Below are 45,237 nucleotides of genomic sequence, written 5' to 3' on the forward strand. Positions count from 1 at the left end.
TGCAGCACCATCGCCACCTGATCGCCGAGCGAATCCTGCGTGACCGGTACGTCGAGCACTTCGGAGATGCGTTGGCCCGACGCCATGGCGCGCTGCATGACCGAGTACTGCATGGTGAGCGAGCGGATCGGGTCGAAGAAGCGCTGGATATAGAACAGGAACGCCACCATGACGCCGATGTCGAGGCTGTGCGACAGCACCATCGAGCCGCCGACGACGATCACGGTTACCATCGCAATGCCGGTCAGCGTGTCGACGATCGGCACCATCACCTGCGCATATTTGGCCGAGGTCAGGTGAGCCCTGAGATTGGCCAGCACCTTCTCGTCATAAAGGTCGAAATTGACGTGCTGGCGCTCCAGACTCTGCACCGTGCGAACGCCATGGATGCCTTCGGCCAGCGCGCCATTGGCGATCGAGTTGGTCTCATGCGCGGCCATGAAGGCGATCTTGGCGCGCGGCAGCCAGAACAGGCGCACGATGAACAACGCCGGCATGGTCGACAGCGTCAGCAGACCGAGCCGGAAATCGAGCCACAACAGAACGCTGACGATGCCGAACAGCAGCACGATGTCGCCCACCGACATCACCGAGGTCTCGAGGAATTCCTGCATGGAATTGACGTCGCCCTGCAGGCGCGACATCAGCCGGCCCACCTCGGTCTTGTCCATGAAGCTCAGCGAGACGCGCTGCAGATGGCTGAACATGGCGCGGCGCAAATCCGACAGCACATTCTCGGCCACCTTGCCGACGACGCTTTCCTGGACATAGCTGGCGGCATAGTTGATCAGGATGATCAGGGCGAAGGCACCGATCGCCCAGTTCATGACGGAGCTGTCGGCCTTGCCCGCCGCCATGCCGTGGTCGATGGCGTAACGGATGACCAGCGGGATCGCCAATTGCGTCAGAGTGAACACCAAAACGGCGGCCACCGAGATGAAGATCCGGCCCTGATACGGTCTCACGAAGCTCCAGATGCGGCGCACGATGCGCGGATCGTAGACCTTGCCGAAGACCTCTTCCTCGTCGCGGTGCGAACCGACGACGGCCCTGGTGGGCCGCCGGCTGGTGTCTTCTTTTTCGTCGTGACCCGGTGTCGACATTATGCGGCTCCCACCGCCACCGGCAAATCGTCGTCCGGCCGCAGCTGCAGGTCGTAAAGCGCTCGGTAGCGACCACCCAGCGCCAGCAATTCCTGGTGCGTGCCGCGCTCGGCGATGCGGCCATTCTCGATGAACAGGATCTGGTCGGCATGCATCAGCGAACTCAGCCGGTGCGAGATGATCAGCGTCACGCGGTCCTTGGCGAAGCGCTTCATCGCGGTGCGGATTCGCTGCTCGGTGCCGGCGTCGACAGCCGCGGTGGAATCGTCGAAGACCAGCACCGAAGGCCGCAGCATCAGGGTGCGGGCGATGGTCAGGCGCTGCCGCTGGCCCCCGGAAAGCGATGACCCGCGCTCGCCCACGACCGTGGTGTAGCCGGCCGGAAGCCCGATGATGTAATTGTGCAGCTGGGCGTATTCAGCCGCCTGCCCGATGCGGGTCTCGCGCGCCCACGGATTGCCATAGGCGATGTTGTTTTCGATCGAGGTGGTGAACAGGAAGGCGTCCTGCTGCACGACGCCGACCGCCTTGCGCAGCGATTGCAGCGTGACCTCGCGTATATCCTGCCCGTCGATGGTGATCGCGCCTGACCTCACATCGTAGAAGCGCGGGATCAGATGCGCGATGGTCGACTTGCCGCTGCCCGGCGGGCCGACAATGCCGACGGTCTCGCCGGACCTGGCCTCGAAGGAAATGCCCGACAGCGCCGGCCGGCCGCCGGCGCCCGCGTAGCGGAAGCCGACATTGTCGAAGCGCAGCAAGCCTTCGGTGACCACGAGATCCTTGGCATCAGGCGCATCCTCGATGTCAAGTTCGGCGTCAAGCAGTTCGAACAGCCTTGTGCCGCAGGTCGAGGCGCGGGCGAACGAGTTGACCATCAGCCCGAGCTGGCGCACCGGCATCTGCAGGATGGTCATGAAGGTGAGGAACTGCGCCAGCGTACCGACGCTGATCTGGCCCGCGATCACCTTCTGGCCGCCGAACCACAGCACCAGGCCCATGGCCGCCAGGAAGGAAAAATTCATGGCGCTGGTGTTAGAGACGCGGATGTCGACGCGCTGGTCGGCAAGCTCCAGCGCCGACTTCTTGGCGCGGTCGAATTTTTCCAGCTCATGCCGCTGCGCCGCAAAGGCGCGCACGACGCGGATTCCGCCGAGGTTCTCGTCCATCACCCGGCTCAGCACTGACAGCCGCTCCTGCAGCGTCAGCCAGGTGCTGCGCAGCCTGAGCTGTGTGACCGAGGAGCGCCAGGCGACGAACGGCACGAAACTCAGACTGAGCAGCCCGAGCTCGAGATCGGTGCTGATCAGGAGATAGGAGCCGACGCCGATCAGCACGCCGAGCAGCACCACGCGCAATATGCCGGTGGAAAAGAACATGCGCACGCCGTCGAGGTCGAGCAGGCCAAGCGTGATCAGGTCGCCGGTATGCACCCGGTCATGGAAGGAGAAGCTCAGCCGCTGGATCTTCTCGTAGAAGGCCAGGCGCAGCTCATAGCCGGTGCGGTGGCCAACGGCCTCGCCATAATAATTCTGCGCCATGGTGAAGAGGCCGCGCAGAATGCTGACGACGAGCAAGGTGATCGCCGTCGTCCACAGCGCCTGCTCAGCCGCCGCGCCGCCGCCTCCAGCCATCACGCCTTGCGCCTGGTCGATGGCGTGGCCGAGCAGGCGCGGGATGAACAGCTGCAGCGTCGCGGCAATGAAGGTCGAGGCGATGGTGATCGCAACTTGCCAAGGATGGCGCAGCGTCATGCGCACGATGCGCAGCAGCGTGCTGAGGCCCTTGCCCCAGGACGCCTCCGCCACATGGGCAAACGATTTGCCGCGCTTCGCCGCGCCGCTGGTTGCGTCCCTTGCCAAGGAATATCCAATCCGGTCCGGACATTAGCCCAGACGAATGAAGAAGACTCAGTTTCAGATGCCGCGATGGTACGCCTCCATTTTGACCGTTCAAGGGCCAATGGCGGTATCGCACTGTGCCTGAAATGAAAGTGAATACTCGGCATCGGCCCAGCTGGATTTGCCTGTGGGGTAGTCATGCCTTCACCAGGCTGATCGCACGTTTGGCTGCTCCATGCTCTACTCGCGTCTCTCAGGTGGTTGATAGCAGTCCTTCAATTTTCCCCGATCTCTTCGCTATTTCTTCTTCGTATACTTTCCCCGCATGCCGATGTGTGTCAGTATTTATTGTCGCTGGGGGGCGATAACGTGTCACGCATTTTCATCAGCCATTCGAGCCGCAACAATGCCGAGGCGCGTGCCATACGCGACTGGCTGATTTCCAATGGCTGGGACGACTATTTCCTCGATCTGGACCCGGAGCGCGGCATTGTCGCCGGCCAGCGCTGGGAGCGCGCACTGCACGAGGCGGCCAATCGCTGCCCGGCGGTGCTGTTCCTGGTCAGCGCGGCATGGTTGGATCTGAATGGTGCGAGAAGGAGTTGATGCTCGCCCACAAGCTCGACACCGATGTTCGGCGTCATTATCGATGACAAGGTGTCGATCGCCTCGCTGCCGCCCAAGCTGAAGGATTTTTGGCAGGCCAATGAGAATTGGTATAAAATTGCCTCCGACCGATCTCGGTCGGTAGTAATCCGGCGTGCCAACGGAGGTGTTCGGGAGGTTGGAACGGGTTTTATAATGAAAGGCTCTGATGTCATTGAGGGGCTATGGTTCGGGGATTGTTATTGTAACGTGCGCTCACGTTGTTAAGGGAGTTGAATTAGTTGATGTATACTTTCCAAGCGTAGATGAAAGTAATGATGTAAAAATCAGAAGTATAGTTTTTCAGTCTCCGGCAAGTGATCTAGATATATCAATTTTACCTATAGAGCATGGCTTGCTGTTTGGAGCCGTAGCCATAGATGATGTAACGCCAGACAGAGAAGCTTCAGTTTCATTCGCGCCGGCATGGACACTGATGGAAATTCGTCAAAAACGTCTCTGGCCATGGTCCGATATTGTGAGTGTTGAGCCTTCCATCGGATTCCAGCTTTCCATTATGCAGCCGCTTAAAAGTACTGCGATAGAAAGAAAATTTGCAGTCGACTTTCATCACTATAGGTAGCCGACTTTGGTACACCTATGCTTCGGGCCCTGGCGCAAGTGGATCTCCCGTATATAGCGACTACCCACCAGAATGGAGGCAAGGATATGGTCCATGACATACCCCTCAACTTAACCCGGGACGATTTCTCCGGAAGCCGTGTTGCCGCGAACCAGCTGCGAGCAAGCGCAGTGCCGGCAGGAGACGTACTGCGCTGCTTCAGATCGAGGGATATCTCGCAGCCCCTATGATTTCATTGCGGCTGACGGGCCGGCGGCGGACCGAATGACACAGGCAAGAGAGCCGTAGGGACGGGGAACAAGACAATGGACGACTACAAGGAACTCATCGAACAGGCAATTTCGGCCAATCGCAGGTATGATCTGAGGGAACTGCGAGAACTCTGCGAGCGGCTGGGGATGGCCCTGCCGGAGCCTTCGGACAGCGCGGGGGCGCTTGGCGCGGCGCTGATGAAAGAACTTCGGCGCAACCGCAGGTACGACCAGATACAGATGCTGGGTGAGACGTTCATCAAGGCCGGTTACTGCACGCCGCGTATCTGGACCATCTATGCGCAAGCCCTGGTCGACCGCGGCAATCAGGTGGCCGCAATCGGCATTCTGGGAAATCTTGCTTTGGAGGCCTCGGCCGAGGAGTTCGCCAAGGAAGCGTCGGAGATTCACGGCATACGCGGGAGGGCATGGAAGGACATTGCCTATGAGGCGATAGGACAAAAGCGCCTCGATGTAGCAAAGAGAGCATTAAAGAGCTCCTACGAGTGCTACTCGAAAGGATTGGAAACCAATCCCGACGATGTCGGAATGCTGGCATGGCACGGGACGCAGATCGTTGCCGTGGCACACCTCGCTGAAAGCCACGAGCTGCGCCATGATTTCGGCTCGAAGACCGAGCTTGCCAAAGATATTCTGAAACGCATGGCAGCTGACTATCGCGGCGACGGCAACGATGACCCGTGGATCCCCACAGCGGCAGGCGAGATGTGCGTAGCGCTTCAGGACTATGCAGGGGCGCGTGATTGGTATCAAAAGGCGATCGGGTCCGAGCGCACCGACAATTTTACCCTTGCCAGCGCGCATCGGCAGCTTTCGCAAATATGGCGCATTGGCGAGATCGAGGAAGGCGCCATAATCGGAGGCCTCGTTCTGGACGCTCTCGTGGAGATGGGGGGAGGCTTCCATTTGACGAAAGGCAATGCCGACCAGCTTCAGGCCCTGATCGGCACAACGCCCCCGGTCTCACTCGTGGCGCTACGATTTGCGATGAAGTCGGCTGAATCGATCGCGATGATTCGTTCCGGCTTTGCCCCCCTTGGCACGGGCTTCCTCGTCTCCGCGGCCGACATTGGGCTCGACCCCGCAATCGGGCAGGTCGTGATAACCAACGCTCACGTGGTCAGCGATCCATCGCAGAGCGGGGCCGCATTGCCGGGAGATGTTCAGGTCACGTTCCAGCTTCAGCCCGGCAACAAGGTTTACACGGTGGCGAAGATTGTGAAGTGTCTTTCCGTAGGAACTCACGATTGCAGCGTGTTGAAGCTCAACAAAGACGTATCCGACATCGATCCTTTGGAAGTGGTGGATTTGCCATTGGTGATGCCGCCCGATCCAACCGCGGTCGTTATTGGCCATCCGATGGGGCAGGAAATTTCTTTTTCGTTCCTCGACGGCCGGCTTGTGGCGTTCGAGCCTCTGGCGGAAGCAAAGCCGCAGCGCATGCACTATCGATCGCCGACCGACAATGGCAGCTCAGGCAGCCCGGTGTTCAATCGCAATTGGAAAGTCGTGGGCATCCATCACAAATATGTCGAGAACGCATCGCCGCTAGACGGCAAGGCGGGGGTTTATTCTGCCAATGAAGGCATCTCCATGGGATCGATCTGCCGGGCTTTCAAAGCTGGCCTGGGATAAGCGATCCGGTTGTCATGCTGTTGCGCGAATCCTGCCTCGGTTTGTGTAGAACAAAGCGGCTCCATTGTGAGGAGACAATCCGGGCTTCACTCGGCACGTTACTTCACGAAATCGGGACGGACGTTGGCTGTCGTGGCGCTCGGTGGCGGTTCGACGCTGTGCTGAGCCTCAGTTGCCGCCAATATGATCGGCTGCGGGACCGAGCGCCGTGAGCAGCGCCTTGCCGCTTTCCAGCGTTGCATTCTGGTGCGGGGCGCGCAGGTTCAGCCAGCGTTTGTCGCCGGAGCGCACCGCCAGCACGGCCTTCATTGCCGGGATCAGGCCTGCATCCTGGATCACCTTGCGGAACGCCCTGATCGCGGCGTCCGCTTCCGTGACGTCTTGGCCAGCGATCGTCGCGTCGTAGAGGTCGCGGATGGCCGCAGCGTTGAGATTGACGGTCGCGGAGATACAGCCCGCAGCACCACTGGCGAGCCCCTTGGTCAGTTGCGCCTCCGAGCTGGGGAACACCGCGACGTCGGGTGCGGCGGCAATCACCGCCGCCGTGTTGTTCCAGTCGCCGGCGCTATCCTTGTAGGCGACGACCGTCTCTGGAAACGCCGCGCTCAACCGGGCGGTCAGGGCAGGGCTTACCGGCACGCCGGAGTTCTGCGGGATGTGGTAGAGGATCATCTTCAGCGCCGGGTTGGCCACCCTTTCGATCAGCTCGCTGTAGTAGCGCGCCTGGCCATCGTCCCCGGCGGCCGTGTAGAAGAACGATGGCAGCACCATCACGGCGGCGCAGCCGAGGCCGACCGCGTGCTTCGACAGTTCGACGGTTTCGGGGAGTGCGGTGACGCCGGTGCCGGGCATCATGCGCGCCGGCGAAATGCCGGCCTCGATCAGCCATTCCAGCGCCTGCATGCGCTCATTGAGCGAGAGCGACAGTGCCTCGCCCGTGGTGCCGAACGGCGACAGGAAATGCGCGCCCTGGCCCAGCACCCATTTGGCGTGTGAGATCCACAAGTCACGAGCAATCCGGCCGTCATTTTCGAACGGTGTCAGGATCGGGGCGATGGTTCCTTGCGGGCGGGGCATGTCGGTCCTTCCATCGGTGCTGGAAATCAGCTTGGCATAGAGCATACGTACGATGCGATCTGCCAGAGGCGATCTCTTGGGCCACCGCGCCGGCCGTGGGAAAACTTGCGGGTCATTGCCGCGAAATTCTGGCCCTTCGGTCTGCCGCAACCAGATGACGCCGGCGTCAATGGGTTGCAAATGGACCGGGGTTGCAAATGGACCAGGGTTGCAAGTGGACCAGCCAAGCCCGAAATGTCGAACAGAGACAGATCCGGAAACGGCATGCACCCACGATTGCTCAAGACCTTCCTCGCCGTGGCGCGGCACCGCAACATCACCCGCGCAGCGCGGGAGGTTCATCTGGCGCAGTCGAGCGTCAGCGACCAGATCCAGTCGCTGGAAAGCGAACTTGGTGTCGTCCTCTTCATCCGCTCGCGCCACGGCCTCGACCTGACGACGGCCGGCGACGCGCTGAAACCCTATGCGGAAGAGATTCTGCAACTGGCGGAGGAGGCGCGTATTGCCGTCGAGGCAACGACGGGAATGACCGCCGGAACGGTTACGGTCGGCGCGCTGGAGACGATTGCCACTGTCAGACTTCCGCAATTGCTGGCGGCCTTTCAAGGCGACCACCCGGAGATCGGTCTGCGGCTGAAAATCGCCGGCAGCGATGCCCTGCTGCGGCAGCTCGAAGAGAGCGAGATCGACGTCGCCTTCTGTTTCGACAAGGGCGGTCTGGACGAACGTCTGGCCCGGCGCACGATATCGGCCGAGCCGCTGGTCCTTGTCGCCTCGCCCGAAGATGCGGCCGCATCGCGACAAAACGACCTGGCCGCGCTCGCCGCGATGCGTTTCGTGGTGACGGAAACCGGATGCGTCTACCGGCATCTGTTCGACACTGCCTTTGCCGAGATGGCAGCGCCAGAACTTGCCGCCGAAGTCGGCAGCATCGGGGCCATTGCGGGTCTGGTGGCGACTGGTGTCGGCATGGGCCTGGTGCCGCGGCTGGCCGTTGCCGACGCGCTCGATCGCGGCGAGATCGTCGAATTGCCGTGGCCGGGGTCGGCCCGCACGGCGTCGCTGGTCATGGTCTGGCGCCGCCGGCGGGTTCAGCCGCCGGCGCTGAAACTGCTGCTGGCGGCCGCGGCCAGGAATTTCGCTGCGCTCAGATCAGCCGATGACCGCCCTCGACATGCAGAACCGTCCCTGTCGTAAAACCGTTGCCCATCAGAAAGGCGATGGCATCGGCAATGTCGTCCGGCTGTCCGACGCGGCCGACCGGCAGGCGCCTGGCCATTGCATCGAGCGTCTCGTCCTTCTTGTCGCCGGCCACAAAACTCCAGATCGGCGTGTCGACCCAGCCCGGCGAGACGGCGTTGACACGGACCGGCGCCAGCTCGACCGACAGCGCCCGCACCAACCCTTCCAGCGCAGCGTTGACGGCGGCAACGACCGAGCCGCGCGCCGCCGGCCGGTAGGCGGCGATGCCTGAGGTGAAGGTGATGGAGCCGTTGGCCGAAAGCTGCGGCGCGCCATGCTTGGCGAGCAGCAGCGGCCCGTAGAATTTGCTTTCGACGACCCGCTGCGCCGCCTTCAGGTCGACTGAAGGCAATAGCTCATAGGCGCCTTCGATGTCGGCGGCGGTGCTGACGATATGGTCGAGCCGGCCAATTCGCTTGAACAGGTCAGCGACCTGATCCTCCCTGGCAATATCGGCGGCGACGGCGCTCAAAGCGGAAGGGTTCTGCAGCGCCTCGCCGGCACGCTTGAGCCTGGCTTCACTGCGGCTGACGATGATGACTTCGGCGCCTGAGTCCAGGCACCGCCTTGCCAACGCCAGCCCCATTCCGGAGCTGCCGCCAATGATAGCGATTTTCGATTTTGCGATGTCTGCCATGTTTCCGTTCCTGTCCTGAACCGCTCCGGCGAGAGTCGCAGACCGGCGGCAGGAGTGGAAACGGAAGAAAGCGATAGTGCCATCGGAGGCTCCGATGGCACTATCGTCGATAGGAACCGACGCGGGCCGCTCCGTCGAGTGCCCCTGTCAATGAAGTGCGCTCAGTAGCCGACCGTAAAGCGCTGCTTGATATGCGCCGGCTTTTCGATCTCGTCGGCCATGACGATGGCGTAGTCCTCGAAGGAAATGCTGCTGCCCTTGTCGGACGTCAGCAGCGTGTCCTTGCCGATGCGGTATTTGCCGGTCCGCTCGCCGGCGACGAACAGCGCCGAAGGCGACAGCAAGGTCCAGTCGAGATCGTCGACCGTCCTCAGCGTGTCGAGGAAGTCGGCGCCCTTCTGCGCCTCGGCCTTGTAGATATCAGGGAAGGTCGGCGTGTCGACCAGGCGCTTGCCGGGCGCAACCTCAAGGCTGCCGGCGCCGCCGACGACGAGGTAGCGTTTGACGCCGGAAGCACGCACGGCTGCGATGAGCGTATCGGGATCGCTGTCGAGGAAATGCACCGAGGAGATCACCGCGTCATGACCCTTGATCAGGGCGGCAAGGCCATCCTTGTCGAAGACGTCGCCCTTCTTGGCAGTCACGCCCGGAAGTGCCGCGATCTTGTCTGGATGCCGGGCAATGGCGGTGATGCTGTGCCCGCGATCGGAGAGTTCCTTAAGCAGGCGGGAGCCGACCTGGCCGGACGCGCCGATAAGTGCGATTTTCATGGGGATTTTCCTTTCGCTGGGGAGAATTTCGTCTGGGGAGAATTTCTGGGACTACGCCGCCTCGATGTGAGCGACCAGATTGTCGTAGCTGCCGAACAGCGCGTTGGCGCCGATCAGGCGCGGCGCCGTTTGGCCGATCACCGCCAGCGCGGGAACGCCATTGGCATGCAGCCGTTGGAACAACATCCGCCCGCGGCTGACCAGGTCGTGATGCTTCGCCAGAAACGGCTGCGTCGGCGCTTTCAAGAGCTTTGCCGCGTCGCTCATGCCGGCGTCGGTCAGTACCGCGGCGACGCCGTCAACCGTCACAATATCGCGGCCGTCGACATAGCGCGCATGCTGGATCGCCTTCAGTGCCGCAAGTTCCTTGCGCCAGTCGTCCAGCCCGGCGGCGTTGATGCCCATGGTGGCAGCGGAAGAATCGAGCAAGGTGCCGCTGACATTGAGCACATTGTCGAGATAGGCCTGGCTGAAGCGCTGTCCGCTCAGCCGCGCGATGCGCTGGTCATTGTCCCAGGCGTGGGCGGCAAAACCAGCATCCAGCGGCCGCGCGCCGGCACCGGAGAAAAGCCCCACCGGCAGCAGTTGGAGCGCGGTCCCGCCGGCGGCCAGTCGATCCAGCATCGGCGTGGCGCCATAGCACCAACCGCAGAGCGGGTCGAAAAGATAGGTTAGGGTTGCATTGGTCATGGCGGCCTCACTCTGTTGCCCGATAGATGACAGCTGGACCGCTTGCGAAAAATAGCGATCAATCATACAAACTGTATGATAAAATCAGACAATGAGCGGCCTGTGACCGAACTCCTCAATCTCAACCGGCTCGTCTACTTCGCCACCGTGGTGGAGACCGGCTCGTTCACGGCCGCTGCCGACCGTCTCGATGTTGCCAAGGCTGTGGTCAGCCATCAGGTCGGCAAGCTCGAAGAAGAGCTTGGCGCTACGCTGTTGCGGCGCACGACCCGGCGCGTGACGGCGACCGAAGAGGGTCGTCTGTTCTATGACCGGACCGCGATCATCCTGCGCGAGGCGGAGGCAGCCTATGGCGACATTTCGCAGCGAGCGGCGCAGCCGACGGGGACGCTGCGGCTGACGGCGCCGCTCGATTATGGCGAGAAGGTCGTGGCGCCGACCATCGCCGCCTACATCAGAAAATACCCGAAAATGCGGGTCGAGACGATCTTCGACGATGCGGTCAGCAGCCTGGTCGACGAGCAGATCGATCTCGGCATCCGCGTCGGCTGGCTGGCCGATTCCAGCAATCTGGCACGGCGGCTGGGCAGCCTGCAGCAATTCGTTGTCGCCAGCCCGGAACTGGCCGAGATGCTGCCTGGGAATGCCGAGCCCAGGCAGGCGAAGTCGCTGCCCTGGGTCGGCAACGCCCAGTTGCGCGGGGTGGGCCAATGGCTGTTCTCGAGGGGCACGGAAACGGTGCTGGCCGAACTCAACCCTGTCGTCAGTTGCGACAAGACACCGGGCGTTCTGTCCTGCGTGCTGGCCGGCATCGGCCTCGGCATCTTTCCGGATTACAGTGTCGCCGACGACATTGCGCGCGGCCGGCTGGTGCGGGTGTTCGCGGACTGGACCTTGCCGTCCGGTGGCATCCATGCCGTCTTCCCGCCGGCGCGCTTCAGGCCGGCCAAGGTGCGCGCTTTCGTCGACCTCCTGGTTGCAGCCGAACGGCGGCGCGCGCGCAGTGCGGGCTGATCTCGGCACCGGCCGGCAATGCCGGCGAGGGAACCTTTGTTCGGCAAGCGCTTTTGGATATGCTGCGATTCCGAACCGTCAGAAGGGGTACTGCCGATGACCACCAAGATCTTTGCGACCTGCATGCTCGCTCTCGCTGTCGGCTGCAGCCTGTCCACAGCGGCTGTCGCCAAAGACAAGCATCGCCATCGTCAGCCAGAACCCGAACGCTACGTCCCCGCCCATCGCGACCTCATCTACGCCCTGTTCGGCGGCCCGCGCTACTATGACAAAATGCTGATCACCACGGCGGCCGGCCCGTGCTCTTACGACCGGGTCGGGCCGGACGCGAATGCGCTGAACAAGGTCAACGATCACCATTGCGGAAAGTAGATTGTCCCAAAGGCGGGGTCCTGCGTCCCAGGGTTACCGGATGACGGCCGCCGCGAACACGATAGAGACAGTCGATGACCGCTGGTGAGAAATGGTCTCCGTCCGAAAAGAAAGTCGCCCGCACTGCCTATGACGCAGCGCTGAAGGTGGCGCTCGACAAGACGTTGGCTGAACTCAAGAGCAGGGCCCACGTTGCGGCAACGCCTTCCGAAATATGGGATGTCGAAGACTTTCTGCGGCAGCAGCGACGGAAGATCGACCAGATGTTCGACTATCGCTATTCACAGCTAATACAGGTCTTCGCCAATCTCATCCGGCAAGGCTATCTCGAGGAGAATCTCCTTGTTGGCTTGTCGGAAGACAAGCGGCAAACGATCCGAAAATACGCCAGCTGGAATCGCGAAGGGTAGGGGTCCTCTTCGGGGACCTTGGCGCTGCATTCAAACTGGACCATTCACCATCTTCGCGCGCGCCGCGCAGCTCGAGTTCAGCCATGGCGTGCCTCCGTGGCATCGGCGGTCCCGCCTCTGTCCTTGTCGTCCTGCGCCATCGCCAGCGGCGCACCCGGTTCGCCTTCCAACAGGATCAGGCTGGCGGCGCCGATCAGCCCGGCGCGGTCGCCGAGTTCAGCCTGCACGATCGGCACGTCGCGATAGGCCGGCATCGCCCGCTGCTGGATGACCGCTCTGATCGACGGTGCCAGAAGGTCGAACCCGTTGGAAAGGCCGCCTCCCATGACAATCAGATCGGGCGAATAGAGATGAAGCAGGTTGGTGAAGCCGATGCCCAGCCATTGTGCTTCCGCCTCGATCAGGTCGAGAGCGTTGGCGTCGCCGGCCTTGGCAGCCTCTACGACATGCCTGGCCGAGACGTCGCCGTCATTTGACAGCCGTCGTAAGAGCGAGCCGTCGCCCGGCGCGGTCAGTCGCGTGGCGCGGCGGCCGAGCGCGGTTCCGGAGGCAACGGCCTCGAAGCAGCCGATGGCGCCGCAAAAGCAGCGGTCGCCTTCACCGGTGATGGTCATGTGGCCGATCTCGGCCGCCAGTCCGCGCCTGCCGTGATAGATGTGGCCATCGGCGACGACGCCGCCGCCAATGCCGGTCGATACGGTGACGAACACCAGCGATCCGCTGCCACGTCCGGCGCCAAAACGCCATTCGCCGAGCGCCGCCGCATTGGCGTCATTCTCCAGCCGCACCGGCAGGCCGAAATGCTGCCCCAGAATGTCGATCAGCGGCACATCATGCCAGCCGGCCAGCGTCGGCGGCGCGATCACGATGCCCGCCTTGGGGTCGAGCGGTCCCGGCGCGCCGACGCCGATGCCGGCGACGTTTGCCTGCGGGTGTTCCCTAAGCAGCGTGCCTGCCAGAGCGACGATCTGGCCGATCACCGCCTCGGATCCCGCACCGGCAAGCGTCGGCGCTGAAGCATGAGCGACGATGCGGCCATAGCTTTCGACCAGCGCACCGCGCAGCGCCGTGCCGCCGAGATCGAAGGCCAGCGCAAGCTTGGTCATCAGGCGGCGACCTCCAGCCCGTGCAGCCAGGCCATGCGCCGGGCAAGGTCGGGATCGCCGAAGGCCAGCGAGCCCAGCACCACGGTCTCCGCACCTGCGGCGCGCAGTAAGGGCACGGTCTCGTGGCGGATGCCGCCATCGGCGGCGAGCACGATGTCGGCCTCGCGGCCGGCTTTGCGCATCAGCACGCGCGCCTCGATCAGGCGCGGACACGCCTGCTCCGACAGGCTTTGGCCCTTGACGCCGATGGAAGTGCCGAGCAGCGTCACGAACGCCACTTCCGGCAGGAAGGGCGTGACGGCCGCGACCGGTGTTTCCAGCCGCAGCACCACGCCGGCCTCGGCCCCGAGTTCACGCGCCAGTCTCACGGCGCGCAGACCGGTCTCGCCGTTTTCGGCGTGCACACTGATCAGGTCGGCGCCGGCCTCGATGAACTGGCGCGTCTGTTCCTCGACGATCTCGGCTTCGACCATCAAATGGACATGGATAGGCTTTGCGGTGAGCTTGGCGATGTGCGCCACCAGGTCCGGGAAGAACAGGAAGCCAGGGGTGAAGCGGGCATCGGCGACGTCGATATGATGGACATCGGCATGGGTCTCGATGCGCTTCAAATCGCGCTCCATATTGGCGAGGTCGGCCGACCACAGCGAAAACTCGCCGATAAGCCGGTTGCGCGGCAGGGCGGCAATTGCTGCGGGGCCGGACAGGGGCTTGTTCGTCGTCATCGTCTCAGGCTCCGTAGCCGCGCATTGTCTGGCGGTTGGTTTTGACGGCGCCGGCAGGGTCGGCGGCGGCCGTTTCGGACTCTTCCTCCAGCACCAGCCAGCCGTTGAAATTGGGTGCAGCACCAGCGATCTCGATCACCTTCGCCGTGTCACAGACGCCCTTGCCGAGCATCGCCCAGGTTCCATTCGCGTCGACATCCTTCAGATGCACATAGCGGATGCGGTCGCGATAAGTGGTGAGCGTATCCGCCATGTCCTGGCCACCGCGCAAGATGTGGCCGGTGTCGGGCACCCAGCCCACCAGCGAGGCGTCGAGCAGCCCGAAGATGCGGTCGTAGTCGGCGCGGTCGAACAGCAGCGTGTTGTGATGCGAGCTTGGATGCACCGCGACCTGGACGCCGGCCTCGCGCCCGAGCTCGCCGGCTTTGTTGTAGACCTCGGCGGCGATGGCAAACTTGTGGTCGCGCGGCCCGTCGGAAACGATCGTGGCCGAGCCCATCGACACCAGCGCGCCGGGAAAGGCGGCGGCGAAGTCGATCCAGCGTTTGGCGGTATCGAGGTCGGCGCCGATCTCATCCCTGAGCGTGAAACCGCTCTTGGAGCCGAAGGCGAAGGAGACGAGCGTCAGCCCGGATGACTTCAGCGCGGCGGCGAACTCCGTTGGCTTGCCGGCATAGCGGCCGATCATCGTGTCGGTGATCTCGATGCCGGCATAGCCGCCATCGGCGATCGCCTTGAGCAGATCGTCCGGGCCGCCGGCGAAGCGGTCGCCCAGCATTTCCCAGGTAAAGGTCTGGCAGCCGACTTTCAGGTCTTTCACGGTAATCCTTTCATTCCTTGATTCCACCTCGTTGGAGGGACATCCTACTTGACTGAGCCTGCGGTCATGCCGGCGAGGAAGAATCTCTGGGCAACCAGGTAGATGACCAGGAGCGGCAGCGAGCCGAGCACGCTCATCGCCATCATCTGGTTCCATTCGAAGGCGTGTTGCCCCATCAACAACTGGATGCCGATCGGGACGGTGCGCATGGACGTCGACTTCGTCAGTGTCAGCGCAAAGAGAAATTCGTTCCAGCACAACAGGAAGGTGTAGACCGACGTCGCCACGATACCAGGCAGTGAAATCGGGACGATCACCCGCCACAGTGCGGTCCAACTGGTGCCGCCGTCGACAGCCACCGCTTCATCGAGGTCGCGCGGCAAGGTGTTCAGATATCCCGTCATCAGCAGGATCGCATAGGGCAGCGTGAACACCAGGTAAGTCAGGATCAGCGCGACATAGGTGTCGAAGATGCCATACGAGACGACCAGCCCGAAGAACGGGATCAAAAGCGTGATCGGCGGGATCGTCTGCGTGCTGATGATGAGCGTGTTGAGGCTGCCCTTGCCGCGGAAATTGAAACGGCTGAACCCATAGGCTGCCAGCAAGGCGATCAGCACCGTCAGCACGGTCACCGCTCCGGCGACGAAGTAGCTGTTGAAGAAGAAGCGCAGCTTTACCGGATCACCAAGGATGGCCGCATACGCTTCCAGCGTGAAGGCCTTCGGCAGGACGGTTGGCGGCAGGGCGAAGATTTCGGTATTCGACTTGAACGAGCTGCTCAGCATCCAGTAGATCGGGAAGGCCGCGAACAAGAGGCCTGCGGCAAGCGCGACATGGAGCGCGGCGGTGATCAGCCTGTCTTTGGGCGTGTGCATTTTCCTCATGTGACTACCGAGCCTTTTGATAGCGGATGTAGAACAGCGTCAGGCCGAGAGAGATCAGCAGGATGACCACGGCGCTCGCCGAGGCCTGCGACAGGTTGTAGCTCGAAAACGCCAGCTTGTACGTGTAGGTGCTGAGGACCTCGGTCGAGTAGATCGGACCGCCACCCGTCGTTATCCAGATCAATGGAAAGACCTGCATGGTCCAGATGAAGTCGAGCAGCGAGATGCTGATGATGATCGGCATCAGCTGCGGAATGGTGATGAAGATCAGCTTCTGGTAGGCCTTCGCGCCGTCGATATCGGCGGCCTCGTAGAAATCCTTGGGAATGCCCTGCAAGCCTGCGAGCAGGCTGACCATGAAAAGCGGGTAGCCCGCCCAGATATTGGCGAAGGTGACGGCGTGCAGCGCGGTCGCGGGCGAGGAAAACCACTCGACCTTGGAACCGATGATGCCCATCTGCATGAGAACACTGTTCACGACACCATTCGGCTCAAGCAGAAGGCGCCAGATCACCGCGATAATCACCGCGGTGAACAGCCAGGGCAGTATGTACAGCACGCGCAGGACATTGCGCAGCGTCGGATTGATGCGGTCGCTGTTCAGCATGATTGCGAAGAGCATGCCGATGGTCATATGGAAGACGACACTCATGCAGGTGAAGTAGAGCGTGTGCCACAGCGAGGCCCAGAACACCGGATCGGCAAAGATCGCCTGGTAGTGTTTCAATCCGGCAAAGGACGGGTCGCGACGCAGCACCGCGCTGTTCTGGAACGAATAGCCAATCACCGTCACCATCGGCAGCAGCATCAACAGGCCGATTATGAGGAGCGAGGGTGACAGATAGAGATAGGGTGCGACCGCTCGTTTCAGTCGATGGTGGGAGCGCTTCTGCCCGGTCATGTGCGACCCCTGGGATGTGCCTTCAAGAGGAAGGTGCGCTTCAAAAACAGGTCCATCTCAAATTGCCGATCCGTTGTTGACGGGTGGCCTGGCCGAGGCCGGGCCACCCGGTGGAAGATAGCAAACGGGCAATGGCCGCTCAGAATTTCGCCGTCCAGCCCTTTTGAGCGTTGGTTGCGGCTTGTTCCGGAGACTGCTCGCCGGCAAGCATCTTCTGAGCCTCCACGTCGAACTGGGTCATCAGGTCTTCAGCCACCGGCAGGCCCGTGAACTCGTTGGCGAGATAGCCGGTCTTGAAGATTTCGAAAGCCTTGGCGAAAGCCTTGTCCGAGGTCACGAAATCGGGCTTGGCGTTGACGTTGCCCGGGAAGGCATTTGCAAGCGACACGAGCTTGGCATTCACCTTCTCGCTCATCAGATATTGGACGAGCTTCCAGGCTTCATCCTGATGTTTCGAGGCGGCGGAGATGCCGATGCCCCAGGAGGCGTAGGGAAGGCCGCGCTTGCCGCTGTAGTCCGCCACGACCGGGACCGGGATCAGGTCGAAGTTCAGCTTGGGATTGCGTTTGCGGATGAGGTTCACATGCGCAAGCGAGTCGATCATCATTCCGACCCGATCGTTGACGAATTCCTCGACCTTCTCCTGCTCGGTCTTGGTGGCAATGCCGGGCGAGATGACGCCGGCGTCGTTCAGTGATTTGACGAAGGTGAGCATATCGACGACCGGCTTGCCCTCGAGAGCCGGCTTGCCCTCAACCATCATCGATTGGCCCGAGGCCCAGACCCACGACATCAGGTCGTTCTGGACACCGGACGGCGTTTGCAGCGACAAGGGCAGCACCCAGCCATACTGGTTCTTGTCGGCGTGGGTCATCTTCTTGGCGGCTTCGAGAAACTCCGCGCGGGTCGACGGCAGCTTGGTCACGCCTGCCTGGGCGGCGAGGTCCAGATTGACGAAGACCGGATAGACGAACGAAGCCACGGGAAACATCACCGCCTTGCCGTCCACCTTGATGATATCCGCGACCTGGGTCTTGTCGAACCCGCTCGCATCCATCATCGGGTTCATGTCGGCCAGCGCACCCTGCGCGTTCAGATTGTTCACCCAGGCGCCGTCGAGACCGACGACGTCGCTGAGCGTTCCGGTTGCGGCGCCGACCGAGATCTGGTCTCGCGTGGTCGCATAGGGACCGCTGACCAGCGTCACCTTGATGCCGGGGTTTGCAGCCTCGAAGTCGTTCATGATTGCCCTGAGCGATCCCGCCGGCAATTCGGGCTCCCACCATTGGGTGAATTCCAGCGTCGTGTCCGCCATGGCGCTGGTTGCACCAAGCAACCATGCGACCGCGGCTATTTTCAGCATCGCGGGTCGTATCCGAAACATCATTTTCTCCTCCTTCTTCAAGATCGGCCGCACAATGCGGACGATCGTCTGTTCATTCAGAAGCCTTCTTGTATCTTCCGCAGGCACCTCGCTCCCGCCCGCGGTCTTCCGCAGATCTTCAGATCGCCAGATGCGTTTCGGGATCGAAGAAATGGAACTTGGCATCATCCACGGCCAACCGGATTTCCGAGCCGGAGCGGACGGCGCTGATCGGCTCGAACCTCGCCACCGCGTTCGACGCCAGGCCGAAATCGTCCACCGCATCCGGATCGCCGGAGTCCACCCGGACCGCGTCGATGTTCATGTGGACGATCTGTTCGGAGCCGAGTTCCTCGATCGAGGTCACCCTGGCCGGTATCGTCTGATACTTGCGACCGGATTCAAGGCTGCTGTCATAAAGATCCTCCGGTCTGATCCCGAACACGACCTTGCGCCCCGCATACGACCTCAAGGCCGGCCTGCGCACGAAGGCTGCATCCTGCAGCCGGACGGCGAAGTCGCGAAAAGCGAGCTCGCCGCCCTTCAGGGTCGCCTCGAAAAGGTTCATCGAAGGAGAGCCGATGAAGCCGGCAACGAAGGCGTTAACCGGCGATTCATAGAGCCTCTTGGGTGTGTCGACCTGCTGCAGCACACCGCCTTTCAACACCGCGACTCTGTCGCCCATCGTCATCGCTTCGATCTGATCGTGGGTCACGTAAATGGTCGTGACGCCGAGCTGCTTTTGCAGGCTGGTGATTTCGGCGCGCATTTGCACACGCAGTTTCGCATCCAGATTGGAAAGCGGCTCGTCCATGAGAAAGGCGGCCGGCTCGCGCACCATGGCGCGGCCCATGGCAACCCGTTGACGCTGCCCGCCTGACAGGTTCGCGGGTTTGCTGTCCAGCAAAGACGTCAGCTGAAGAGTTTTGGCGATCTCGTCCACGCGCTTCTTGCGCTCGGCCTTCGGCTTGCCTGCCAGCCGCATCGAAAAGGCGATGTTTTCGGATACCGTCATATGCGGGTAGAGCGCGTAGCTCTGGAACACCATCGCGATGTCGCGGTCCTTGGGCGGCATGTCGACGACGTCGACCCCGCCGATCCGAAGGCTGCCGCTGGTGATGTCTTCCAACCCCGCGATCATTCGCAACGCCGTGGATTTGCCGCAGCCGGAAGGCCCGACGAGGATCAAGAACTCGCCGTCCTTGACCGACAGGTTCAACTGGTCGATTGCGCGAAAACTGTTCCCGTAGGTTTTGCAGATCTTCTCAAGAATGACTTCTGCCATATTCCTCCCTCCACAAGTATAAGCCCTGATTTTTATGATTCTCCTGGGCTTGTGTTCGCCTGCGAAATGTTTCGTCGGATCGTTTCAGGTCATGCTCCAGCATCCACATGCGCATTTTTCAGGTCGACTGCTGACGGCGCGTTCGCCGATGCCAGGAGTTGCGTGACCTGCTCCTCGGTCGGAAGCGCCTCGCGCCCGCCACGCCCCGTTATCGAAACGGCCGCCGCCGCGGCCGCGAATGCGATCCGGCCCGCGGTGTCGGCTCCGCGCGTCAACGCATGGGCATAGGCGCCATGAAAGCAGTCACCCGCGCCTGTGGAGTCGACGACCGCAACCCGGTGCGGGGGCAGGTGCCAGAGACCTGTCTCTTCACGGCCGCGATAGTACACACCCCTGCCGCCATCGGTCAGAACCACCGCGGACCGCGACGGCAACCACAAGGCATCGAGCATCTCGGCAGGCGATCGGCGCCCCGTGGCAGTCCGTGCAAAGCTAAGTGGAAGAATGAGATGGTCGCAGAGCGCGATCAGCCGCTCCGTGGCGGGGCCGCTGCTCCATTCGATATCGCCGAGGATCGCAAGGCCGAGATCGCGAGCCCGAGCCACGACATCCAGAGACCCGGTCGCATAGCTATCTACGATCAGGACGGTTGCGCGGCTGAGGATATCGTCCGGAAAGTCCGGAGCGGTGCCCAGCATCGCATCGTCGTCATACGCGATGAACCTTTCCCCGTCCGAGCCGACGGTGATCCGCGAGTGCACCGGGCGCGCGTCGGGATGGCGCGGCGCGAATGCGGTTTCAATACCGCTCGCCACGAGATCGAGCTGCACCGCGTTGTCCGCGGCACTGGCCAGCCATCCGACGAACCCGGCGGTTCCGCCGAGCCGCGCGACGGCGGCCAGCGCCGTCGCGACATTTCCCCCGAAGGCGCGGGTACTTTGCAGAACCTTACCCTTGCCCGCCGACAATGGCTGATCGACGTAGACGATGTCGTCGATCGCAATAGCGCCGAAGCCGAGGATTGAGGGGATGGTGGGCATCGTTCAGGCGCCCGCCTTCGCCAGGGCGTCTTGCGCCGAAAGGCCGTCATGGATGACGCCGCGAAAGGCAAGCGCTGCCTTCTCCGGATCGCCGTGCCCCCAGAGATTGCGGCCGACCACGGCGCCGCGCGCGCCGGCACGGATGGCGTCCGCCGTCTGCTGAAGCGCGCCGAGCAGCGTATCGGTCTTTGGACCGCCCGCGATGACAACCGGCACCGGGCAGGTCCGGACGGTCTCCCGGAACGACTCGAAATCGCCGGTGTAGCCGATTTTGATCACGTCGACGCCGGACTCGTAACCGATGCGCGCCGCATAGGCGATCTCGTCGGGCGTGAAGACGATCTTTGCCCCGTCGGTGAAATCGCGAGGGTAGATATGCGCCACCACAGGCATGCCGTAGCGGGCCGCCGCATTCACCGAATCGGTCAGCCAGCGTATGTATTTGCCCTCCGTCGCGCCGCGCACCGGAATGGCCACGGCCAACGCATCGGCCCCCGCGCGCACCGCGTCCTCGGGCGTTGCGATCAACTCGCTGATACGATCGTCCGCAGTGAAGCAGCCCGCCTGAATCACCAGGGAAGCTTTGCCCGCATATTGCGGCCACAGATGGCGCGCGGTGCCAGGCTGGATGCTGACGTAATCGGGTTTGCCCGCCATGACGCGTGCGAGCGCACCCGGCAGGTCGGCAAGGCCGCCTTTGCGCACGTCGCCATAGCCGACGAAGTGGTCGACCGCGCCGCCAAAAAGGTTCCCCGATGGATGCGAGAAGAGGCGCGCGAGGCGCACCTTGGTTCCTAGGCTCATGAGTCCAAAATTCCCTGATCGGTTGATTTAAAAAAGCTCGATCCAGTGTTTCCGAAATAAAAAGGAAAAACAATCTTTCGAAAGCTTTCGAATCTGCATATTTCTCGGTAAGGTGAGCCAAGGCCAGGGCGATTGCCTGGCGCGGGAAGGCAAGGGCAGGGCAATGTTGTCGGAGCAGAGACGCCAATCGATCCTGGGCGAGGTGCAACGCAGCGGACAGGTTCGCATCAAGGACCTGTCGGACGGGTTTGGCGTGTCGGAGGTCACGGTGCGCTCCGACCTCGAAATACTGGACCGCAAGGGACTGCTGACCAAGACCCGTGGAGGGGCGGTGACCCGGACCACCGATTCGACGACGGCCGCGTTCGCCCGGCGGATGCAAACGAACCTCGACGCAAAGAAGCGCATCGCCCGGGCGGCGCTCAACCTTTTCGAGGACAACCAGTCGGTCATCTTCGACGGTGGCTCGACCTTGATGCAGCTTGCCATGCAGTTACCGCCGCTCAGCAATGTCGTGGTCGCGGCCACGGCCATGAATATCGTGCAGCATCTTATGCATCGTCCCGGGCTCGACGTTCATATGATCGGCGGCCGGGTCTATCCCGACACGGTGAGCACGCTGATCACCGATGCCGATACGGCTCTCGGCGGCCTGGTAGCGCATCAGGTATTTGTTGGGGCGCATGCGATAGACTCGTCACTGGATGTGGTCGACGTGAACGAAGACATGGCGCGGACGAAGCGAAACCTCGTTCGCATGGCCCGGCGCGTTGTCCTGCTCGCCGATTCGAGCAAATGGGGCGTCAGCGGGACGTCCAAGGCATTTTCGCTGTCGGCCGTCGATGTGGTGATCACCGACGATGGCCTGCCCGGTCCAATACGCAGCGAGCTTGATAGGATCGGGGCCAAGGTGATCTATGCCTGAACCCATCCCGGCCTCTGATGCGCGACGGAAAGCGCGCATGACCCACGGGCTTCGCAGCGGCCGTCGGCCGTTTTTCATGCCGGTCATGTTCTCCTCCTCACGCTGGCGGCCTCCCAATCCTGCGCCAGAACTCTCACATGCTCTATAAAAATTTTACGCGCGTCAACATTTCAAGTCCTGTATAGCGGATTGCGGGGGGTCGTGGGAACTGCAACGGTTGCGCAGCATGCCCTTGGCTTGAGAGGAAAGCTGGAAATGCACGGAAAATCAGAGACAAAGCTCGGCATCGGTGTCATCGGCTGCGGCAACATCTCGATGACCTATCTGCGCAATGCAGCGCTCTTCGGTGGTGTCGAGCTACGCGCCTGCGCCGACATTTCCGCTGACATGGCTGAGCTGCGCGCCAGGGAATACGGCATCCGCGCCCTGGGCGTTGACGCGCTGCTGGCCGACCCCGATATCGACCTCGTGCTGAACCTGACAATCCCCGCGGCGCATTTCGACATTTCGTTGTCAGCGCTCTCGGCGGGCAAGCATGTCTTCACCGAAAAGCCGCTGGCAACCTCTGCCGCCGACGGCCGCCGCCTTGTCGCCGAGGCCGCGAAGCGCGGCCTGCTGATCGGCTCGGCGCCGGACACATTCCTGGGTGCAGCCGGCCGCCGCGCGCGCCGGCTGATGGATGACGGCGCGATCGGCAAGCCGGTGACCGGCACCGCTTTCATGATGGGACGGGGCATGGAGCACTGGCATCCCAATCCGCAATTCTATTATCAGCCCGGCGGCGGTCCGGTGTTCGACATGGGTCCCTATTACCTGACCGTGCTGGTCAATCTGCTCGGGCCGGTCGAGCGCGTAATGGCGATGGCGACGCGCGGCCAGGAGGAGAGGCTGATCACGGCCGACGGGCCGTTCAAGAACACGACATTCAAGGTCGGCACGCCGACCAACATAATATCGCTGCTCGAATTCCGCTCGGGCGCCACCGTCACCTTCGGCGCCTCATGGGATGTTTTCAAACACTCCAACCATCCCATTGAACTGCACGGCACCGAAGGCTCGCTCAGGCTACCCGATCCCGACACGTTCGGCGGCACGGTCTCGCTGTCGGAACGTGGCGCCGACTGGGCCGATTTCGCCAGCGAGAGCGAATTGTATGGCGCCCGCAACTGGCCCTATGTGGCGCCCGACCGCGCCAATTACCGCATGCTCGGCGTCGCCGATCTGGCGCGCGCGCTGGCCACGGGCAGAAAGCCGCGCGCCTCCGGTGAGCTGGCGCTGCATGTGCTGGAGATCATGGAGGCGATCCTGGCTTCCGGCGAAAGCCGCGGCTCGGTTGCCGTCAACGGCACGGTCGACCAGCCGCCGCTGCTTGGCGAAGACGAAGCGGCAACCCTGCTTGCCTGACGGGAGGTTCGTCCGTGACATTGCCACCGTCCCTGCCGACACTCGATCCGGAGGCCCGGCATGTGCTCGAACTCGGCAGCCAGGCCGGCGCGCCGCCGTTCGAAACGGGAACGCCTGAACAGGCGCGCCGTGCCTACAATGAGGGCTTCCCAAACCTGCAAGGCGAGCGTGAGCCGGTAGCGGCACTCAATGAGCGCATCATCTCCGGACCCTGCGGACCACTTAGGCTCAGGATCTATCTTGGGCAGGGCGCGCCTTCGGCAGGCGCTCCGGCGCTGCTCTATCTCCATGGCGGCGGCTGGGTGATCGGCAATCTCGACTCGCATGACGAGATCTGCCGCTGGTTCGCCAACGGGGCAGTCGCTGTCGTCGTTTCCGTCGACTACCGGCTGGCGCCGGAACACAAATTCCCGGCGGCAATAGAGGATTGCCGAGCGGCACTTGCTTACATGCAAAGCGCCGCGGACGAACTCGGCATCGACGCTGCCCGCATCGCGGTTGCCGGCGACAGCGCGGGCGGCAATCTCGCCACGGTGCTCGGCCTGCTCACGCGGGGGGACAAAAATCCGCCGGCAGCGCAGCTGCTGTTTTATCCCAACACCGATGCCGGGCAGACGACGGACAGCTATCGGCGCTTCGCCATAGGCTTTGGCCTGACCGCCTCGACCATGGCCTGGTTCCGCGACCATTATGTCCGCAATGCCGCCGACATCGGCGACTGGCGCATCTCACCGCTGAAGGCGGAAAGCCTCGCCGGTGCGCCGCCCGCCTTCATCGCCATCGCCGGTCACGACATCCTCGCCGACGAGGGCGAGGCCTATGCCAGGCGTCTGCAGCAGGCCGGCGTGCCGGTCGTGCTGGAACACTGGCCCGGTCAGATCCACGGCTTCGTCTCGATGGGCCGTCACGGCCCGGCAGCGAGACAGGCGGTTGCCGCCGCCATTGCCGCGTGGCGAAGCTTCGATCCTGCCTTTGGAAAGGCTCAAGCGGACTGACGCATCACCAGGGCGGCGTCGAGGCTGACCTTCGGCGCGACGTTTGCCGTATCCTCGTTGAGCAAAGCGAGCAGTGTCTCGACGCTGCGCCCCGCCATGGCGGCAAAATCCTGCGCGATGGTGGTCAGTGCGGGGCAGGTGTAGCGGCTCAGCGGATGGTCGTCATGGGCGGCGATACGCAGGTCGCAATCGGCCTTGCGGCCGATCTTCAGCCCTTTCGCGAAGGCTGCCGCCATCACGCCGAAGGCCAGGCGGTCATTCGCACACAGTATGGTCTTGCCGGGCAGACCCCCGGTCTTGGGGGGCAGACCTCTGGTCTTGCCCGGCAGGCCGCTGGCCCCGAGCATCTGTTCCATCTGCTCGTAGCCGATGCGCTCGAAATCCCATGTGTAGTCTCGGGTGTTGCCGATAACCACCGGCTCCTGGCCAAGCTGACGCATCGCGGCGACGTAACTGTTCAGGCGCTCCGGCGAATTGTGATTGACATGCGGGATGTCGAAATAGATCGGGGCGTCGCCGGAGCGGCAGAGATAGTCGACGATGGTCGAGACGCTCTGGGCATTGTTGTTGCCGACAAAGGGCGTGCCGCCTTCAAGATAGGTGTCGAAATAGACGACCGGCATTGTCTGGGTCAGCTTCTCCAGCGTGCGCCGGTCCGAACGCAAGCCGAGCGGCGCGATCAGCGCGCCCGAAACTTTCAGCGACAGGATGGTACGTGTCGCCTCCATTTCGAGCTCGGTTGAGCCATGCGAGGAGATGACGATCGGCCAGTAGCCCTCGTCGCGCAGCCTGAGCTCGATGCGGCTGACCATTTCGGAATAGAAGGGATCGGTGACCGTCGGTACGACAATGCCGATGGCGCGGGTGCGCTTGCGGTTGAGGTTGCGGGCAAACAGATTGGGCTGGTAGTCGGACGACCGCAACGCCTCTTCGATGCGCTTGCGCGTTGCCGGCTTGACGCTGGTCGGATCGTCGAAATATTTCGACAGCGTCGGCCTGGAGACGCCGCAGGAGCGGGCGAAATCCTCCATCGTCTTGTGCGTCATTGGCATTCAATCCTCGTCTGGCACGCGCCAGAACCTCGGTCATCCCTTGACGCTGCCCACGGTCCTGCAGCCGGCGCGCCCGCCACGCAACGGCAGACGAAATTTACAGGAAACGTCAGTGGGTTCAACGCGCAATGACAGATTATACCGTGCGTAAATTTGTTCAATTGACGCGAAAATTGTCGCGCATCAAAGTCTCGGTCACAAAGAGCGCTGAAAAGTCCAGGCACCATGACACAACAGATCGATCGGCTTCTTTCCCAGCTATATCGTCGGCTCGATGCCGCCGCGATTGTGATCGGCGATGCTATCGATCCGCGCTATGGCGACGACCTCTCCGGCAAGGGCGGCGGCCAGCCCGAACTGGTCTTGCGTCCGCGCAACGCCGCCGACGTCGCCGAAATCCTGCGCCTATGCAGTGGTATCGGCCAGAAGCTGGTCGTCCATGGCGGCCGCACCGGGCTGGCCGGCGGCGCGCGCGTGCAGCCGGGCGAAGCGGTGCTGTCGCTGGAGCGCATGACCGCGGTCGAAGCGCCCGACGGCGCCGCGGCAACCATCATCGCGGAAGCCGGCGCGCCGCTGCAAATGGTGCAGGAAGCGGCCGATGCGTCCGGCCTGATGTTCGGCGTCGATATCGGCGCGCGCGGCACGGCGACGGTCGGCGGCAACATCGCCACCAATGCTGGCGGCATTCGCGTGCTGCGCTACGGCATGTACCGCGCCCAGGTGCTGGGGCTGGAGGCCGTGCTTGCCGACGGCTCGATCCTGACTTCGTTGCGTGGCCTGGCCAAGGACAATTCGGGATACGATCTCAACCAGCTTTTCATTGGCAGCGAAGGCACGCTGGGCGTGGTTACTCGCGCCTGCCTGCGGCTGCATCCCAAGCCCGCCACCGAGGTTGCCGCCTTTTGCGCCCTTGGCTCGCTGGAGGCGGCGATTGCGTTGCTGGGGTTGCTCAAGCAGCGGCTCGGGCCCTTGCTTTCGGCCTATGAGGTAAACTTCTCGCCGCTCTACGGCGCCATGATTGCCGGCATGGCGGCGCCGGCGCCGCTGCCTGTCGGCGCGCCCGTCTATGTGCTGGCCGAGATCCAGGGCAGCCAGGCCGAGCCGGACGGCGAGCGTTTCGCTTCGGTGCTGATGCAGGCGGTCGAGGACGGCATCGTCGACGACGTGGTCGTCTCGCAGTCGCCACGCGAATTCCGTGCGCTATGGGATGTGCGCGAAGAGGCCAACCGATTCCTGTTTGCGATCGAGGGCATGCTCGGCGTCGACATTAGCATCCCGTTGGCGGCCATGGCGGATTTCCTGCGCAACGCCGAAGCCGCGATCCACGCCGTCGACAGCCGCGCCGAGATCTACGTCTTCGGCCATCTCGGCGACGGCAATCTGCACTATCAGGTCGACACCACGGAACCGGCGGCCGCCTATGAGATCATCTATCGCGGCGTGGCGGCATGCGGTGGCGCCGTCTCGGCCGAGCACGGCATCGGCCTCGACAAGAAGAAATGGCTGAACCTCGTGCGCAGCGACGCCGAGATATCGGCCATGCGCCGGCTGAAGGCGGCGTTCGATCCGCACAACATCCTCAATCCCGGGCGGATTTTCGATATCGTTCGATCGCCAGGAGGGATCTAGCTTGCAGCTGGCGAGAGCAGCGCGTGGAAGTCGACCGTTCTCATCTGCTCGATGCCGTCCAGAGTCATATTTCCCGCGACATAGACGATGATCGCCAGACCGAGCCAGCCGATCCAGCGATACCTGGCAAGCAGCGCCGCCACCAGCGTCGAGGCGACCGCCATCAGAACCACCGACAGGATGAGACCGAACACCAGCGCATTCATGTCGTGGGCGGCGGCGCCCGCCACGGCCAGCACATTGTCCAGCGACATCGAGACATCGGCGACGACGATCTGCAGGATCGCGGTGCGCAGCGCCTTGGCCGGCCGCGCCGTCGCAAGTGCTACGATCCGGCCACTGGGAAGACACGTTCCGGGAACGGGCAAGCGAAACGCTTGATGCTCGTTTGAAAGGAACGCTTCCATGTCTGCTGCCACTCTCCGATCGGCCAGAGCCGTTCAACCGGCTGGCCGACTCCTGTTTTCCTTGTTCGTCACCCCGATCTTTGCAATCGCGATGGCGGTGCTGACCGCACCCGCCTTCGCACATGACGCCAAGCCCACGGCGGCGAAGCCGCAAGGCTGGAGTTATCCCTTCGCCTGCTGTGCAAACTACGACTGCCGCACCACCCATACCGGCGAGGTGCTGGAAAAGCCGGAGGGTTATGTCATCGCCGGAACGGGGGAGGTCGTTCCGATGAGCGACAAGCGGGTCAAGGACTCACCCGACGGCGATTTCCACTGGTGCGCGCACCAGGCCGGCCTCGACGCAGGCAAGACGATCTGCCTGTTCGTGCCACCGCGTTCCTACTGAGTTCTGTTGGCAGTTCTCATCGGAAGGCCGGCCTTGGTGCTGAAGGCGCTTGCGTCAGACGGAAGCAGCGAGTGCTGAGGCGAAGTCGCGATACGGGCGCAGTGGGCGACCCAGAAGTGCCGTCAGGCGCTCGACGTCGCCGGCCTCGGGCAACATCCCGTCGGTGAAGAAACGCTCGCCCATCAGGCGCATGTCGTAGGCCATCCAGGCGGGCAGGAACTGCTTGAGATTTTGCTCAAAACCCTCCGTATTGTCGCCGCTGTAGCTGATCGGGCGGGCGAGTACGTCTGACCAGATTGCGGCAATGTCCGTCCCGGTCAGTGTCTGCGGACCGACGAGGTTGATCCTCTCGAACGCAAGCGGCTCCTTGGACCGTTCGCGACGCAGCAGCTCAAGAGCGGCGATCTCGGCGATATCGCGGGCATCGATCATGGCGAGACCCTTGGGGCCGATCGGCATTGGGTAGGTGCCGTAGCCGGTGATGACGTCTTCGACCGTCAGATCGTTCTGGATGAAGTAGGCCGGGCGCAAGATCGTAGCTTTGAAGTCCATCTGTTCGATCATTCGCTCGACGCCGAACTTGCCCGCGAAATGCGGCACGTTCACATAGACGTCAGCGTGGATCACCGAGAGATAGACGATCCGCTCGATGCCGGCCGATCGGGCGACATTCAAGGCGATCAAAGCCTGGGTGAATTCGTCCGGCACCACGGCGTTCAAGAGGAACAGCGTGGAAACGCCAGACATGGCTTTGCGCAGCGAATCGACATCGAGAAAGTCGCCTTGCACGACGGATACGCCTGCCGGAAAACTGGCTTTCGACGGATCGCGCACGAGAGCACGCACATCGGCGCCGCGCTTGGCGAGCTGTTCGACGACTTGGCGGCCGATATTGCCGGTGGCGCCGGTAACGAGAATGGTCATGGAATTTCTCCTGTTGGGTTGCTTGACAGCCCCAATATGTGTGGCTCACAAAGAGCCCAGTAGACGGCATTTTTAGACACGTCGTCTCGCTGGTGGGACAGTCATGGATCTTTTAGCCCTTACCGATTTTAACCTCGTGGCTCGCCATGGCGGCTTCGGCAAAGCGGCAAGGTCCACCGGCCGGCCCAAGGCAACGTTGTCCCGGCGCGTTGGCGAATTGGAAAGCAGTCTCGATCTGCGTCTGTTCGAACGGGGTGCGCGTAACCTGAAGCTGACCGAAGAAGGACGGGCGCTCTTCGAGCGGACGGGGGCGTTGCTTGCCGAGCTGGACGAGACGGCATCGGCGATTGCCTCGGGCGGTCAGAGACCCAAGGGCAGATTGCGGATCAGCGCGCCTTTGCATTTTTCGCAGACTGCAATGGGGAGGATCGCTGCGGGATTTGCCCTGAGGTATCCTGAGGTGAGGCTTGAAGTGACCACCGAAGACCGGCATGTCGACATGATCGAGGAAGGCTACGATCTGGTAATCCGGGTCAATCCGGATCCCGATGAAAGCCTAGTCGGACGGGCGTTTCTCCGCGACCGCCTGGTCGTCGTCGCGAGCCCGGACCTTCCTCGCCCGGCCGACGGGCTCGCCGCTCCTGGCGTTGCGCGCGGGACGGGCGAGCGGCAAACATGGCAGGTGAAGACACCAGGTGGCCGGGCAACACTTAGAATCGAGCCGGTCCTCGCCTTGTCGACGCTCATCATGGTCCGGGATGCGGTGCGAGCCGGCATCGGCGCAGGACGGCTTCCCATTTCGTTGGTGGCCCACGACCTGGCTGACGGCACACTGGTGAATTGGGGGGATATCGACGGCCCGGAGATCTCTCTATGGACGCTCTACCCGTCGCGGCGGCTGCTCAGCGCGCGCGTGTCGGCGTTCCTGGATTTTCTGAAACAGGCTTTCCCAAACGGGACGCCGGACGAACTGGCCGCCTATATCGGCAGGTGACGACGATTGGGAGGTGACGACGGGGCCTGCTTCAGCCAGATCGCCGCTCGGCTCGATCGACCGGAGCCTGCTGACAGACAGTTGTCAGGAGCCTTCCTTTATGGTGCCTTGCCGCATGGGTGGCGAGCAACGGAGAGGAAAGCTTTTCATGACCATCAAGGCCAGCTGTCATTGCAAGGCGACGACCTTCGAGGTCTCGCAGGCGCCCGAGACGGTAACACAATGCACCTGCTCGTTCTGCTCCAAGCGCGGTTCGCTGTGGGCTTACTACGTTCCGTCGCAATTCAAGCTCACCAGCTCGCCGGAAAACGTTTCCTTCTATCAATGGGGATCGAAGACCGTCAAACACGGGTTTTGCGCCATTTGCGGCTGCGGCACCTTCACCGAAACGCCGGACTGGTCGACCGGCAAACCGGACTTCGACAATCCCAAGATCTCAGTCAATTCGCGGCTGTTCGACGATTTCGATCTCGATAAGGTCGAGGTGGTCGTCATTGACGGCAAGAACCTCTGGTAGGCCAGCGCCAACCGCCGAAGCGGAAGAGTGGCGCGAGCGGGGAAAAGCCGCTTTCGCCGCTCGGTTTTTCGCCGCATTTCATGTTACAAGACCGGAGAAGGGCTTATATGCGCGAGCCGCAAAGGCCGCGCTTTGGAGAGGGACGATTCTATGAAAAAGACTGTGCTCGTCGCCGTTGCGACGGCTGTGCTGGTGAGTGCCTGCACCACGACCGATCCGTACACCGGCGAGCAGAAGGTTTCCAATACCGCTGCCGGCGCCGGCCTTGGCGCCCTGGCGGGTGCGGGCCTCGGCCTGCTTGCCGGCGGCAATGACCGCCGCAACGCGCTGATCGGCGCCGGTATCGGCGCGCTGGCCGGCGGCGCCATCGGCGCGACCATGGACCAGAACGAGGCTGAACTGCGCCGCCAACTCGAAGGCACCGGCGTCAGCGTCACCCGCACCGGCGACCAGATCATCCTCAACATGCCGTCCGACATTACTTTCAACGTCGACCAGGATGCGGTGAAGCCCAGCTTCTACCAGGTGCTGAACTCGGTTGCGCTGGTGCTGAAGAAGTTCAAGCAGACCACAGTCGACGTGTTCGGCCATACCGATTCGACCGGTGGCGACGAACACAATTTCGATCTGTCGCAGCGCCGCGCATTGGCGGTCGCCAACTATCTCTCAGGCCAAGGTGTCGATTCGCGCCGCTTCGCCGTCACCGGTTTCGGCAAGACCCGCCCGATCGCGTCCAATGGAACGGCGGCCGGCCGTGCGCAGAACCGGCGCGTCGAGATCCAGCTTTCGCCGCTGACCTGATCAGGTCGGCATCGAAATGCGAAGGCGGCCCCGCAAGGGGCCGCTTTCTTTTTGGGCTCCTGTGGTCCGCCAAAAGGTCTAACGCATTAGAGATTTCTAATAATCCCTTTCCGGAGGCCTTGGAAGGGATTAGCATTGGTGCGGTTCCAGAGGGGATGGGGCGGTACAAACGGCCGCGCAGTCACTTAGTCGGCCCCGGTCCTGCACGGCCTGATAAGGAAATCTGGGAGGAATGCATGACAAGAACAGCTCGTTTTGGGCGTTGCGGCGTCCTCATTTTGACAGGTCTGGTCTCTGCTTGGTGCGCAGCGGCCACGGCTCGAGCCGAGGACGCCAACAAAGCCGACATCGAAGCGTTGAAGAAATCGCTCGCCAAATATGAAGACTACACGGTCGCCGTCCGCGACCTTTATCTGTCGACTGTCGGGTGCGTCTATTACAGCGGGGACAGGATCGAGGGCGCAATGGACTATCCGAAGGGCGCTATGGGCATCCATTTCGTCAAGGTCCCGAGTGTCGGTCAGAAACTCGATCCGATGCGCCCCAATGTGCTCATCTACGAGCCGACCAAGAAAGGCTTGAGATTGGTTGGCGTGGAATGGCTGGTGCCCCTGACGCCAGAAACCAAGGAACCTCCAAAACTATTTGGCCAGACCTTCATGGGACCGATGGAAGGGCACTATCCGCTCATTCCGAGGGAGTTCGTCCACTACGACCTTCATGCCTGGCTGTTCAGAGACAATCCGAACGGCATGTTCAGTCCGACCAACCCGAACGTGAAATGCAGCAAGGCAGAGTTTCCGATGCTGGAAAAACCGACCAAGATGATGCCCGGCCCGATGTGACGGACGGGCCAGGATAGGAGCGTACCAAGAGTGCAAGCTGGCCGGCTGCATTTGAGAGCGCTCGGGATCAGGCTCGGACGACGATCGGCATGAGGGCCGGCGCGCATGAAGGCTGCCCGCTTGAAGACGGGTATCTGGTCGCGGAAGCCGACAATGGCGCTGCGAGCCGTCAGTCGAAGGTAAAAGCGGCCCGCAAGGGCCGTTTTTGTTTGGCATGTCGGACTCTGTAATCAAGGCCTACGAGGTCGGCTGATCGACAATTGCCGCAACGATACGGCGCACGATCGGCAAGACCAGCAGCAGACTTGGAAAGCCCACTAGCCATGATGCTCCCCATGCATACGGCCAGGTCGCCACGAAACCGGTTGTCCAGCCCGCATTGATCAGCGTCGCTACCGCGGAAACAATGCACGACATCAGGATGGAAAGTACGAATGGCATTACCAGCACATTGTAAGAGGCCGGTAGCTTCCTCGATTTCAAAACCTTGTGGGATGACGGTCGCATCAAATATCACCTTCTCGAAGAGTGGAAGTATGCGCGGCTGGGCGCAGTCAGGCGGCCTGCGCCATTTGCTGGGCAAGGTTTCGAATAAAGCCGCGCAACGAACGCGGTTCGCGGCCCAGGGCGGCGCGCAATGTCAGACTGTTCCCACCAAGGCCATAGTGGGCGTAGTGGGCGTATATTTTGGCCAGCACCTGCATTTGGCGCTCATTGTAGGGAAGGCGTGCCTCGGCCGCCCACTCGCCAAATGTCGGCTCACCAGAAGAGATGGGTCGGCCAAGTTCCTCACTCATCATCGCAACGATGTCTTCCCGGCTGTGCATGCCGTCAGCGCACAGATCGAGGGTCGCGTAGGACAATCGCGCTTCGGTTAGGGCGATCGCCGCCACCTCAGCGACATCGCGGTAGTCGACGCGGGCCAGCTTCGCCGTCTTTGGAAACGGTTCCGAGAAAACACCATGTTCAACGACGGACGGCCAGGCCGCTGCGAGGTTCTGCATGAAATTGGCAGGGTGCAGAATCGTATATTCCATCGTTGTCGAGTAGAGAGCAGCCTCGACAGGCACCTTGCTGGCATGGTTCTTCAGTCGCGTATTGGTAGGCTGGATCACCGACGAGAAGACGAACTTTCGAACTCCTGCTCGCGTGGCGGCCTCAACCATGGCAACGCCCATGGCTGCTTCATCGGGAGCAAAAGCCGGCCCAATGTGAAAGACGCCGTCGACGCCCTCGACCGCCCTTTCGAGGCTCTGACGATTTCGCAAATCTCCTGTCGCTACCTCGGATGCCCCCAGCTTCCGGGCCTTTTCGGCATTCGCAGGGTCGCGAACGAGCGCTCGAACATTGGCATTGCGGCGGACAAGTTCAGGCACGACAAGTCCCGCAACTCGGCCTGTGGCACCAACAACCAGAACAGTTGGATTGGCTACTTGCATGACGATTCCCTTCCATCAAGCCTGTCCTCGCGGGACAACTTGCAGAGAGGTACGACGTCGCACTTGTCGTTACAATTACCCGTTTTTGCGATATATTATGTCGAAGATCGGGAGAATACATGAGCCGGATGGACGATTTCGAGGCTTTCATCGCGATCGTCGAGCATGGAAGTCTGACGACGGCCGCACATCGGCTGAACCGCTCGCTGCAGTCGGTCAGCCGGTCCCTGGCGGTACTGGAGCAATCAGTCGGCGTCGAGTTGATCCACAGGACAACGCGTCGCTCGACACCGAGTGAAGTCGGAGCAGCCTTTTTCAACCGGATCAAACCCGCTGTCGACGAAATAAACGACGCAAAACTTCAGGCGATCAATCGACGATCGGAGCCGGCAGGCGTCCTGCGCATCGGGGCGCCGGTTCTGTTTGGCCCAAACGTCCTGATGCCTGTCATCGCGGAATACATGCGGACATATCCCCGGGTCGAGGTCGATCTTCAACTTTCCGATGGATTTGCCGATCTTGGCGCCGAAGGTCTCGACCTGGCAATACGCATCGGCGATTTGCCGGATTCCAACTTGAAAGCCAAACGCCTGGGGGCGTTGCGGCGCGTTGCGTTCGGCGCGCCTTCCTATTTCGCGCGGTGCGGCCGGCCGGCCCATCCCTTCCAGCTGAGTGAGCACAGTTGCATCATCAGAACCGCTAACGAGCGTCCAGGTGAATGGACGTTTCAGATCGACGGGAAACCCCGGACCGTGAAGGTCGCAGGCGCTTTTCGCTCCAATCTGATGACCTCGGTCTATGCCGCCGCAATCCACGGACTGGGTTTGGGCTTCTCGCCTCTGTGGCAGATAAGACATTTGGTCGACGACGGTCTCGTCGAACTGGTTTTGACGGAATTCGAGCCGGCACCGGTGCCGATCCATGCCTTGTGGCAGGAAGGCCGGTCATCTTCGGCCAAGGTTCGGGCATTTCTGGATTTATTGGCATCCCGCCTGGAACTGAAAAGCCTGTAGCATCGACGGGCTATTTAAGCCCTCCAGGCCGGAAGCGATCGGGTAGATCGAGCCTGTCTTGCGATTACCGCGCATGGCGCCGACTGATCCTGGAGCGGGCTCCAGATCTCACATCCCCGTCGCGTCCAGGCAAGCCGCGCGTCCTCGGGACGCCGCGGCTCATGGGATCAGACCTTGGCGACGATCTTCATGAAGGCCGGCATGTCGTCGCCGAAGCCGACGGTGCCGTCATTGTCTTCACCGCGGTTGTTGCCGCGGGCAGGGCGGCTGTTGCCGCTGGCGCGCTGCGGCCTTGTGTCGCCGCGTTCCGGGGCGCGGTTCTCGTTGTTGCGGTCGGAGACCTTGCGATCGCTGTTTTCGGAGCGGATCGCTTCCTTGCGCTGATGCCGTTCGCCGATGTCGGCGACCGCGGCCTCGGCTACCATCGGCTGTTCCTCGCGTGCGGTATCTGCCGCCGTCGCGTCGTCGCTGCGCTTGGCATGGCGTTCGCGCGGCTTGCGCTCGCCACCGTCCTTGCGATCATGGGGCTTGCGGTCCTCGTCCTTGCGGCCGGCGCGGCGCGGAGCGCCACGGCCACGGCGGGGCGCTTCGTCCTCGCCGCCTTCGCTGGCGACCACGGTCGACAGGTCGCCGTCATGCCACTCGATGTTGTTGCCGATCAGCCGCTCGATGGCGTCGATGTATTTGGTGTCGGACTTGGTGGCGATGGTGAAGGATTTGCCCGAGCGTCCGGCGCGGCCGGTGCGGCCGATGCGGTGGACATAGTCTTCGGCGTGGATCGGCACGTCGTAGTTGAAGACGTGGCTGACGTCGGGAATGTCGAGGCCGCGCGCGGCGACGTCGGACGCCACGAGATAGCGCAATTTGCCATCGCGGAAATTGGCCAGCATCTGCATGCGGGCGCGCTGGTCCATGTCGCCATGCAGGGCGCCGGCGTCGAAGTCATACTTCAACAGCGAGCGGAACAGCTCCGCGACCTCGACCTTGCGGTTGCAGAAAATGATAGCGTTCTTCAGCTCGGCGTCTTCGGCCTTTATCAGATTGCGTAGCGTCTCGCGCTTGTCCCACGGCTTGGAGCCGGACTTGACCAGGCGCTGGATGATGTTGGTGGCAGCGGATGCCGCCTTGGACACCTCGACGCGCACCGGCGCATGCAGGAATTTCTCGGTGAGCTTGGTGATCTCCGGCGGCATGGTCGCTGAGAAGAACAGCGTCTGCCTGGTGAACGGGATCATCTCGCAGATGCGCTCGATGTCGGGGATGAAGCCCATGTCCAGCATGCGGTCGGCCTCGTCGATGACGAGGATCTCGACGCCGTTGAGCAACAGCTTGCCGCGCTCGCGGTGATCGAGCAGACGGCCGGGCGTGGCGATCAGCACGTCGGCGCCGCGCTCCAGCTTCTTGTCCTGCTCGTCGAAGGAGACGCCGCCGATCAGCAGCGCGATGTTGAGCTTGTGGTTCTTGCCGTATCTGATGAAATTCTCTTCGACCTGCGCGGCGAGCTCGCGCGTCGGCTCGAGGATCAGCGTGCGCGGCATGCGGGCACGGGCCCTGCCTTTTTCGAGGCGGGTCAGCATCGGCAGCACGAAGGAAGCCGTCTTGCCGGTGCCGGTCTGTGCTATGCCCAGAATATCCTTGCCGAGCAAGGCATGCGGGATGGCGCCAGCCTGGATCGGCGTCGGCACGGTGTAGCCCGCATCGGTGACTGCGGAAAGGACCTTGGGCGACAGGCCGAGGTCTGAAAAGGTCAACGCTTCTAGAGCGGTCGTGGTGTCTGAGGACAAGAGTTGCTGTCTTTGGCTGGTTCGGGGAAGCGCAACGGCATCCGTCGCGGCAAGCACAGCGTGCCTGCAAGATTGGTATTGCGATTAGGCGCAAGCCCGCGATTTGTCAACAGAAACGGGCGGGATTGGCACGATTGTGAAAACGTAAGCTTAATCGCGATGCTTAATTAGGTAGTCACTCTTTGCGCCGGCTCAATAGCGAAACTGCTCGGCGAGAATGCGTTCGTTCCACGAATGGTTGGGATCAAACAGCAGCGTTGCCGTCGCAGTCGGCGATTCGCGGACCGTTACGGAAGCCACCGCCTTGACCTCGGTGTGGTCGGCGGCGGTGTTCACCGGGCGCTTTTCCGACTCCAGAATATCGAAGCGTACGGTCGCCTTGTTTGACAACAAGGCACCCCGCCAACGGCGCGGCCGGAACGGGCTGACCGGGGTCAGCGCGAGCAACGGCGCATCCAGCGGCAGGATCGGCCCGTGCGCCGAAAGATTGTACGCGGTGGAGCCGGCCGGCGTCGCGATCATCACGCCGTCGCAGTTCAGTTCCTCGATGCGGACCTGGTCGTCGACGGTGATGCGGATCTTTGCCGTCTGGTAGGACTGACGCCACAGCGCCACCTCGTTGATGGCGAGTGCCGAAACCGTCTCGCCCTCATGCGTCAACGCCAGCATTTCCAGCGGGCGGATCGTTTCGGCGACGGCGGCCGCGATGCGCTCGGTGAGGCCCCCGACGCGGTACTCGTTCATCAGGAAGCCGATGGTGCCACGGTTCATGCCGTAGACCTTCTTTCCCGTGCTCATCGTGTCGCGCAAGGTCTGCAGCAGGAAGCCGTCGCCACCCAGCGCCACCACCACCTGGGCGTCGTCGAAGGATGCCTGGCCATAGCGGGCCGACAGGCTCTCCATCGCCGCCTTGGCATCGGCAGTGTCGGAGGAGACGAAGGCGAGATTGGCTTTGCTCATGACATTCCGATGGCGGTCGGCCGATGGCGGTCGGCGGCGGTTGCGTGGGGTAGCATGGGCAAGCGCATCTGCAAAGGGAGGCATCGTCCGGCGCAGTTGCGGCCGCGGCGAAACGAAATCGGCGGCTCGCGCTTCATGTCGCCGGAACGGCGAATGTGATGGTTAAGAGCGAGCTTAAACACTCGTAAAGCCTGATCGATCATGTTAGCCGACAGAGGATGGGTGGCTGGGGGGCTAGCCAGTCGAGACCTGTCTATTGCCGGTGACACGCCTGATTATCGTCTTCCGTGTGATGGGAAGTTTCGCCCTTCTCTTTGCGGAGCTTGTGCGGCAGTCCGAAGACATGAGCTCCAGGCCGATGGCCTCACGCTGCGGCGACGCCGGCGTGCCATGCCCGCAAAACGCGTTGTAGGCTGAAGCCAATCTGCCAACGACGATCCGTCGCCTACTGCGCGACAATCCTCAGATTGGCGTTGCCGTAGAATGTGTAGGCGAGATAGGTCGGATCGCCGGTCTGGTAGAATTCTCTGCGGACATCCTGCAGGATCTCGGCCAGATAGACCGGCCCGTCCTTGATCCGCGTGCTGATGCCGCCATAGAAATCGGTCGAGAAGGCCGCTGCCGCGCGGTCGGTCAGTGGCCACATGCCGCCGATGAAGCCGGAAGCGCCGCCCGCCAGCACTGCCGGACCCCAGCCCTGCACGAAGCCGCCGAGCATCTGCGAACGGCCGGTGTCGCAGGCGTTGAAGAAGTAGAACGGATTGCCCTTGCCATGCGCGGTCGCGACCAGCGCGGCCCATGTATCGGGGTCGAGCGACTGATCGACGAGATCGATGGCAAAGACCGGCCGGCCGCTGCTCGGCTGGTTGACCTCGCCATGGCCGGAGAAATGAATGAAACCGGTCGAGACTTCGCCGACCAGTTTCTCGAAAGAGATGAAATCGCCATCGAAGCGGCGGTAGCCGGCAAGCTTGCTCAGTGCCGCGATCTCGTCCTGCTGAAAGCGCAGCGAGCGCTTGTCGACATAGGAGGGCGCGACGGCCGCGACGCCGGTGAAGGTCATGCGGTCGAGCGGGTTGTCGACCTGTGAGGCACTGCTGCGCGGAGCCCAGCGGGCCAGCCGGTAGCCCATGCCGAGAAAACCGTCGGCTATAGCGCCGTCGACGCTGCGCGGGCGGATCAATTCCCAGGGCAGCGTCGGGCTGTTCGAGGTGATCTGGATCGAATGGAGTTCGCCTTTGCCGCGCAGCGACCAGAACACGTCCTTGAACGGTTTCGGCACATAGTCGCGGTAGAGCGCATCGCCAAAACCTTCGGCGGCGAGCGTGACAAAGCGCTTTTGCGCCCCCGTATCGCTGCTTGCGGCAGGCTGCTGCAGCGAAACGGCGCCGCGCAGGCTCAATCCGAGCTGCAGCAGGCGGCGGTATTCGGAGTCCAGCCATGCCGCCATCTCAGGTGGCGTCGAGAACGTATCGGTCACCGGACCGGCCAGATGCGGCGAATGGATGATGATCTGCCCCGAACCCAGCCCGCTCGGATCGTCATAGAGGATGGTCACGTCGAGATCGGGGACGTCATCGCCGGCTGCGCCGCCGAGCGTCACATTGCCAGTTACCGCCGGCTGCGGCGCCGCTGCGGCCAGCATCAGCATGGCAGGTGCTGCGGAGCGTTCGGCTGTGGCGCTCAGAGCGGCTGCCTCGACAGGCGCGGTGCGGCGAATGATAACCGACCGCGATGCCGATCCCAGGAACCTCCCGGCGCTGTAGATGCGCGCGATGAACTGGGCCGGCTTGCTGTCCTTGGCGATCGGCCGCGCCTTGACGTCGAAGCGGACGAAGTCGCTGTCGCCCTGGCGGTAGAGCGTCGTCCGTCGGCTCCATTTGCCGCCGTCAGCGAGATCGAAGCCGGAGGCGAACAGATCGATATCGATCGGCCATTGCTCGGTTCCCGCCGGCATCGCCATGGCCAGGGCGCCATCTTCCGTCACCGACGAGCCCGGCGCTGCCTTCACCTTCACTTCGGGCGTGAATTGCTCTTCGGTAAGGGCGATCGAAACGGTCACCGTCTCGCCGGCGACAATCTCATCCGGCGCATCGATGGTTGGATGGCGCACCACCTCGACAGCGCCCGTCTCGGGTTGTGGAAGGGCGCCGCCGGAAGGAGGGCTTTGCGCCTGGTCGATGGGCGGCGGCGCTGGTTTCGGTGGCGCCTGCGCCTCCGGCGGACTTTCGGCGCCGGTCGCGGGTGGCGGGGCCGATGTCATGCCGTCCTCAGGGGGGATCCCTGCCTTATCGGGGGGCGGTTCGGCGCCGGTGGCTCCGCCATCCTGCGGATAGGTCCCGCCGAGATTGTTCTGGGCAGCGGCCGCAGCTGCGTCTTCAAGACGTTGCTTTTCCTCTTCGTATCGTTGCCGAGCCTGCTCTTCCTGCAATTGGCGCTGCTGTTCCTGGCGTTTGTATTCCTCGTAGAGCGCCGCCTGCTTGGCGCTGTCGCCCATCGCGGCATCGGGACTGCCGGAGCCCGGGGCAACGTCCATGGGGTAGGGCTCCTGACCGCTGCCATCGGCGTAGTCGCTGCCATCAGGCTCCCAACCGCCACTCCCGGAGATGTAGCCGCCGCTCGCCATCGCCGGCGGTGCCGGTTCCGGTACAAGCGGCAGCGCCGGTGACGCGCCGGCCACCTGGTCCGGCGTCAGCACAAAGGCAGCGTCTGCCGAGCGGCCATATGCCATCCATGGCCACTGGGCGCCTGACGTTTTGTCGATAGTGGTTTGCCTGACCGAGGCGAGGATGATGGCTATGTCCGCGCCGCGCTTGACCAGCGCAGCGGTGAGCGCATCGGCAAATACGGTGACGGGGCGGGCTTCGTCCAGTGCAACGGTTCCGGGTTTGGCCGACAGAGCGACGATGGCGTGGGTGAGGGGATCGACCGCCGCCAGACCCTGCATCACGCCGGAAGTAGGGTTGTGGCCATCGCCGGGATTGTCGAGCAGAACCACCTTCAATGTCGGGGTTGCCTCGAGCGCCTGCATGAACAGATCGAGGGGCAATGCCGTCTGGTCGACCGTTTCCTTTGAATCGATCCGGGTGCCGCGCGTCAGTAAATAGTTCCTGCCGTTGGCCTGCGCGGTGTGGCCGACATAGTAGAAGATGCCGACGGAGTCCGGATTGGCCAGGGATTGGGCGAAATCATGCATGGCGCGCGCGACATCGGCGCGGTCGCCATCCGACACCTGCCGGACGGTGAAGCCAAGCGATCGTAGTGTCGCTGCAACGAGTTCGGCACTGAGGTCGGCGTTGGCGATTGCCGGTGAGCCCTCAGAGGCCGGATTGGCGACAACCAGCGCTATCCGCTCTTCGCCGCGCGCAGCGGAGAAGAGCGCCATGGTCATCAGCAGCACGACCGCCAGAAAAAGGCGCATGACCGTGATCCAAGCCCTGCAGGCTGCGGCGCTCACGCCACGGCTTGCCCCAATTCATCAATGGCCCAACCTTGACCATATCATGTCGGCTTCGCCGGCGCACTGCCGGTGCCGATGATGCAGTTGTGTCGCTAAAAGATATTGACTGTATGTTTAGTAATTAATACCGTTGCCCGAGATACCGAGTTGGTCAGCCGGCATTCGCCGGTGAATGATCACCAGGACGAAGGGAACTTAGGGACTCGAGGCGCAATCCCGCCGGTCCCAACAATGGGAGACACAAGCATGCAGTTGAAATCGACCGCCACGGCGCTCGGCCTGTCGCTGCTGGCGATGACCGGCATTGCCCGCGCCGAGGGCGAACTCCAAATCTACAATTGGGGCAACTACACCAGCCCGGACCTGATCAAGAAGTTCGAGGAAAGCTACAAGGTCAAGGTTACCGTCACCGACTACGACTCCAACGATACGGCTCTGGCCAAGGTCCGCCAGGGCGCTTCCGGCTATGACATCGTCGTTCCATCGGCCAGCGTGATGCCGATCTGGATCAGCGAAGGCCTGCTCTTGGAAACCGATCCCAACACGATGGAGAACTTTAGAAACGTCGATCCGAGATGGGTCGACGTGCCGTTCGACCCCGGCCGCAAATATTCGGTGCCGTGGCAATGGGGCACGACCGGCATCTCGGTCAACAAATCGGTCTATGCGGGCGATCCGAACACCTCGGCGATTTTCCTCGATCCGCCGCCGGAACTCGTGGGCAAGATCAATGTCGTGCCCGAAATGGGAGACATCATGTTCCTCGCCATTGCCTATGAGGGCGGTAAGTACTGCACCGACGACAAGGTGCTTTTGAAGAAGGTGCATGACAAGCTCATCGAGGCGAAAGCGAAATGGCTGTCGCTCGACTATGCGGCCGTCGACGGTCTCGGCAGGGGCGACATTGCCGCCGGCGTCAACTGGAACGGCATATCGCTGCGCGAGCGGCTGGAGAACGACAAGATCGTCTACGGCTATCCCAAGGAGGGCTTTCCAATCTGGATGGACAATGTCGCGGTGCTCAAGGATGCCAAGAACGTCGAGAACGCCAAGCTCTTCCAGAATTTCATCATGGACCCCAGGAATGCAGCGATGATCTCGGCCTTCGCGCACTACGCCAATGGCATCAAGGGCTCCGAGCCCTTCCTGCCGGCCGATATGAAGGGCGCGCCCGAAGTGGATGTTCCGGCCGAATTTGCCGACAAGGGCCAATTCATGTCGGCCTGTCCCGCAGACGTCCAGGCGCTCTACACCAGGATCTGGACCGATCTGCAGAAATAGCAGCGCCGCCGGCCGAAGCTGACTAACATCGGGCCGCGCATCGCGGCTCGGCCATCCCCAATGCCAGATGCCGTAAAGCCGCCGCGGGAGATTTTTTATGTCCGATCTCGACCTTTGCTACATGCCGGCCAGCGAGGCGTTGCGGCTGTTCAAGGCGAAGAAACTGTCGCCTCTGGAACTGATGCAGGCCACCATCCGCCGCGCCGAGGCAACCAAGGCGACGATCAACTGCCTCACCTTCACGCATTTCGACGAGGCGATGGATCTCGCCGGAAAAGCCGAGGCGAAATACGCCAGAGGCGCCAGGACCGGCGCGCTCGAGGGCCTGCCGATCGGCATCAAGGATGAGAGCTACATCAAGGGCAAGCCGACCTCGCATGGCTCGCTGCTGTCGAAGGATGCCATTGGCGGCCATACCTCGACGATGAACGAGCGTGTCATGAAGGCGGGTGGTATCGTGCACGCCCGCACCGCGACGCCCGAATTCAGCTGCGCCGGCTATACCTGGTCGAAGCGCTGGGGCGTCACGCGCAACCCCTGGAACCCGGATTTCACGCCGGGCGGTTCGTCGGGCGGTTCGGCGGCAACGCTGGCCTCCGGCACGTCGTCGATCGCAACCGGCTCGGACATAGCGGGCTCAATCCGCATCCCTGCCTCGGCCTGCGGCCTGGTCGGCTTCAAGCCGCCTTACGGCCGCAATCCCGATGAGCCGCCGTTCAATCTCGATTTCTACTGCCACACCGGGCCCTTGGCCCGAAACGTCGGGGATGCGATCCTGCTGCAGAACGTCATGGCCGGGCCGAGCCCGCTCGACATCGCCACGCTGCGCCCGAAACTGCGCCTGCCGCTCGACTACAAGCCGATCAAGGGTTGGAAGATCGCATTCTCCATGGATCTCGGGTCCTTCGAGGTGGATGCGGACGTGCGCAAGAACACGCTCGCTGCCTGCGATGTGTTCCGCTCGCTCGGCGCCACCGTCGAGGAGGTGGACCTCGGCTGGGGCGACGAGGTGCTCAAGGCCGGCATGGCCTATCTCGAACATCTCTTCGGCGCCTCGCTGTCGCCGCTGCTCGCCAAGCACGGCAAGGACATGACCAGCTATGCCAGGCAGTTTGCGCAGGACGGCCAGAAGTCGAAGGCCACGGACTTTGTCGCAACTTTGGACGTGGCGGCCAGGATGTACCAGACGCTGGGGCCGTTGCTGGAAAAATACGATGTGCTGATCTGCCCGACCAATGCGCTTCCCGCAGTGCCGGCGGAATTCGATCAGACCAAAGGCAAGGTCGAGATCAATGGACGAGAGGTGAACCCGTCGCTGGGCTGGGTGATGACGACGCCGTTCAACATGCTGAGCCGCTGCCCGGTTCTGTCGATCCCGTCGGGCCGCGCCGCCAACGGCGTGCCGACAGGCATCCAGATTGTCGGCCGCACCTATAGCGACGCTGACGTGTTCCGGGCGGGTATGGCCTATGAGACGGCTCGTGGTCAGTGGTACACGAATGCCGGGACACGCCCGGCGCTGTGAGTCCGCAGGGCGCCGGCATGCCAAGGCAGCGGCGGGATGTTTCGGCTGCCGGGGAAAGGCCTGACAATGGCGCAACGCATAGCCACTCCGGATGCGGGAAAAAGCAAGGCGGCCAAGGGTGCGGCGAACGACGCCGCGCCCAAGGACCGCCGGCGCGAGCGCGGCGAAGCGAGCGTCCAGCGCATCATCGACGCCACCATCGAGCTCATCGCGGAGGAGGGGCTGGCCAGCGTCACCATGCAGCGCATTGCCGGGCATGTCGGCTCGTCCAACGCACTGGTGGTCTTTCATTTTCGCAGCAAGGAGAACCTGTTCCGGGCCGTCCTGCAATATCTCAGCGACCAATATGACGCGCTGTGGCTGACGCTGGTGCGGGCGCCCGGCCTGTCGCCGGTCGAGCGGGTCTTGGGCGCGGTCGATTGCGCGCAACGCTTTGCCCGCCAGCATCCGAATTGGGTGTCGGTCTTCGTCGTGTTCTCCAGCGACCGCAAGAGCATGCAGCTCTACAACGAGATAGGCCTGCCCAGCGATCTCGCCTACACGGCCGAAGCGCGCGAACTGCTGATCGAGATTTCGCGCAGCGGCGGTTACACCGGCGTCGACATAGACACGCTGTCGGAGAGCCTGAATTATCTGGTTCACGGCGCCTGGTATTGGGACCATCTCAACCCGTCCAGCCGCGACACCGACGTGCTGCGCAAGACCATGCTGCTCCTGCTGCACCAGGCCTTTCCGCGGCATTTTGACTTGGGGTGAGATGCGGCCATTGCGAGCGACGAAAGCGTCCTCTGCAAACCTAAACCCGAAAATCTCTACGATGCCTTGATCTCTGTAAAAACGCTTGCACAATCCAGAGGTGCGAGCTAAACAACCCAGGGATGCATTCGAGGGTGGGTAAATGTGGCATTGGGCGATACTTCTGTTGCTGATTGGCGTGCCGGTTTTCTTCGCCGTCCGGTCGTCGCGCAAATCCTCACAGAGCCCAGATGACCTCGTGGGGTTCGGCGGCTGGCTGATCCTGATGGCGATCAGCCTGTCCCTTTCGCCGTTGCGCACACTTGTCGATATGGCCAGTCTGGTCAAAACCTACCAACAGCTTGTTACAGTGCCCAACGGGGCCTTGGCCATCTATGGCGAGGCAGCCCTCAATCTGGCATTTCTGGTGCTTCAGCTGGTCGTGGTTGTTTCGATGCTGCGGCGAAGCCACCGCTTCCCGCAGCTGTTCATATGTCTGTGGTTTGCGATCCCTCTCTTGTTCATACTGGACGCAGTTTGGATATCGATTGTACTTGGTGTCCCGGTAAACCGTTTGCTTGCCGGAGGGGCTCTGGTTACACCTTTGGCATCCTTCATAGTCACAGGGATCTGGGCCGCCTATGTATACAGGTCGGTCAGGGTGAGAAACACGTTCGGCGATACGGCGGCCATACAGGCCGCGACATTTTCCTAGAAGGTCCGACGGCTACGAGTTGGCCTGATGTCGTGCTGCCAGCTCCGCCGAATAGAACCGTCGGCAGTCCTCCTTCTTCTAACGAGCTTTGGGTGGCCTGCCACCCGAAGCTCGAAGAGTGCCCTTCCCGAGAGATGGGTGACAGTTCATTCCGGAGACATGGGTTACACTTTCGGCCCTTTGCAAGGAGAGCAAGGTGCCTTGGAAGGAGTGTAACGTCAT

Annotated in this window: 44 protein-coding genes (1 of these 44 only partly in view); 21 read left to right on the forward strand and 23 right to left on the reverse strand. The window is 62.4% G+C overall.

Annotated elements, in window-relative coordinates; all coding sequences use genetic code 11:
* Nucleotides 1-1,103: the 5' portion of an ABC transporter ATP-binding protein gene (locus NKH38_RS15040; protein WP_352762600.1), read on the reverse strand. Its footprint begins 526 nt before the window's first position; 1,103 of the gene's 1,629 nt are visible here — the first part of the coding sequence; the start codon lies at nucleotides 1,101-1,103; its stop codon lies off the left edge, out of view.
* Nucleotides 1,103-2,965 carry an ABC transporter ATP-binding protein gene (locus tag NKH38_RS15045; protein WP_023695248.1) on the reverse strand — a complete coding sequence of 621 codons (1,863 nt, stop codon included), beginning with the start codon at nucleotides 2,963-2,965 and terminating at the stop codon, nucleotides 1,103-1,105. Before NKH38_RS15045 ends, NKH38_RS15040 begins: the two co-directional genes overlap by 1 nt.
* A 348-nt stretch (nucleotides 2,966-3,313) precedes the next feature.
* On the opposite strand from NKH38_RS15045, the gene NKH38_RS15050 reads away from it, so the two are divergent.
* From NKH38_RS15050 to NKH38_RS15060, 3 genes are all read left to right on the forward strand, one after another.
* Nucleotides 3,314-3,550: a toll/interleukin-1 receptor domain-containing protein gene (locus tag NKH38_RS15050; protein ID WP_352762599.1), complete on the forward strand. Its 237-nt coding sequence runs from the start codon at nucleotides 3,314-3,316 to the stop codon at nucleotides 3,548-3,550.
* Between the two features lie 208 nt (nucleotides 3,551-3,758).
* On the forward strand, nucleotides 3,759-4,172 hold the full coding sequence (locus tag NKH38_RS15055) for a S1 family serine peptidase (RefSeq protein ID WP_352762598.1): 414 nt from the start codon (nucleotides 3,759-3,761) through the stop codon (nucleotides 4,170-4,172).
* Between the two features lie 305 nt (nucleotides 4,173-4,477).
* Nucleotides 4,478-6,079, forward strand: a complete 1,602-nt coding sequence (locus NKH38_RS15060) for a S1 family peptidase (RefSeq protein ID WP_023709996.1) — start codon at nucleotides 4,478-4,480, stop codon at nucleotides 6,077-6,079.
* 168 nt (nucleotides 6,080-6,247) lie between these two features.
* Here the strand turns inward: NKH38_RS15060 and NKH38_RS15065 are convergent, their stop codons facing one another.
* Entirely contained in the window at nucleotides 6,248-7,156 is a 909-nt protein-coding gene (locus NKH38_RS15065) for a dihydrodipicolinate synthase family protein (RefSeq protein ID WP_352762597.1), read from the reverse strand.
* 264 nt (nucleotides 7,157-7,420) lie between these two features.
* Between NKH38_RS15065 and NKH38_RS15070 the strand changes: the two genes are divergently transcribed.
* Entirely contained in the window at nucleotides 7,421-8,353 is a 933-nt protein-coding gene (locus NKH38_RS15070) for a LysR family transcriptional regulator (RefSeq protein WP_352762595.1), read from the forward strand.
* Here the strand turns inward: NKH38_RS15070 and NKH38_RS15075 are convergent.
* The 3 genes from NKH38_RS15075 to NKH38_RS15085 form a co-directional block, all read right to left on the reverse strand.
* Complete coding sequence (locus tag NKH38_RS15075) at nucleotides 8,304-9,035, reverse strand: SDR family oxidoreductase (protein WP_352638006.1); 732 nt, start codon at nucleotides 9,033-9,035, stop codon at nucleotides 8,304-8,306. The two genes, NKH38_RS15070 and NKH38_RS15075, sit on opposite strands and share 50 nt — an antisense overlap.
* 161 nt (nucleotides 9,036-9,196) lie before the next feature.
* On the reverse strand, nucleotides 9,197-9,805 hold the full coding sequence (locus NKH38_RS15080; protein ID WP_023667893.1) for an NAD(P)-dependent oxidoreductase: 609 nt from the start codon (nucleotides 9,803-9,805) through the stop codon (nucleotides 9,197-9,199).
* Nucleotides 9,806-9,856: 51 nt separating this feature from the next.
* Nucleotides 9,857-10,495: a DsbA family protein gene (locus tag NKH38_RS15085; RefSeq protein WP_352655663.1), complete on the reverse strand. Its 639-nt coding sequence runs from the start codon at nucleotides 10,493-10,495 to the stop codon at nucleotides 9,857-9,859.
* A 102-nt stretch (nucleotides 10,496-10,597) separates the two neighbouring features.
* Between NKH38_RS15085 and NKH38_RS15090 the strand changes: the two genes are divergently transcribed.
* From NKH38_RS15090 to frp, 3 genes are all read left to right on the forward strand, one after another.
* Nucleotides 10,598-11,509, forward strand: a complete 912-nt coding sequence (locus NKH38_RS15090) for a LysR family transcriptional regulator (protein ID WP_023732220.1) — start codon at nucleotides 10,598-10,600, stop codon at nucleotides 11,507-11,509.
* Between the two features lie 96 nt (nucleotides 11,510-11,605).
* A complete protein-coding gene (locus NKH38_RS15095; RefSeq protein ID WP_023729215.1) occupies nucleotides 11,606-11,881 on the forward strand; it encodes a hypothetical protein in 276 nt (91 codons plus the stop codon).
* Nucleotides 11,882-11,955: 74 nt separating this feature from the next.
* Complete coding sequence (gene frp / locus NKH38_RS15100; RefSeq protein WP_023704781.1) at nucleotides 11,956-12,291, forward strand: fluorescence recovery protein; 336 nt, start codon at nucleotides 11,956-11,958, stop codon at nucleotides 12,289-12,291.
* A 77-nt stretch (nucleotides 12,292-12,368) separates the two neighbouring features.
* On the opposite strand, the gene NKH38_RS15105 is transcribed toward frp, so the two are convergent.
* The 9 genes from NKH38_RS15105 to NKH38_RS15145 all read right to left on the reverse strand — a co-directional run bounded on the left by NKH38_RS15105 (nucleotide 12,369) and on the right by NKH38_RS15145 (nucleotide 21,222).
* On the reverse strand, nucleotides 12,369-13,397 hold the full coding sequence (locus NKH38_RS15105) for an ROK family protein (RefSeq protein ID WP_352535447.1): 1,029 nt from the start codon (nucleotides 13,395-13,397) through the stop codon (nucleotides 12,369-12,371).
* Complete coding sequence (locus tag NKH38_RS15110) at nucleotides 13,397-14,122, reverse strand: ribulose-phosphate 3-epimerase (protein WP_023807540.1); 726 nt, start codon at nucleotides 14,120-14,122, stop codon at nucleotides 13,397-13,399. Before NKH38_RS15110 ends, NKH38_RS15105 begins: the two co-directional genes overlap by 1 nt.
* Nucleotides 14,123-14,126: 4 nt before the next feature.
* Nucleotides 14,127-14,948, reverse strand: a complete 822-nt coding sequence (locus NKH38_RS15115) for a sugar phosphate isomerase/epimerase family protein (protein ID WP_023667900.1) — start codon at nucleotides 14,946-14,948, stop codon at nucleotides 14,127-14,129.
* Nucleotides 14,949-14,986: 38 nt separating this feature from the next.
* Nucleotides 14,987-15,829, reverse strand: a complete 843-nt coding sequence (locus NKH38_RS15120; protein ID WP_031209018.1) for a carbohydrate ABC transporter permease — start codon at nucleotides 15,827-15,829, stop codon at nucleotides 14,987-14,989.
* A gap of 4 nt (nucleotides 15,830-15,833) precedes the next feature.
* Complete coding sequence (locus NKH38_RS15125; protein ID WP_352762589.1) at nucleotides 15,834-16,730, reverse strand: carbohydrate ABC transporter permease; 897 nt, start codon at nucleotides 16,728-16,730, stop codon at nucleotides 15,834-15,836.
* Between the two features lie 139 nt (nucleotides 16,731-16,869).
* Nucleotides 16,870-18,117, reverse strand: coding sequence for an ABC transporter substrate-binding protein (locus NKH38_RS15130; RefSeq protein ID WP_352762586.1), 1,248 nt, complete (start codon nucleotides 18,115-18,117; stop codon nucleotides 16,870-16,872).
* Nucleotides 18,118-18,232: 115 nt separating this feature from the next.
* On the reverse strand, nucleotides 18,233-19,378 hold the full coding sequence (locus NKH38_RS15135; RefSeq protein ID WP_023686996.1) for an ABC transporter ATP-binding protein: 1,146 nt from the start codon (nucleotides 19,376-19,378) through the stop codon (nucleotides 18,233-18,235).
* 89 nt (nucleotides 19,379-19,467) lie between these two features.
* Nucleotides 19,468-20,418, reverse strand: coding sequence for a PfkB family carbohydrate kinase (locus tag NKH38_RS15140; protein WP_023823535.1), 951 nt, complete (start codon nucleotides 20,416-20,418; stop codon nucleotides 19,468-19,470).
* Between the two features lie 3 nt (nucleotides 20,419-20,421).
* A complete protein-coding gene (locus NKH38_RS15145) occupies nucleotides 20,422-21,222 on the reverse strand; it encodes a beta/alpha barrel domain-containing protein (RefSeq protein WP_023692211.1) in 801 nt (266 codons plus the stop codon).
* A gap of 163 nt (nucleotides 21,223-21,385) precedes the next feature.
* On the opposite strand from NKH38_RS15145, the gene NKH38_RS15150 reads away from it, so the two are divergent.
* From NKH38_RS15150 to NKH38_RS15160, 3 genes are all read left to right on the forward strand, one after another.
* The gene (locus NKH38_RS15150) at nucleotides 21,386-22,147 is read left to right on the forward strand and encodes a DeoR/GlpR family DNA-binding transcription regulator (protein WP_352762582.1); all 762 of its coding nucleotides are present in this window, start codon (nucleotides 21,386-21,388) and stop codon (nucleotides 22,145-22,147) included.
* 255 nt (nucleotides 22,148-22,402) lie between these two features.
* The gene (locus NKH38_RS15155; protein WP_352762580.1) at nucleotides 22,403-23,551 is read left to right on the forward strand and encodes a Gfo/Idh/MocA family protein; all 1,149 of its coding nucleotides are present in this window, start codon (nucleotides 22,403-22,405) and stop codon (nucleotides 23,549-23,551) included.
* A 14-nt stretch (nucleotides 23,552-23,565) separates the two neighbouring features.
* Entirely contained in the window at nucleotides 23,566-24,546 is a 981-nt protein-coding gene (locus NKH38_RS15160; protein ID WP_352637994.1) for an alpha/beta hydrolase, read from the forward strand.
* On the opposite strand, the gene NKH38_RS15165 is transcribed toward NKH38_RS15160, so the two are convergent.
* On the reverse strand, nucleotides 24,534-25,598 hold the full coding sequence (locus tag NKH38_RS15165; protein WP_352904354.1) for a LacI family DNA-binding transcriptional regulator: 1,065 nt from the start codon (nucleotides 25,596-25,598) through the stop codon (nucleotides 24,534-24,536). The genes NKH38_RS15160 and NKH38_RS15165 overlap by 13 nt on opposite strands.
* A gap of 225 nt (nucleotides 25,599-25,823) precedes the next feature.
* Here NKH38_RS15165 and NKH38_RS15170 point away from each other — a divergent pair, with 225 nt between their 5' ends.
* On the forward strand, nucleotides 25,824-27,227 hold the full coding sequence (locus tag NKH38_RS15170; protein WP_352762576.1) for an FAD-binding oxidoreductase: 1,404 nt from the start codon (nucleotides 25,824-25,826) through the stop codon (nucleotides 27,225-27,227).
* On the opposite strand, the gene NKH38_RS15175 is transcribed toward NKH38_RS15170, so the two are convergent.
* Nucleotides 27,224-27,634, reverse strand: coding sequence for a TerC family protein (locus NKH38_RS15175; RefSeq protein WP_502905774.1), 411 nt, complete (start codon nucleotides 27,632-27,634; stop codon nucleotides 27,224-27,226). The genes NKH38_RS15170 and NKH38_RS15175 overlap by 4 nt on opposite strands.
* Between NKH38_RS15175 and NKH38_RS15180 the strand changes: the two genes are divergently transcribed.
* The gene (locus NKH38_RS15180; RefSeq protein ID WP_023715786.1) at nucleotides 27,633-28,022 is read left to right on the forward strand and encodes a hypothetical protein; all 390 of its coding nucleotides are present in this window, start codon (nucleotides 27,633-27,635) and stop codon (nucleotides 28,020-28,022) included. The genes NKH38_RS15175 and NKH38_RS15180 overlap by 2 nt on opposite strands.
* Nucleotides 28,023-28,076: 54 nt before the next feature.
* On the opposite strand, the gene NKH38_RS15185 is transcribed toward NKH38_RS15180, so the two are convergent.
* Entirely contained in the window at nucleotides 28,077-28,946 is an 870-nt protein-coding gene (locus NKH38_RS15185; protein ID WP_023715785.1) for an NmrA/HSCARG family protein, read from the reverse strand.
* A 103-nt stretch (nucleotides 28,947-29,049) separates the two neighbouring features.
* On the opposite strand from NKH38_RS15185, the gene NKH38_RS15190 reads away from it, so the two are divergent.
* From NKH38_RS15190 to NKH38_RS15205, 4 genes are all read left to right on the forward strand, one after another.
* Nucleotides 29,050-29,940, forward strand: coding sequence for a LysR family transcriptional regulator (locus NKH38_RS15190; RefSeq protein WP_023734401.1), 891 nt, complete (start codon nucleotides 29,050-29,052; stop codon nucleotides 29,938-29,940).
* Between the two features lie 148 nt (nucleotides 29,941-30,088).
* Nucleotides 30,089-30,457 (forward strand): GFA family protein, encoded by a 369-nt coding sequence (locus NKH38_RS15195; protein WP_023667471.1) that lies wholly within the window; start codon nucleotides 30,089-30,091, stop codon nucleotides 30,455-30,457.
* Between the two features lie 150 nt (nucleotides 30,458-30,607).
* Nucleotides 30,608-31,258: a YiaD family glycine zipper/OmpA-like lipoprotein gene (locus NKH38_RS15200; RefSeq protein WP_352761425.1), complete on the forward strand. Its 651-nt coding sequence runs from the start codon at nucleotides 30,608-30,610 to the stop codon at nucleotides 31,256-31,258.
* A 119-nt stretch (nucleotides 31,259-31,377) separates the two neighbouring features.
* The gene (locus NKH38_RS15205) at nucleotides 31,378-32,103 is read left to right on the forward strand and encodes a hypothetical protein (RefSeq protein WP_502896597.1); all 726 of its coding nucleotides are present in this window, start codon (nucleotides 31,378-31,380) and stop codon (nucleotides 32,101-32,103) included.
* 237 nt (nucleotides 32,104-32,340) lie between these two features.
* Here the strand turns inward: NKH38_RS15205 and NKH38_RS15210 are convergent, their stop codons facing one another.
* Together NKH38_RS15210 and NKH38_RS15215 are read right to left on the reverse strand one after the other, a co-directional pair.
* Complete coding sequence (locus tag NKH38_RS15210; protein WP_023729801.1) at nucleotides 32,341-32,610, reverse strand: DUF2798 domain-containing protein; 270 nt, start codon at nucleotides 32,608-32,610, stop codon at nucleotides 32,341-32,343.
* 47 nt (nucleotides 32,611-32,657) lie between these two features.
* Complete coding sequence (locus NKH38_RS15215; RefSeq protein ID WP_023741410.1) at nucleotides 32,658-33,542, reverse strand: NmrA/HSCARG family protein; 885 nt, start codon at nucleotides 33,540-33,542, stop codon at nucleotides 32,658-32,660.
* Nucleotides 33,543-33,661: 119 nt separating this feature from the next.
* On the opposite strand from NKH38_RS15215, the gene NKH38_RS15220 reads away from it, so the two are divergent.
* Complete coding sequence (locus NKH38_RS15220; protein WP_023729800.1) at nucleotides 33,662-34,555, forward strand: LysR family transcriptional regulator; 894 nt, start codon at nucleotides 33,662-33,664, stop codon at nucleotides 34,553-34,555.
* Between the two features lie 167 nt (nucleotides 34,556-34,722).
* Here the strand turns inward: NKH38_RS15220 and NKH38_RS15225 are convergent, their stop codons facing one another.
* The 3 genes from NKH38_RS15225 to NKH38_RS15235 all read right to left on the reverse strand — a co-directional run bounded on the left by NKH38_RS15225 (nucleotide 34,723) and on the right by NKH38_RS15235 (nucleotide 40,720).
* Complete coding sequence (locus NKH38_RS15225; RefSeq protein ID WP_352761421.1) at nucleotides 34,723-36,339, reverse strand: DEAD/DEAH box helicase; 1,617 nt, start codon at nucleotides 36,337-36,339, stop codon at nucleotides 34,723-34,725.
* A gap of 192 nt (nucleotides 36,340-36,531) precedes the next feature.
* Nucleotides 36,532-37,299: an NAD kinase gene (locus tag NKH38_RS15230; RefSeq protein ID WP_023729798.1), complete on the reverse strand. Its 768-nt coding sequence runs from the start codon at nucleotides 37,297-37,299 to the stop codon at nucleotides 36,532-36,534.
* A 445-nt stretch (nucleotides 37,300-37,744) separates the two neighbouring features.
* Entirely contained in the window at nucleotides 37,745-40,720 is a 2,976-nt protein-coding gene (locus NKH38_RS15235; RefSeq protein ID WP_352761417.1) for a caspase family protein, read from the reverse strand.
* A gap of 285 nt (nucleotides 40,721-41,005) precedes the next feature.
* Here NKH38_RS15235 and NKH38_RS15240 point away from each other — a divergent pair, with 285 nt between their 5' ends.
* The 4 genes from NKH38_RS15240 (at nucleotide 41,006) to NKH38_RS15255 (ending at nucleotide 45,015) form a co-directional block, all read left to right on the forward strand.
* On the forward strand, nucleotides 41,006-42,040 hold the full coding sequence (locus tag NKH38_RS15240; protein ID WP_023667462.1) for an extracellular solute-binding protein: 1,035 nt from the start codon (nucleotides 41,006-41,008) through the stop codon (nucleotides 42,038-42,040).
* A 97-nt stretch (nucleotides 42,041-42,137) separates the two neighbouring features.
* Nucleotides 42,138-43,565 (forward strand): amidase, encoded by a 1,428-nt coding sequence (locus NKH38_RS15245; RefSeq protein ID WP_023729795.1) that lies wholly within the window; start codon nucleotides 42,138-42,140, stop codon nucleotides 43,563-43,565.
* A gap of 66 nt (nucleotides 43,566-43,631) precedes the next feature.
* Nucleotides 43,632-44,321: a TetR/AcrR family transcriptional regulator gene (locus tag NKH38_RS15250; protein ID WP_023681477.1), complete on the forward strand. Its 690-nt coding sequence runs from the start codon at nucleotides 43,632-43,634 to the stop codon at nucleotides 44,319-44,321.
* Nucleotides 44,322-44,463: 142 nt separating this feature from the next.
* Entirely contained in the window at nucleotides 44,464-45,015 is a 552-nt protein-coding gene (locus NKH38_RS15255; RefSeq protein ID WP_352761412.1) for a DUF2569 family protein, read from the forward strand.
* Nucleotides 45,016-45,237 lie beyond the last annotated feature (222 nt).

It is taken from the genome of Mesorhizobium sp. M1078, from assembly GCF_040318615.1.
In the GTDB taxonomy this organism is placed as follows: domain Bacteria; phylum Pseudomonadota; class Alphaproteobacteria; order Rhizobiales; family Rhizobiaceae; genus Mesorhizobium.

Excerpts from the sequence above, each read along its gene's own strand:
- NKH38_RS15250 (WP_023681477.1), top strand. The coding sequence starts at position 43,632 with ATGGCGCAACGCATAGCCACTCCGGATGCGGGAAAAAGCAAGGCGGCC.
- NKH38_RS15095 (WP_023729215.1), top strand. The coding sequence starts at position 11,606 with ATGACCACCAAGATCTTTGCGACCTGCATGCTCGCTCTCGCTGTCGGC.
- NKH38_RS15085 (WP_352655663.1), bottom strand. The coding sequence starts at position 10,495 with ATGACCAATGCAACCCTAACCTATCTTTTCGACCCGCTCTGCGGTTGG.
- NKH38_RS15075 (WP_352638006.1), bottom strand. The coding sequence starts at position 9,035 with ATGGCAGACATCGCAAAATCGAAAATCGCTATCATTGGCGGCAGCTCC.
- NKH38_RS15195 (WP_023667471.1), top strand. The coding sequence starts at position 30,089 with ATGACCATCAAGGCCAGCTGTCATTGCAAGGCGACGACCTTCGAGGTC.
- NKH38_RS15080 (WP_023667893.1), bottom strand. The coding sequence starts at position 9,805 with ATGAAAATCGCACTTATCGGCGCGTCCGGCCAGGTCGGCTCCCGCCTG.
- NKH38_RS15240 (WP_023667462.1), top strand. The coding sequence starts at position 41,006 with ATGCAGTTGAAATCGACCGCCACGGCGCTCGGCCTGTCGCTGCTGGCG.
- NKH38_RS15200 (WP_352761425.1), top strand. The coding sequence starts at position 30,608 with ATGAAAAAGACTGTGCTCGTCGCCGTTGCGACGGCTGTGCTGGTGAGT.
- NKH38_RS15255 (WP_352761412.1), top strand. The coding sequence starts at position 44,464 with ATGTGGCATTGGGCGATACTTCTGTTGCTGATTGGCGTGCCGGTTTTC.
- NKH38_RS15105 (WP_352535447.1), bottom strand. The coding sequence starts at position 13,397 with ATGACCAAGCTTGCGCTGGCCTTCGATCTCGGCGGCACGGCGCTGCGC.
- NKH38_RS15145 (WP_023692211.1), bottom strand. The coding sequence starts at position 21,222 with ATGAGCCTAGGAACCAAGGTGCGCCTCGCGCGCCTCTTCTCGCATCCA.
- NKH38_RS15185 (WP_023715785.1), bottom strand. The coding sequence starts at position 28,946 with ATGACCATTCTCGTTACCGGCGCCACCGGCAATATCGGCCGCCAAGTC.
- NKH38_RS15155 (WP_352762580.1), top strand. The coding sequence starts at position 22,403 with ATGCACGGAAAATCAGAGACAAAGCTCGGCATCGGTGTCATCGGCTGC.
- frp (WP_023704781.1), top strand. The coding sequence starts at position 11,956 with ATGACCGCTGGTGAGAAATGGTCTCCGTCCGAAAAGAAAGTCGCCCGC.
- NKH38_RS15060 (WP_023709996.1), top strand. The coding sequence starts at position 4,478 with ATGGACGACTACAAGGAACTCATCGAACAGGCAATTTCGGCCAATCGC.
- NKH38_RS15190 (WP_023734401.1), top strand. The coding sequence starts at position 29,050 with ATGGATCTTTTAGCCCTTACCGATTTTAACCTCGTGGCTCGCCATGGC.
- NKH38_RS15220 (WP_023729800.1), top strand. The coding sequence starts at position 33,662 with ATGAGCCGGATGGACGATTTCGAGGCTTTCATCGCGATCGTCGAGCAT.
- NKH38_RS15230 (WP_023729798.1), bottom strand. The coding sequence starts at position 37,299 with ATGAGCAAAGCCAATCTCGCCTTCGTCTCCTCCGACACTGCCGATGCC.
- NKH38_RS15180 (WP_023715786.1), top strand. The coding sequence starts at position 27,633 with ATGTCTGCTGCCACTCTCCGATCGGCCAGAGCCGTTCAACCGGCTGGC.
- NKH38_RS15135 (WP_023686996.1), bottom strand. The coding sequence starts at position 19,378 with ATGGCAGAAGTCATTCTTGAGAAGATCTGCAAAACCTACGGGAACAGT.
- NKH38_RS15245 (WP_023729795.1), top strand. The coding sequence starts at position 42,138 with ATGTCCGATCTCGACCTTTGCTACATGCCGGCCAGCGAGGCGTTGCGG.
- NKH38_RS15235 (WP_352761417.1), bottom strand. The coding sequence starts at position 40,720 with ATGCGCCTTTTTCTGGCGGTCGTGCTGCTGATGACCATGGCGCTCTTC.
- NKH38_RS15215 (WP_023741410.1), bottom strand. The coding sequence starts at position 33,542 with ATGCAAGTAGCCAATCCAACTGTTCTGGTTGTTGGTGCCACAGGCCGA.
- NKH38_RS15110 (WP_023807540.1), bottom strand. The coding sequence starts at position 14,122 with ATGACGACGAACAAGCCCCTGTCCGGCCCCGCAGCAATTGCCGCCCTG.
- NKH38_RS15070 (WP_352762595.1), top strand. The coding sequence starts at position 7,421 with ATGCACCCACGATTGCTCAAGACCTTCCTCGCCGTGGCGCGGCACCGC.
- NKH38_RS15065 (WP_352762597.1), bottom strand. The coding sequence starts at position 7,156 with ATGCCCCGCCCGCAAGGAACCATCGCCCCGATCCTGACACCGTTCGAA.
- NKH38_RS15055 (WP_352762598.1), top strand. The coding sequence starts at position 3,759 with ATGTCATTGAGGGGCTATGGTTCGGGGATTGTTATTGTAACGTGCGCT.
- NKH38_RS15140 (WP_023823535.1), bottom strand. The coding sequence starts at position 20,418 with ATGCCCACCATCCCCTCAATCCTCGGCTTCGGCGCTATTGCGATCGAC.
- NKH38_RS15210 (WP_023729801.1), bottom strand. The coding sequence starts at position 32,610 with ATGCGACCGTCATCCCACAAGGTTTTGAAATCGAGGAAGCTACCGGCC.
- NKH38_RS15165 (WP_352904354.1), bottom strand. The coding sequence starts at position 25,598 with ATGCCAATGACGCACAAGACGATGGAGGATTTCGCCCGCTCCTGCGGC.
- NKH38_RS15170 (WP_352762576.1), top strand. The coding sequence starts at position 25,824 with ATGACACAACAGATCGATCGGCTTCTTTCCCAGCTATATCGTCGGCTC.
- NKH38_RS15175 (WP_502905774.1), bottom strand. The coding sequence starts at position 27,634 with ATGGAAGCGTTCCTTTCAAACGAGCATCAAGCGTTTCGCTTGCCCGTT.
- NKH38_RS15125 (WP_352762589.1), bottom strand. The coding sequence starts at position 16,730 with ATGACCGGGCAGAAGCGCTCCCACCATCGACTGAAACGAGCGGTCGCA.
- NKH38_RS15150 (WP_352762582.1), top strand. The coding sequence starts at position 21,386 with ATGTTGTCGGAGCAGAGACGCCAATCGATCCTGGGCGAGGTGCAACGC.
- NKH38_RS15130 (WP_352762586.1), bottom strand. The coding sequence starts at position 18,117 with ATGATGTTTCGGATACGACCCGCGATGCTGAAAATAGCCGCGGTCGCA.
- NKH38_RS15120 (WP_031209018.1), bottom strand. The coding sequence starts at position 15,829 with ATGAGGAAAATGCACACGCCCAAAGACAGGCTGATCACCGCCGCGCTC.